Source organism: Candidatus Margulisiibacteriota bacterium, assembly GCA_018822365.1.
In the GTDB taxonomy this organism is placed as follows: Bacteria; Margulisbacteria; WOR-1; order O2-12-FULL-45-9; family XYB2-FULL-48-7; genus XYB2-FULL-45-9.
This window is the reverse complement of sequence record JAHJKL010000038.1, coordinates 1-56,341: the sequence shown is the minus strand read 5'-3', so window position 1 is coordinate 56,341 and position 56,341 is coordinate 1. Positions and strand designations below refer to the sequence as shown.

Here is a 56,341-nt window from a genome sequence, read left to right as displayed (position 1 = left end):
CCAGCCATGAAAGCCAGGATCATTGGGACCGGTTCCTGTGTTCCAAGTAAAATAGTCACCAACCACGATCTGGCCAAACTCGTTGAAACATCGGATGAATGGATCAGGGAACGGACCGGGATAATTGAACGGCGGGTATCCGACGAATTAACAGCAACCTCTGACCTGGCGATCGTCGCCGCGGAAAGGGCGCTCGTCAAAGCAAAGGTTTTCCCCGAAGAGATAGAGGTTATCATTGTTTGCACAACTTCGCCCGACACTCTTTTTCCTTCCGTCGCCTGCATCCTGCAGGACAAGCTCAAAGCTGTCAATGCGGCCGCCTTCGACCTGTCTGCCGCCTGCGCCGGCTTTAACCATGGCCTGGCGGTCGCGAGCTGCCTTATCGAGAGCGGGCGCCACAAAACGATCCTTTTGGTTGGGGCTGACACGCTAACCAAGTATCTGGACTGGACCGACCGGGGAACCTGCATCCTTTTTGGCGATGCGGCCGGGGCGGTCGTTTTACGGGCGGACCAAAACAAAGGGGTAATCAGCAACTTCTGGAAAGCGGAGGGACATCTTAGGCAATCCCTGGTAATGCCAGGAGGAGGAAGCCGCGATCCGGAATGTAAAAACAGCCGTTTTATCCGGATGGATGGAAAAGAAGTTTTCAAGTTCGCGGTCCGGGCGCTCGAGTCATCGGTCAACGAAGTCCTCAAGGACTCCGGACGGCAGTTAGCCGACGTTGACCTGCTCATTCCCCATCAGGCAAATATTAGAATTATCGACCATGTGACCAAGAAAATGGGGTTGTCAAAAGAAAAAGTTTATGTTAATCTCCACAAATACGGTAACACCTCAGCGGCTTCTGTTCCCCTCGCCCTTGACGAGGCGGCAGCTGAAGGGAAATTAAAAAGCGGCAACCTCGTTATCTTGTCCGGCTTTGGGGCTGGTTTGACTTATGGGGCCAACGCTATTATTTGGTAGGAGGAATTAAGTAAAAATGTTAGATTATTTATTGACCGACGAACAAAAGATGGTCCGCGACCTGGCCCGAAAGGTTTCCCTGGAGAAAGCGCTTCCCAAGCGAGCCGAATGGGATGAAACCGGCGAGTTCCCATGGGAGGCGCTCAAGGCTTATGCGGAAGCGGACCTTTGCGGTCTATACATTCCTGAAGAGTTGGGCGGAATGGGACAAAGCGTTTTTAACTTTTGTTTGGCCACCGAAGAGATCAGCCGGATCTGCGGCGGCGTGGGAGTAACCTTTGCCGCTTCCGCTTTGGGCTCGACTCCCATCCTGCTTTTTGGCTCTGAAGAACAAAAAAAGAAATATATGCCCCCGATCGCAGCAGGAAAAATACTGGCCGCTTTTGGCTTAACGGAAGCAAGCGCCGGCTCCGATGCCGCCGGTCTGGAGACAACCGCCGTTAAAAGCGGCGACCATTACATTCTCAATGGAACCAAGCAATGGATCACCAACGGCGGGGAAGCCGACACCTATACCGTTATCGCGATCACTGACAAAACCAAAGGCCCCCGCGGCGCCTCCGCTTTTATAGTGGAAAAAGGAACTCCCGGCTTCACCTTTGGCAAAAAAGAGAATAAAATGGGGATCCGCTGTTCCGCCACCCGCGAATTGGTCTTCCAGGATTGCAAGATCCATAAAAGCCAGCTGCTTGGAAAAGAAGGAATGGGCTTTATTGTCGCGATGAAAACCCTGGATATGACCCGCCCGGGCATTGGTGCGCAGGCGGTGGGGATCGCGCAAGGGGCACTCGACGAAGCAATAAAATACGCCAAACAACGCGTCCAGTTTGGTCAGCCGATCATCAGCCTGCAAGCGGTCCAACATATGCTGGCCGATATGGCGACCCAGATCGAAGCGGCCCGGGCATTAGTTTACGCCGTAGCAAAGATGATCGATGCCGGACATAAAAACTTTACCCTCCCCGCTTCTGAAGCCAAACTTTTTGCCTCTGATGTTGCCATGAAGGTAACGATCGACGCGATCCAGGTTTTTGGCGGCTACGGGTACATGAAAGAATATCCGGTCGAAAAAATGGCGCGCGACGCAAAGATCACCCAGATCTATGAAGGGACCAACCAGATCCAACGAAATCAGATCGGCTTGGCATTGATCAAGGAAAGCGCCAAGAAGTAGCATGGATATCGTTGTCTGCATCAAACAGGTCCCCGATACGACCGAGGTCAGGATCAACCCCGAGACCAATACTTTGGTTCGAGACGGTGTTCCATCGATCATTAACCCGATGGATGAGAACGCGCTGGAAGCCGCTTTGCAGCTTCGCGATCAGCACGGCGGAAAAGTCGTCGTTGTTACTATGGGTCCCCCGCAAGCGGCCGAAGCGCTCCGGACCGCGATCGCCATGGGGGCAGACGAAGGCTATCTGGCCTCTGACCGGGCCTTTGCCGGCTCCGACACCTGGGCGACCTCGTACACTTTAGCCCAAGCAATTAAAAAGATCGGCACGTTTGACCTGATCCTTTGCGGCAAACAAGCCGTCGACGGTGATACCGCCCAGGTCGGCCCAGGGATCGCCGAATGGCTCAATTTACCCCAGGTTACCTTTGCCGTTAAGATCGGCGCTGAACCCGGAAGCAAAGAACTAAAAGTCGAGCGGTTGCTCGAAGAAGTAAACGAAATTGTTTCTATCCCGCTCCCCTGTCTGATCACAGTGGTTAAACAGATAAACGAACCGCGTCTCCCTTCTTTGAAAGGTATGATGAAAGCCAAAAAAGCGGAAATCAAATCATTGAACGCCCAGGAAATATCGGCCGATCCAGCTAATACCGGCCTTAATGGCTCCCCCACTAAGGTCGTCAAGATTTTTTCTCCCCCACCAAAAGGGGGAGGCGAAATGCTCGCCGGCGAACCATCAGAAATGGCCAGCGCCCTGTTAGGCAAATTAAAAGAGCGTAAGCTCGTTTAACTTTTATATTTAAAAGGACATTATTATGAGCATTAAAATTTTGCTTGATAAATGCACTGGTTGCACTTTGTGTGTAAAAGGTTGCCCATTTGCGGCGATCAGCATGGTTGAGGCCCCGGCAAGCGGCGAAGCTAAGCCGAAAAAAAAGGCTTCGATCAACCTTGATGTCTGCACTTTATGCGGGGCCTGCGTCGAGACCTGCAAGTTTAAGGCCATTGAATTAAAAAAAGAGCTCTCTGCGGCCAAAGACCTTTCCGCCTACAAAAACGTCTGGGTCTTTGCCGAACAGCGCGAGGGAAAGATCCAGGCGGTAACCTACGAACTTCTTTCTGAAGGGCGCAAACTGGCGGCCGACCTGGGGTGCGAGCTTGCCGCCGTCCTTTGCGGCGACCAGAAGATCGCAGAAGAAGCTGAACATTTGTTCCGTTATGGGGCAAACAAGGTTTATCTTGTCACCCACCAAGAGCTGAAGCACTACCACACCGAACCTTACACCCGGGCGATCTCGGAAACGATCATCAAGCATAAGCCGGAAATTTTTCTGCTTGGAGCAACCACCCAGGGGCGGGACCTGGCCGCCCGTCTGGCGATCAGGATCGGCACCGGGCTGACCGCCGACTGCACCAGCCTCTCGATAGACCCGGAAAAAAAGATCCTGCAGCAAACCCGGCCCGCTTTCGGCGGCAACATCATGGCAACCATTGTTTCCCCAAACCATCGGCCGCAGATGTCAACGGTCCGTCCTAAAGTCTTCAAAAAGGTTCCCTTGGACAAACCGATCAAAGGGGAGATCATTAAATTCAGCCCGGTCCTGAACAAAGAAGACCTTGCCGTTAAATTGCTCGACATCGTGCAGGACGAAAGCGTCAAGATTAACTTGGCCGAGGCAGAAATTATTGTTTCCGGCGGCCGGGGGATTGGCGACGCTAAGAATTTTGTATTGCTGGAAGAGCTGGCCACCCTTTTCGGCGGCGCGGTCGGCGCTTCCCGGGCCACCGTTGACGCCGGCTGGATCTCAGCCCATCATCAGGTCGGCCAAACGGGCAAAACCGTTTCCCCCAAGCTCTACATCGCTTGCGGGATTTCCGGCAAGATCCAACATCTGGTCGGGATGCAAAGCGCCGACACCATTATCGCGATCAATAAAGACCCTGACGCGCCAATCTTCAAGGTAGCGACTTACGGCATTGTCGGCGATGCTCTGGAGATCATCCCGCTTCTGATCAGGAAGCTCAAAGAATTGCGCCAGTAATATCAGGCGCAAACAGGCGGTTTATTAATTATGAAGTTAGCCTTTGTTTTCCCTGGTCAGGGATCGCAAGCCATTGGCATGGGCCAGGGCTTTGCGGAAGCGTATCTTGACCGGGCCAACGAGATCCTCGGCTTTGACCTGAAAAAGATCTGCCTGGAAGGGCCCGAAGAGGAATTAAAACGGACCGAGATCCAGCAGCCGGCGATCTTTGCCGTTAGCGTTGCAGCGTTAGAGTTGCTCATTAGCAAAGGAATTAGGCCCACTGTTGTTGCCGGTCACAGCCTGGGAGAATATTCCGCCCTTTATGCCGCCGGAGTTCTCTCTTTCGAGGATGGGGTTAAAACTGTTAACCTGCGCGGCCGCTTCATGCAAGAAGCAGTTCCCGAAGGGACCGGGGCAATGGCCGCCATCCTGGGGGGAGAGAGAGAAACGGTCATTAAGATCTGCCGGGAAATCGGCAATGTTTGGCCGGCAAACTTTAATTCACCCGGACAGGTTGTGATCTCTGGAAAAAAAGAAAGCGTTGAACAAGCCGGGGAAAAATTAAAATCGGCCGGGGTAAAACGAGTCATTCCACTGGCGGTCTCGGCCCCTTTCCATTGCCCTTTAATGAAGCCGGCTGCCGATAAACTGGCCGGTCAGCTTGCCAAAACATCCTTTAATGACGCCCGGATCCCGGTTTACTCAAATATTACAGCCGAACCGGTCACGACCGGCCCTGAAATCAGAAACCTGCTGGTTGAGCAAGTAACAGGTTCCGTTCTCTGGGAAGATTCGGTCAAAAACATGATCGAAGGTGGGGTTACCAAGTTTATTGAAGTCGGCCCTGGCAAGGTGTTGGCGGGGTTGATCAAAAAGATCGATCCCAATGCAGAAGTTAAATCGTTTTTGGAAACCGTAGACTAAACGTCTCGGTTTCCAAAAATAACGAGGAAACCGCGAAGTTTATTCGCAGGTTTTCGAGGAGGAAAAATATGAAGAGATTAAATGAAAAGATCGCGTTCATTACCGGCGCCGCCCAGGGGATAGGCAAGTCGATCGCTGTTGCTTTTGCCAATGAGGGAGCAAACATCGTTGTTTCCGACATCAACCTCGACCTGGCTAAACAAACCGCTGACGAAATCGCCAGGCTTGGGGTTAAAACTTACCCCATCAAGACCAATGTTGCAGACCTCTCGGATGTCCAAGCCTCGATCACCGAGGCTCATAAGCATTTTGGCCGGATCGACATTCTGGTCAATAACGCCGGGATCACCAAAGACAACCTCCTGATCAGGATGAAAAAGGAAGAATGGGACGCAGTTCTTGCGGTTAACCTGACCGGTGTTTTTAACTGCTCGCAGGCAGTTTCCACCTTGATGATGAAACAACGATACGGTAGAATAATCTCGATCGCCAGTATAGTTGGCCAGATGGGAAATTTTGGGCAGGCCAATTACGCGGCCACTAAAGGCGGGGTGATCGCGTTCACCAAGACGATCGCGCGGGAGCTTGCATCACGCAATATCACCGCCAACGCGATCGCGCCGGGCTTTATTCAGACCGCGATGACCGACAAGCTGACCGATGAGGTCAAGCAAAAGATGATGTCCCAGATCCCCATGGGGAAGCTGGGTTCACCTGATGACATAGCAAATGCGGCCGTTTTCCTGGCCAGCCCAGAAGCCGATTACATCACCGGCCAGGTCCTGGCGGTCAACGGCGGCATGTACATGTAACTAACAACAAGCTGTGGTCGCTTGCCAACAGCTGGAAAATTAATATTGTTAGTCGCAATTTAATAAAACAGGCAAGTTTCGATCGGCGAAGTGAATGCGTTGTTATTTAAAAAGGGGGTGACGGAATGGACGAGCAAAAAGCTTTTGAAGCGGTTAAAAAGGTTGTTGCGGAACAACTGGGCGTTTCTGAATCGGAAATTACCCGAGAATCTTCCTTTGTCAATGATTTAGGGGCCGACTCGCTCGACACGGTTGAGCTGGTCATGGCCCTGGAGGAAGCCTTCGGCATGGAGATCCCGGACGAAGACGCGGAAAAGATCAAGACTATCGGAGATACAATGAATTACGTGATGGCTCACGGAAAGAAGTAAAACAATGAACTTACCAGAATTGACCATTGGCAGATTTACGGCAAAGCTCCCGATAATTCAGGGAGGGATGGCTGTACGCATCTCCACCGGCGCGCTGGCCGGCGCGGTCGCCTCGACCGGGGCGATCGGCGTGATCGGCGCTTCTGGTATGGCTCTTGATGAACTTCGCAGAGAGATCCAAATTGCTCGAGCACGGGCGGCAGGCGGGATCGTTGCCGTCAACATCATGTTTGCCGCCCGTGAGTTTTGGGAATTGGTCCAAACTGCCATCAAAGAGAAAGTCGACCTGGTCATTACCGGAGCCGGCTTCTCGCGAGACATTTTCAAGGTCGGGCTCGACAACAATACGCCTATAGTTTCCATTGTTTCCACCGGCCGCCTGGCCGCCACCGCCGAAAAGCTTGGCGCGACCGCCATTGTGGTTGAAGGGGTCGAGGCCGGCGGACACCTTGGGACTGACCGTTCGATCTGGGAAATTCTGCCGGAAGTCCGGCAAGCGGTCAAGCTTCCGGTGATCGCCGCCGGCGGCATCATCAATGGGGCGGAAATGCTTAAATCTTTTAAGGCCGGGGCCAATGGGGTCCAAATGGCTACCCGCTTTGTCCTGTCCGAAGAGTGCAACGCCGCCCCGGCATTCAAGGAAGTTTATCAAAAAGCAACCAAAGACGACATCGTCAAGATCTCTTCGCCTGTTGGCATGCCGGGCCGGGCGATCAAAACCGCGCTGGTCGCCAAGATCCTCAGCAAGACGGCCCCAAAGCCGGTTGGCTGTGATTTTTGCCTGAAACACTGCTCTTATGAATATTGCATCATCCAGGCGCTTAAAAACGCGCAGGTTGGCGACGTCGACAACGGGGTGGTCTTTTCCGGCGAATATATCTGGAAGATCCCCGACCGGACCATTAAACCGGCCGCTAAGATCGTGGCCGAGATCGTTAAAGAGTTTAAAGAGGCGCAGCCTTGACCTCTTCAAGGGTCGTAGTTACCGGACTGGGGGTTGTCTCCCCCATCGGTATCGGCAGGGAGTTGTTCTGGCAAAACCTGATCGCCGGCAAGAATGGGATCGATAAGATCACCCGCTTTGACACTACCGGTTTTGATATTAAGATCGCCGCTGAAGTTAAAGACTTTGACCCGTCCCAGTATTTAGACAAAAAAGACGCCCGCCGTTTGGTTCGTTTTATCCAATTCGCCGTGGCCGCATCCAAGCTTGCGGTTGCTGACGCCGGCCTTATTATTTCCCCGGAAAACGCCAACGACATTGGCGTGATCATTGGCTCCGGGATTGGCGGCTTGGACTTTCTTGAAGAAGCGGCCCGAACGCTTCATGAAAAAGGGCCAAGCCGGATCTCTCCTTTCACTGTCCCCTTTATGATCGCCGACATGGCAGCCGGCTACAGCTCTATTGTCTTGGGGGCAAAGGGACCAAACTCCTGCGTTGTTACCGCCTGCGCTTCCGGGACCAACAGCATAGGTGAAGCCTACAAATGCATCGAGCGGGGAGCGGCCAAGGCGATGCTCGCCGGCGGGAGCGAAGCCTCGATCACCCCACTTGGCCTGGCCAGTTTTACCGCCGCGGGAGCGCTTTGCCCGCGCAATGATGAACCGCAAAAAGCGAGCCGTCCTTTCGACAAAGAACGGAGCGGGTTTGTTATGGGAGAAGGGTCCGGCGTGGTTGTTTTGGAGTCTCTTGAAAACGCTCAAGCGCGCGGCGCCAAGATCTATGCCGAGGTCATCGGTTACGGCATGAGCGGCGACGCCAACCATATCACCGCCCCCGCACCGGGCGGGGAGGGGGCTGCCAGGGCGATCATGGCCGCGCTCAAGGACGCGAATATTCACCCTGATCAAATCGATTATATTAACGCCCACGGGACCTCCACTGAACTGAACGATAAATACGAAACCATGGCGATCAAGACCGCATTTGGCAAGCATGCCATGAAACTGGCGATCAGTTCGAACAAATCGATGATCGGCCATTTGCTTGGCGCTTCCGGCGCGGTCGAATTTGTTGCCACGGTCCTTTCAACGCAGAACGATTTGGCGCCACCCACTGTTAATTATGAAAACCCTGATCCCGATTGCGACCTTGATTATGTCCCTAATCAGGCAAGAAAAATGACCATTAATACCGCCCTTTCCGAATCCTTCGGGTTTGGCGGCCATAACGCGACCCTGATCGTTAAAAAGTTCGTTCCCTAAAAAAACACATTTGATGTTAAAAGCTAAAGCCACAACTAGGGCTCTGATCGTGCTGTCGGCGGCGCTGTGGTTTACTATGGCCCCGGCCTGGGCGCAGTCTGAAACCTACCCGCAGATAGATATTTCCGGATATAAAAAATACGAGACCAAGAACGTCTCTGTCTCTCCGGACAAGCAGTACTTTAACGCCCTCTCCCAGTTAGGAGGTTTCTATCCAACCTACAGCGGGGGTCCCTGGCAGGAACGCCTGCAGTTGCGGATCCTTGGCCAGCTCTCTCAAGACCTCTCCGTTAGCTACGACCTGGAGCAGCAGCCGGAATCTCCCGAACGTTTTGATGTTAAGGTTAAATACTACAATACCGAGCTTTCTTTTGGCGATATTAATGCCTCTTTCTCCGGCAACGAGTTTGTTTCAGCCTCAAAAACCTTGAACGGGGTCATGCTAACCTCAAAAGACACCTGGTACGATGTTACCGTCGTCCCTTCCGCAAAATTGAAAAGCCAAACCCAGGCCCTGACCTCGCAAAAAGGGAATAACACCCCCGGCCCGTACAATTTGGGGCATGGGGGGATCGTCGAGGGATCCGAAGTCGTCCTTTTAAACAACAATGTAATGGTCCGCAACGCCGATTACACTATCGATTATTTTGAAGGTAAAATTACTTTTACCCGCCAGCTGAGCCAGACCGATGAGTTCAAATACAGCTATGAGTACACCAATATAATTGATATGTTTTTCCCTTCCCTTTCCCGCCGTGATTTCTTTGGCTGGCAATCCCGCTTTACCGTTGATCCGGAAAAGATCGGCAAACCTGAGCCAAAGCCGGAACCTCTGGTCACCTCGGTCAGGGAAACCTTTCCAACGATCGGTTCGTTGGACGCCTATGTACAGGAAAACGAGGCCTCAGGCCAGTATCGTTTGAACAATTTTCCGCTTATAAAATTCAGCGAGACCCTGACCTTTATGGGGACCAAGCTGATCAAGAACGAAGATTATATCGTTCGCTACGATTCCGGTGAGATCAAGCTTTTAACCAGGTTTCTTCCCTCAACCGAGGAGGCGCTGACCGTTGAATACCGATATTATCAAACCTCCATCGAGAGCGAATCGATCCCCGGAATCGGCAGCCGCGGCCCTTATAATACCCGCTATCCCGAGATCGTCCCGGAAAGTGAACGGGTCGTAGTTGACGGCAAATTGTTTGTCCGCGACCTTGATTATACGATCAGCTATAAAACCGGCCAGATATTGTTCGGCATGGTCGTTGGCCCGACCTCAACTATTTTCATTTCCTACAAACACAATATTATTGCCGTTCTGCAAGAAGCCCCATCCCAGTTCCCTAAGGAAATGAAGGTCGGGGTTACTTATTTGAAAGAGAGCGCGAAAAAAGGGGGAGGGGCCCCAACCGCAACCGCGATCGACCAATTCAGCGGACAGGACATCATCAACAAAGGAGGGGTTGCCTATTTGACCAGCCGCCCGATCCCCCCTACATCTGAAGCAACGATCACGGTCCGGGTCCAGCGGGGGGGGGTCAGCCGCGCGATGAGCTGGGAAACCGAATATGTCGTACCAACAACCTCTGTTGATCCGGCAACCGGATACGCCGTAACCAGCCCCAGCGTCAAGCTTGCTTATATTAACGACCGGACCGACCTGACCGACGGCTACGGGACAGGAACGATCGCTTTTGTCAACAACAGCATTTTGGCTTCCGACGAGGTAACCGTCGCCTATACCTATAAAAAAGGGATCGTCGGCAAATATTCCGGGGTCGGCAACGGCTCCCAGGGGCCATATTATTTAAGGAACGTTAAAGATATTGTCCCCGGGTCGGAAACGATCCAGGTCTGGGAACAGGGCTCCTCAACCGTTACCACGTACGTCCGTAACTCCAGCTTTGAATCTAACGCCGGCGATGCCGGCTATTTCTTTAACTATAACAAGGACAACTCCTCGATCACCTTTAACAAATTCCTGTCGCCAACCACCAACTTCCAATTGATCTATCAATACGTCCCCCCCTCAACCGACACCAACGAGGACATTTCCATGTCGGCGCTGGGTGTTGATGGAAGCTTTAAAATTGGCGATGTTTTCCATATCGACTCCTCCTGGGCCAAGAGCGAGTCGGACCAGGTGATCATTGGCGACACCAGCATCGAAAGCTTCCGGGGGAACGGCACTAAAAACTACGTTGTCACCTCCCCTGGAAATATTATTGACGGCAGTGACAGGGTTTACGTCAACAATCTTTTACTGAACAAAGAGGCCGATTATTTTATCAGTAGCCCTGACAAACGGACCATTAATCTTTCTTTCTACTATATAACCCCATCTTCGGCCGATGCCATTGTCGTTGAATATATGTATCAGGACCCGGCCGGGTCATCCAGTGTCGCCGGCGTAAAATCGGACACTGCTTTCCGCCTGGGCGCGGGAACGTCTCTTTTTGATAATAAATTGGCCATTAGCGGTTCAACCAGAAAGGTCGGCTTTGATTTTTCTCCGCTTGGCTCAGCCGCCTCCGGCGCCGGCTCGGAATCTGAAGAATACAGTCTGAGCCTTACCCCGGGCTTCCATTCGCTGAGCACCTCCTACTCGTATAAATACAACCAAAGCCCGATCGGTGTTTCCCATGAAAAATTCTCAAGGAGCTGGGACCATTCTGTTTCGACCAGTATCAATCCGAATGGTTTGGCCGCTATTGGGTTCAGTTACAGAAAGTTCACTTCCCTTGACGACCCGGCAACCCCCACCTCTCTGCATAACAGCGACAATGACCAGGATTCTTATTCCGCCAGCATCACCCCTCTCCCCTTCACCAAGGGTGAGCTTTCCGTCGCGACCAAGGGAGACGTCAGCTTCAGCCAGTCAAAGACCGATGTCGTCGACTTGACCGATCTAACAACTTCGATCTCCAGATCGTTCCATTATAATGTCAGCGGCAGTTTGACCAAGAACGCCTCTTTCAGCCTTGACCATCAGGAAAGCGAACCTATTACCCGGAACTCTCTGGAAGCGGAAACAGCCAAAACTAATATTCAGGACAATTCATATTCTCTGTCGCTCAATTTGATCGGCCTAAGCCTTGGCGCCTTCCAATCCTGGACCGCCCAAGCCTCCAGACAGGAACATTTTGAAAGAAAATACCTGCCTACGCCGGAAGCGCGGTCCGACACCCTGAACGAAACTTATCACATGGACCTGCAGCCGATCAGCTGGCTTTCCGGTTCGCTGGACCACAACCGCCAGGAACGTGTTTCTTATGTCGTCAACCAGGAAAACCCGCGGACCGAAAGGTCATCGGTCAGCGGCAAATATCTCCCCTTTGGCTGGCTGACTTTTGGCGGGAGCTATTCAAGGAGCGAAGCGATCCCTGAAACCGGGACCGCGTTCAAAACAATCGGCCGGACCAAAGCGGGGGATGCCAATTGGTCGGTCTTTACCTTCCGGGCGATCTCTCTCTCCTCCCGCTTTGCCCTTTCAGACGCGATCCAACGGGCCCCCTCCGGCAACGTACAGGTTAGCACTTACACCAAGTCTCTCTCCCAGGGACACACCCTTTCCCTAACCCCTATCCCGGTCCTGCCAATCAGTATTGGCTACAGCCGCGAGGACTACAAGAACAACAATGATGCGCCAACCTCTCCCGTCACCACCGAGACCAGGAATGACACTCTGTCAGCCTCGCTGACCTTTAACGCCATCCCAAAACTTAGCCTTAGCGCTGACTACAACCTAAAAAAGACCTACGACCTTATCGCCGGAAATACTTTAGATAAAACGGTGATCAACAGCAAAGCCAATTATCAGCTTTTTAGTTGGGGTTCACTGGTTTACGAGCTCTCCGATGAGTCAAACGGCGGAGAGGTCCAAAGCGGGGTTCTGCAATCCTTAAACATCAAAAAACGGACCCAATCACTGGGCATTAACATTAACATTCCCGTTGATAATCCGGTCATGTCCAACATTTCGCTCCTCGCCTCGCTAAAGAATGTTGAATACCACAACCTCTCAAACTCAAACGATGACTTTGCCGCCAGCCTCTTTTCATTCGAAGGAACGTTGAACTTTTAAAGCGGGTTTAATTGAGGATAATTACTTTGCCCCGGCCAACGACCTTACGGTCGGAAATTATTTGGTATAAATAAACCCCGGTCGGAACGTTTGCGCCAAAAAGATTTTTCCCGTCCCAAGCCGGGTTATTCACTCCCGCCTTGGCTCCGTTCTCACCGGCAAGGTAGCTCTTCTGCCAGATCATATTTCCCCCAAGTTCAAAAAGATTGACCGACGTATTGGCGTTCGCCTGCAATTGGTAATAAAAGGTCGTGCTGCTCCCATTGTTGCGGTCAAACGGGTTGGGGAGTGCAAAAGTAACGACTCCGGGGGCAAGAGAAGAAGAGACCTTGCTTATGTTAACCGTCAGCTCCGTTCTGGAAATATTCCCCGCCAAATCGGTCACGGTCAGCCTCAAAATATATGGGCCGCTCAACCCGGTCGTCTCCCAGGTTGCCAGGACATTGCGTGCTGACGTGTAAAATGTTCCCAGGGCCTGGTAATAGGCCGGCGCCGCTCCCTGGCCATATTCAATGACGTAGTTGTCCAGGTTTTCATCGGTTGCTCTTCCGGTTATAGTAATTGCCCCTTCGATCGACCCTCCGCTGGTCGGGTAAATGATTGCCGCATCAGGGGGCGTATTATCAACAATTACATTAACGCTGGTTTCTGATGAACCGCCTGTCGTTGCAACTGCTTTTAATTTCAGGGTTAGCGCCCCATTGATCCCGGCGGTGTCCCAATTGGCCAAGGTTCCATTATCAACCTCTAAGGCGCTATGCGCCACGATCACTTCCAAAGAGGACGCGCGGTAAGCCTCAATAGTATACCCGCCAAAATTCCAGCCGCTCGCCGTCCCGCTGATCTGGACCAATCCTTTAATGTAACTGCCACTGACTGGGACGGTTATCTCTGTAAGCAGCCCGATGGTCGCCTGGCTCAAGTTAAGCCGGCCGCTCCCCAGCAAGCCTTTATAGGCCGGCTCTTGCAACGCATCAATAGGATCAGCTGTTTTCTTCAGCCTGTCCATGATCTGCGCATTGGTCAATGTAGGTTCGGCCGCCTTTAACAATGATACCGCTCCGGCAACAAAAGGAGCGGCCAAAGAGGTCCCGTTCCAACCGGCGCTGTATGTCCCATCCATATTCATGCTAAAGATGTTTGTTCCCGGCGCGGCAATATCTACCCAGGATCCGTAATTTGACGCCTGGGTCCTAAAGGTCTGCTCGTCGAGCCCTGACCAGACAGATCTTTTGTCGTCGGTCCCGGTTGCCGATACCGCCAATACCGTTGGATAATATGCCGGATAAGTATTCCAGTCAACGCTCCCATTCCCGGCGGCGGCAACAACAACGATCCCCTGGTTGTAAGCGTCCAGGCAGCGGTCTCTCATGTTTGCCGGGTTTTCCTCAACATACATATCCGGCCCTTCGTTATATTGGCCAAGGCTCAGGTTCACGGCAACAATGTTCACTCCGGATGATTTTAGGGCCGCCAGATAAGCCAGCCCCGCGCTGATCGTCGCCGGATCCCCAACTCCGTCCCGGTTAAGAACTTTGATCGGCAGGATCGTGACTTGCCAATCCACGCCCGCAACCCCTTTGCTGTTATTTGAGATCGCGCCGATCACTCCGGAAATAGCGGTGCCGTGGCCATTATCATCTCTTGGGTCATTATCCCCGTTGTACAAATCCTTGGCATGAGCCAGGTCAACTTTCCCGGCAATATCCTCATGGCTATAATTTAACCCGGTGTCCATAACCGCTACGATATTTGTGCTCGCCCCGGTCGTCCTGTCCCAGGCGTTTGGCGCCATTATCTTGGTCAGTCCCCACTCCTGCGCAAAGTAAGTATCGTTTGGGATTATCTGAAAGGCCCGGACCACCCCGTTTGCCTGGGCAGCAACAACATTCTGGTCCTTTTCAAATTCATTTATTATTGCTGATTGGCTTTCCGAGGTGGGAAAGAAAAGGATATAATCATTCTCAAGATGGGCCCAGTCAGGGCGGATCTTTAGCGCTTCGCTATAAATTTGCTTGTAGCGATAAATCCCATGTTTTTCGTTCAGAGCCCTGATCGAAGCGGCGCCGATCATTGCCGAAGAAATAACCCCAACCGGACTCTTCGAAGAAAAAGCGCCTGGTTTAAATTTTACAACAACCTGCCCCGGGGTGATCTCGGCCATTACGCTCGCGGCCAAAAAGAGCAGTAAAAATATCGCTATGGCTGTCCTGCGCATCGCCTTGAGTATAACATATAATTACAGTATAATAAAATACTATGAATAAGCTTGAAAAACGAGGAAAAAGCGTTCTTCCTCCCGTCCTGGCAAAGTATTTTGCTGACTTTGCGGTCTCAAAAGGAAAAGGGAGCTACGTTTATGATGAACGGGGAAAAAAGACCCTTGATTTTGCGACCGGGATCGCCTGCAATATTATTGGGCATTGCCCTCCCAGTGTCGTTTCCGCCGCAAAAAAGCAGCTCGACCAGCTGATCCACGCCTGCATTGGCGTCGCTCTTTATGAGCCATATATTCAGCTTGGAGAAGAATTGCAAAAGATCGTCCCGATAAAAAAAGCTCAATCTTTCTTTTGCCAAAGCGGGGCCGAAGCGGTTGAAGCCGCGATAAAGCTGGCCAAGTATGCCGCCAAAAAGCCCGGGATCATTGCCTTCCAGGGAGGTTTCCATGGCCGGACGCTTGGGGCACTGTCCGTCACCAGCTCGAAAATGAAATACCGGGAGGGCTACGAACCTCTCCTTCCCGAGGTCTATATCTCTCCTTTCGACCTATTATTGGTCGAGGGGCTGCTCAAGGAAAATGATTGGAAGATCGGCAGCGTTATTATTGAGCCGATCCTTGGCGAAGGGGGCTACCTCCCTCTCCCTTCCGGGTTTCTCCGGGGAGTGCGCGCGCTTTGTGATAAATACAACACATTATTAATTGTCGACGAGGTCCAGACCGGCATGGGCCATACCGGCAAATGGTTTGCCTGCGAGCACGAGGGGGTTGTCCCTGATATTATGGTCCTGGCCAAGGGACTGGCGTCCGGACTCCCGCTTGGCGCCTGCATCGCCAGCCGGGAACTAATGGCCAAGTGGCCGGCCGGCGCGCATGGGAGCACCTTTGGCGGCAATCCGGTCTGCTGCGCCGCCGCCATTGCTACTATTGGAACGATAAAAAAAGAAAAGCTGCTTTCTAATACGGTCAAGCTTGGTCAATACCTGATGAAAAGCCTGACCAGTCTGCAAGCTTCATTCCCGGCCATCAAAGAGGTCCGCGGCCAGGGGCTGCTAATTGGTGTCGACCTTGGGAACAATACCCAGGCAAGAAAGGTCCTGGACTACTGTCTGGACCATGGTTTACTACTGATCTCGACCGGTCGGGACGGGACGGTCATTCGCTTTATCCCGCCGTTGAACGTTTCAAAGAAAGAGATCGATCTGGCGCTCAAGATCTTTTCGGCGGCCCTGCGCAATGTTTAATTACCATTCGTTAGACGACGTTATCCAACTGGCTGAGCAACGCGGCGAACCCCCTTTTCTCCTGGTCCTTGACGGGATCGAGGATCCCCACAACTTTGGCGCTATCCTGCGCACCGCCGAAGCGGCTGGAGTTCACGCCGTCATTATCCGTAAGGCGCGGCAGGTCCCGGTCACTCATACCGTCGTTAAAACCTCTACCGGAGCGGCCGAAGTCGTTCCCGTCGTTCGCGTCCCCAACATTGCCGAAGCTGTCCGCCAGCTTCAGGACGAGCTGATTCCGGTTTTTGCTGTTGAAATAGACGGAAAGGCATTATATAATACCCGTGACTACAGCGGGCCGGTTGCTTTTGTCATCGGCAGCGAAGGGAACGGGGTTTCCCGGTTGGTCAAAGAGCGCTGCTCAGAAGTTGTCCGGCTCCCTATGCGAGGAAGAATTAATTCCCTCAACGCGTCGGTCGCCACAGGCATTGTCCTGTACGAAGTTCTTCGGCAACGAGGAGGTGAATAGAAAATGGCAGAAAAAGTAATGAAATGCGGCATTAAGAAAGAGAAGGGATACCTCTATTTTATCGACAAGAATGGTGATATCTCTCGCGCCAAAATGGCTCGCGGCAGAAAGAAAAGCAAAAAACGAAGATAGGCTTTTCTTGTTCTTTTTTGAACACATTAAAGAGAGCCAGCCCGCCAGGCAAATCGCTTCAGCGGGCTGCTCTCTTAAAATTTGTGTCCCCACAAATAAATCCGCTGCGGCGGACGGTTTCTTGAAAAAATATATTTGACATTTTTCATTGGTCATTTGATAATTACGTACGACAGCAAGTGGAGAGGTAGCGAAGTGGTCAAACGCATCTGACTGTAAATCAGACGGCTAACGCCTTCGAAGGTTCAAATCCTTCCCTCTCCATTTTTTTATGCAATAAAAAAATGGTCTTTTGGACGACGCAGGAGGACAAAAGGCGTCCGCCCCAAGCGGACGCAGGGAAGGTTTGAAAGGCATTTTTCGCCGAGCTGGCGAGGAAGAGTGAGCGACACCCCCGGCCCTAGCCGGGGTGAGCGAACGAAGAAAAATGCCATGTCCCGGAGCCCCCGGTCCCAACCGGGGCGGAGGACAAGTCCCTATCAACAGATGCAGAAGTGAGGATGCCAGAGGATAGTCCGCCGCAGGCGGGCTTCCCTCTCCAACACTTAATTTTTAAGGCATTGACGATAAATAGTCAGTGCCTTTTCTTTTCTTTGGTGTTTTTCCCGAGGCCCCTCAAATTGATTTGCTAAAAGCAACCAGGCAAATCATGAATGGCCAGCAGAGCAAGCGTTGACTATAATAATACAAGGCGGTAAACTTCGACCATTGTATGAGCCTTAAAAAGAAGGTCCTGACAACTTTCGCACTTATTGCTTTAGTTCTTGTTTCTGGCTGTAGCAACCCGATATCCATTAACAAGTTTGTCCCTATTGATGATGGGGCTTATTCCATTGGAATCGATAAAACCGAGGATGTTCAAGCCGCTTTTATTAAAAATGATTCTTTTCTGCTGGAAGTTGCCTTAGTAGAAATTGAAGATGTCGTGGTATTGAAGCTATCTTACACGAATTATTCAAAACAACCTGTTTCTATCTATTTGAATGATTTTTTTATAAAGGACGACAAGCTGTTTGTCCAAGACAGGATTTCAGTGGATTATTTGCTTTCAAGATATGGGAGCAAATACAAAAACATAGCGAGCCGAGACATCCCATCACCCAACAGGCAAGTTGTTATTTAAGGGGGGACGACTGTTTCGGTAAACAAGCATAATAGCGCCACTAAATCAAATTATTCGGCCACAGAGCAAAACGAACCAATCTCCGCTTTGGCCTCAGGCATTTCAAAAGGGATTCAAACAAGCCAACTGAACTACATCGAAAAACTAGCCGATAAATACCTGAAATATTCTTTGCCTGACGAAATAGCCATAGACCCAGAGACCGCAATTTTAGGCTATGTTTATTTTCAAAAGAAGACTGACAATTATCCATATCATTTAAGGCTATCCGTAGGGGGACAAACATACCTTTTTAAATTTAAAATAGATAAAGCCAGTGGCACGACAACACAAGATAAAGAACTTAAAAAGTATTTCGAAAATCAATGATCCGCATCTCCACTATGAACGATCGGCCACCATTTGATTTACTGGAGCCTACGACTGAATACTACGGCTTCAATCCTCTTTCAGTCTTGCTCGGAAACCGCGAAGTTTATTCGCAGGTTTCCGAGTGGCATCGTCACGAAACCGTCTCTCCTATTGAACGCAGAGTAACAAATCCTATGCGCAGGCGAACAGCCAGTGCCCCTCTAAGGCCGAGACTGATAATGGTCGTATGACAAATTATATTAAATATGCAGTTATTTATAAAACAAGTTTAGTTCGAAATCCCCCAATTAAAATCATATCTGATCAAGTGGTTTTTGAGGTGTTTCGGGGTAAAAGATCTTTTGATACGCCCAGGCAAGTTTCATCTATTCTACCAGAAAAAGAAGATTCCCTCATTGCTAAAAACAGCCCATTAACCCTTGAAGAAGGCCAAACCTACATCCAAATCACAGCAAGAACCAAAGAGGTCGACCCGTTTTTGGCAAAATCTGTATGTGAGAATGAGGTTGACATGGTCCTTGCTATGGTTTCCATCGTTATTAATTCGGACATTTTTGCCGAACTTGTTTATCGGGGATGGATACTCAACGAAAACAGAGCAATTCTTGAGTCTTGGGTAAGAGTTTCTAAGGCTATATCCATTGAGAACTCTTTTTTATCAGAACAATTGGCCACCGCAAGAAAAAAACATCGTCAAAATAATGATCTTTTTGAAAGATTTAAATTAATGTCTAGATTTTATGCAAAAGCCTGCCCCTTAAAACCAAGCGAAGAAAAATTTCTTTTGCTATGGACTATAGTTGAAATATTTCCAATGAAAGACACATCAAATATAGAGGCTTTAATTATTTTTCTCGCAAAACTTACAGGAAAATCAGTCATGGAAACAAAAGAAAAATTAGCCATTGGGAAGCTTTACGGCACAAGATGTGACCTGGTCCATAACGGCAAATTAAATATTGAATTAAAAACAATGTGGGAAACCTTTGAAAGGCTTGAACAAATAATTATCACAGTACTAAGAGAAATGAATGGAATAAATTATAATGGCTCATTAGATAAGTATTTAAATTAGAAAGAGGGGCTGGCCCTTCCCCCTTCTGCTATAATCACATTTATGACAAAAATCATTCTTGCCTCCGCTTCGCCGCGCCGCAAGGAGCTGCTAAAAAAGATCGTCCCGGATTTTGAGGTGACCATTAGCTTGGTGGACGAAGCCTCCGTTGTTGGAAATTCCCCCGAAGAGTTCGCCGAAAAGGCGGCTATCGCAAAGGCCAGGACGGTCGCGAAAAAAGAAAAAGGGGCGCTCATCCTCGGCGCAGATACGATCGTCGTGCTTGGCGACCGGGTCCTCGGCAAACCAAAAGATCAGGCCGAAGCGACCTTGATGCTGCAAAGCCTTTCCGGCCGGAGCCACCGAGTTATAACCGGTTTCGCGGTTATTGACTCGGACTCAATGGCTTGCAGCTCTGGGTACGAAACAACCATCGTTAGAATGAAGCCGGTCGCCGACATACTGATCGCCGACTATGTCGCCACCGGCCGGCCGCTCGATAAAGCCGGCGCCTATGGGATCCAGGAATTAGAAGAAGGGTTCATCGAAAAAGTTGACGGAGACTATGACAATGTTGTTGGTCTGCCTATCGCCAGGCTGGCGGTCATATTTAAAGAAATGGGGGCACTACTATGAAACAAAGCAAAGCGATCTGGAAACCAGGGACAATGCTTTATCCCGCACCGGCCGTTTTAGTCTCCTGCGGGGACAAAAAGGAAAATTATAATATCATTACTATCGCCTGGACCGGGACCGTTTGCAGCGATCCGGCTATGGCCTTTATTTCAATCCGGCCGTCACGCCACTCATACCAGATCATAAAAAGGACGGGCGAGTTTGTTATAAACCTGGCGACAAAAAAACTGGCGTTTGCCACCGATTTCTGCGGAGTAAAGTCCGGAAGAGAAACCAATAAACTCTTTCACCTTAAGCTAACCGCGGAAAAGGCCGAACAGGTCAAGGCCCCTTTGATCGCCGAAAGCCCGGTCAACCTCGAATGCCGGGTCACCGACATCCGTCATCTTGGCTCTCACGACATGTTCCTGGCCAAGGTTTTAGCGGTCCACGCTGACAATAAATTGATAGACAAAAAAGGCGCGCTCAACCTGCAGTCAGCCGACCTGATCTGCTACTCTCACGGACATTATTATGTGTTGGGAAAACAGCTGGGGAAGTTTGGCTTTTCCGTTAAAAAGCGTCCGCGCGCCTGAGCTCGTCTTTCGCGACAAAAACATTCTGCTTTATCTGCTCTATCTTAGGCGCTTTTTCGGCTTCTTTTTGTATATCAACCGTAGAAGTCTTGCCGGTCGCGTACCTGTCGTATCTTAGGGCACTCCATGTCGCCAGGGCAGCCGCCTGGAATTTTCTCTTCACTTCAGCCAGATATTCCGGTGAATTGATCTTTGCCAGCCAGGCCGCTTCTTCTTTTTTAACGTCTTCTACCGAAACCGCGGTGATCGTATCCAAAGCATAGCGGAGGTTTCTGACGTAATGATCGTATGGCGGGACCCCCTTATATACATAAACCAGGTCCCAGATGTCTTTTGTCTGCCGGTATTTCCTGTAATAATGCCTGGTCCCGATCAGCTTGCTGGTTTGGTAAATATTGTCGAAGATTGATTCAAAGGCGGTATCGCCATTGCGGTGGCCGGTTAAATTTTTTCTGGTGGCTGGAAATCGCTTGCCGTAGGTGCTTTCCGCTCCAGCGATCGCGACATACAATCGATAATCGATCCCAAACTTGTCCGCGCAATAGACGATCTCCTGTTCATGCCCGCGCAATGGGCTAAACTCATAACGGTCAAGAAAGCGCTTAAGCTTGACCGCTCGCAGGTCCCTGGCTTCGGCCGCGCCACTTAAAAGAATAAGGATCATCAATAAAGCGGCTATTTTAAATAGTTTCATTAAATCAATATCGAACAATATATGGGGCAATTTCACTAAACCGCTTATGATTCAAGCCATTCCAAGGAGGGGCCCCAGACCGCTTCTGGCGAGTTAAGCCCTATAACCAGGTCGTTGTGTCCGGCCTCCTTAACTTCGACCAGATTGCGCCGGTTAGCTGGCGAGACCACTTCGTGCGCCAGCATGACGCTGTTAGGAACAGCTAACTGGTCGAGCTGGCCATAAAAGAAAAGAGTCCTAACTCCCAACCCTTTTATCCGCCGCATTTCTTCCAGGTAATTAACTTCTCCGCCAAGAGAGGAAAACCCGTTTCGGACAAACTGGCTGAAAGACTTTTCCTGGCCGGCCGGGATCGGTTCAACTATCTTGCTGAAAAAGGATTCCAGGGCACCGTCGGAAACGTTCCCCGGGTTGTACAGAAAGCCGACCAACGGGTCGAGCCTTAACAGCTTCTTTGGCGCGTACTTAAGCATGCCGCTTAATAAAACAAACCTCTCTGATATTCTCGCGCCAACGGTTCGGTCCTTTATACCTAGCGTGCTGGAAATGCGGTTGGCATGGGAGATCAGCTTTGGCAGCCTGGTGGAAAAAGAGACCGGACTGCCGATCGTAATTAATTTGTCTATCCTTTTGTCCGCCTGGCAGGCAAGATAGGCATAAGCAAGCATTCCTCCCATGCTGAAGCCGATCCAGGCCACCTCTTCCCGGCCGGAGTTTTGGCAAACCAGGTCGAGGACCATCGGCATTTCATCGCTCATTAGCTGGTCGAAACCCAAAGAGGACGGGACCCGGCATCCCTTTACATCATAGCGCTGGCTCTCCTGGCAAAAGCGGGAAACATAGCGCTCCATGATCCTTTGCGACGAACTGTAGTGCCAAAGATAAACCTGGTATCCGGCACTGGCCAGCAGATTGGCAAAAGATGTCGCGTGGTCAAAGGTCAGGCATTCTCCATCGCTTGTCACCCTGAAGAGATTGCCATTGCAGGCAATCCCCGGCGCAAGGATAACCGCCCCTTTTTCTGGTATCCAGCCGGCCGCGGATGAGACCTTTTTCACGAACACTTCACGCCCGTTCCGTCTTAAAAAAAGGTCCTCGCCATGCAGGTAATATGGGGAAGAAAGCCTTCGGTTATCCTTGGGGCGCGCCTTTCCGACTGTCATGCTCATATAATATTTTCGCGCAAATTATTCTTGAATTTCATAATTATTCCCGGCACAATTACTCCCTTTACATGGCTTGTTTTTCGGCCTATACTTTCTCAGGTTATTACAGGAGGAAGTCATGGATATAAAAACGAACCAGTCAACGTTTGAGCGTTTCATCAGGATCTTTGTGGGCGGCTTGCTGCTGCTTCTTGCTACCTATCTGCCTCTCCATGTTTTTTTCGTCTGGTTGCTGTTGATTGTTGGGGTTGTTTTGATGTTGACCGGGCTCTCCGGATACTGCCCGATTATAGCCTTGATCCAAAAATTGGCCAAGTAATCAGAGGGGCAGGCTTATGAAGAAAGCCATTAAATGGTTTGCTATTTTTCTGGGCGGCCTGTTAATTTTACTGATCATTGGAACCGTTGCTCTCCCGTTCGTCTTCCCGCTCGAAAAGATCAAAGATTTTGCCGCTCAAAAAATATCGGAATCCATTCACCGGGAAGTAAAGATCAGCTCGGTAGCCTTTGACCTTTTCTCCGGTATTCGTCTCAAAGGGCTGACGATCAGCGATCGCCCCGGTTTTTCAGGCCGATCATTTGTCGCCGCCGAGTCGATCGACCTCCGTTACGCGTTTTGGCCTCTCTTCTCCCGGCATTTTGTCGTCAAGGAATTACGACTGGTTAAGCCGGTAGTTTTTATTGTAAAGTCAGCTGGGGGCCAGTTCAACTTTTCCGATCTCACCCAGGGGAGCGGCGGGCAAAAACGCCCCTCTTCAGCAAAGATGCCGGCCAAGCCTCCTTTTGATCTTTTTATGACCAGTTTTTCCATCACCGGAGGACAAGTCGTTTATCTCGACCAGGCAACAAAGAGCCGAAACGAGCTTAAGTCTTTTAACCTGAAAATATCCGGTTTTGAACTGGCCCTGGTCCGCCCGATCGAGCTTCAGGCTTCGGCAACCGTAGTTTACAACGGAAAGGAGATCCCGTTGGAGCTTGGCGCCAAAGTGGGGATCAACTTGCCAAAAGAGACGATCGTTGTTTCTAGCCTGGCCATATCGGTCGCCAATGAGTCATTGACCGGATCTGCCGCCGTTTCTTCCTGGAAGCTGGCTCCACACCTTGAGGTGGCCCTCCTTTCCAATGGTATCGAGATCGACCCGCTTTTAGCCCTTGTTGCCGGACCGGCAACCGCTCCAAAGAAAAAAGCCTCGCCCGGCATGTTAACAGCCTCGGTCAATCAAGCGGCAAGATCGATCCCGGCCAATGTCAGCCTTAAAGGGACCATTGCCGCCAGCAACATCAGATTTCAAGGATTTAAGATCGACAAGATCAACGCTGCGCTCGGCTTGAAGCAAAAAGTTGCCTCTCTCGACCTGAAAGAGCTCGCGGTTTATAATGGGTCATTGTCAGGAAGGGGGACCGTAAACCTTAATGTCCCCGGGCTTTCTTACTCGGTCTCCAGCCTCAAACTTTCCGGTTTCGACTCAACCCGGTTTATTAACGATCTGGCTGTCGGCATGCTCGCCTCTCTCCCCGATAGCCGGGATTTAGTTGACAAGGTTTACGGAAAGCTTGATCTCGATCTTTCTCTTTCCGGTGCCGGGGTTGAGGCGCCCGCGTTGTTAAACAATTTGACCGCGAACGGCTCCTTCTCTTTAAATAATGGAGCCCTTAAGCGGCTAAAAACGATCGACGCGATCGCCGAAAAGATCGGGGCCTCGTCCCTCAAGCAGGATCTTTCTCTTCAAAGTTTGTCAGCTGACTTTTCCCTCAACAAAATGGTCGTTAGGCTGAAGGACCTTAACCTGCGAGACAACGATCTGAACATTAAGTTCAATGGAGGCGCTGATCTGGCGCGTCAGGTTTTTGTCGAGGGGAATCGCCTGGTCCTGCGGGCCTCGCCAAGCGCGACCAGGGAACTTTCCCGGGAATATAATCTTCTGCGCGACAAGGATAACTGGCTCGAGCTAACCCTTGAACTAAAAGGGAGCCTGAAAAAACCCATCCCTTTCCCGATTCTTGACAAACCAATTGAAGCAGTGGTCGGCAAAGTTAAATTGAAGGTCGAGGCAAAAAAAGTTGAACTGGAAAATAAAGCCAAAGAAGAAGCGACTCGGCTCGGGGCAGAGGCCAAGGCAAAAGCTGAAGAAGAAAAAAAGCGCCTGGCCGAAGAAGCCAAAAACCAGCTGAAAAACCTCTTTAATCAATAGCGCTCTCTCCTAATTTTACGCAAGTTTCCCTTCTAATATAACGATATATATGTAGAGAGGTAGCCACATGAAATATGCCGTTATTATAGCGATTTTAGCCGTTCTATTAATGCCCGCCCTGGCGGCTGAAAAGAACATGGAAATTCCCGTTAAAGAGCTCTATACCGCCCCTTCAGAAGACTCAAATTTGGTCTACTCGATCCCGATCGAAGTTAAAATGCTCGATATGTCAGCTGACGGCAATTGGTATAAGGTTAAGATCTCGTATAGCCTTGGCCCTTTTAGCTATACCTATGTCGGCTGGACCAGGATCCCGGTCGGCGAAGTCATGGCTGAACGAGAACAAAAAGCGGCCGAAAGGATCGCGTTAACCAATAAAGACAAAGCCCCGGCAGAAAAATAACCATTTTTAGGTTGATTGCTTAATAAGCAACCAGTTAAACTGCCCGGGGTTTTTTCTTGCCTTCACTCTCCCCTGCTGTTATAATTTCCCCATCTTCATGAAGAAGGAGGATTGTCTTATGGTATCTAAGCTCATTAAAGCTTTAATAGGAATCATTTTAGTTTTGCTTGGCGCCTGGTTGGTTTATCTTTGGCAGGTTGACCTCCTCGCCCTGATCCGTGGCAGCCTTGGCCTTATCCTTGTCCTTTTCGGCCTGATCGCCTTTGCCCTAATAGCCGATTAACCATCTTTCCGAGCTTTTAAACAGGGTCGCCTTAGCCAGCGGCCCTGTTTGTGTTATAATCGTATAACATGTCAAACAAAGACGCTTTATTGTCCCTATTCAAAAAGATCTCCGCGGTAAAAACCGGGGACTTCACTCTTTCTTCCGGGAAAAAAAGCAACTTATATATTGATTGCCGGCGGGTCACGCTCCATCCTGAAGGGGCCCGCTTAATCGGCAAGATCATTCTCGAAAAGATCGGTAATTCAAAAATAGACGCGATCGGCGGCCTGACTCTGGGCGCGGACCCGATCACCTCGTCCGTGGTCATGCTCAGCGGGATCCCGGGATTTATTGTCCGAAAAAAAGAAAAGGAACACGGGACAAAACAAAAGATCGAAGGACACCTGCGGCCCGGCTGGAAGGTTGCGGTTGTTGAAGATGTTTCAACCAGCGGGGCCTCTGCGTTGCAGGCGATTGCCGCGGTTGAAGCGGCTGGCGCGACCGTTGTTAAGGTTATTTCGGTTGTCGACAGAGAAGAAGGGGCAACAGACTCCCTAAAAAATTATCCTTTTGATCCCATCCTTAAAAAGTCCGACTTTTTTTGATATAATTAACCTTTATGCCCGTGTAGCTCAGTTGGTAGAGCACGTCCTTGGTAAGGACGAGGTCACCGGTTCAATCCCGGTCGCGGGCTTTTTCGTTTGACATTGTCGGCCGATTTGGGTATAATTTCACGTAATATTGAGTCGATAAATAAATTCACGGAGGTAAGGTAACATGGCAAGAGAAAAGTTTGAGAGGAAAAAGCCCCATCTTAACGTAGGAACGATCGGTCACGTCGACCATGGAAAGACGACGCTAACGTCAGCCATCACCAGCGTCCTGGCTAATGCCGGCATGGCCAAGGCTAAAAAGTTTGACGAGATCGACTCCGCACCGGAGGAAAAAGCCCGCGGGATCACCATCGCGATCGCTCACGTCGAATATGAGACCGAAAAGCGCCATTACGCGCACATTGACTGCCCGGGACACGCCGATTACGTCAAAAACATGATCGTCGGCGCCGCTCAGATGGATGGCGCGATCCTGGTCGTTTCCGCGGCCGACGGCCCCATGCCCCAAACCCGAGAACACATTCTTCTGGCCCGTCAGGTTAACGTTCCAAAGATCATTGTTTTTCTGAACAAAGTTGACATGGTAGACGACCCCGAACTGATCGACCTAGTTGAGGTCGAAACCCGGGAATTGCTTACCAAATACAACTATCCTGGCAACGACATTCCCTTTATCCGCGGCTCTGCCTTGAAAGCCATGGAGAACTGCACCAAACCGAAAGACGCGCCAGAAGTTAAGCCTATCTGGGACCTGATGAACGCGCTTGACACTTACCTGCCGGATCCGGAGCGCCCGCTTGACCAGCCTTTCCTGATGTCAGTTGAAGACGTCTTTACCATTACGGGCCGCGGGACCGTCGGCACCGGCAGAATTGATCGCGGGCGGGTCAAGGTCGGGGAAGAAGTCGAGATCGTTGGTCTTGGCTCCCATAAAAAGACCGTCGTTACCGGAATTGAAATGTTCCGTAAACTGCTCGACGAAGGGATCGCCGGCGACAACGTGGGCCTTCTTTTGCGCGGCATTGAAAAGGAAGAGCTTCAGCGCGGAATGGTCCTGGCCAAGGCCGGGTCCATCAAGCCGCATAAAAAGTTCGAAGCCCAGGTTTACGTTTTGACCAAAGAAGAAGGAGGGCGGCATACCCCTTTCTTTAATGGTTATAAACCGCAGTTCTTTGTCCGCACCACCGACGTTACCGGAGAGATCAAACTGCCGGATAAAGTTGAAATGGTTATGCCTGGCGACAATATCACCATGACGGTTGAGCTGATCACCGACGTGGCGGTTGAAGACGGGATGCGCTTCGCGATCCGCGAAGGGGGCAGGACCGTCGGAGCAGGCGCGGTTACAAAAATTATTGCCTAATTGAAAAAGCTACTAGTTACCCTGGCGCTGCTAGCGGCTATTTCGGTAATCATTACCATTGTCCTTGTCTTTTATGATTACCTGCGCAGCACCGAGCTTTTTCCGTATCGGACTTTTATCGGCAGAGTAGATGTTTCCGGTCTTGATCAGATCCAGGCCTATGAAAAGCTTGAATCTTTAAGGGCCGATGATGTTTACTCTGCCGTTGTCACATTTGAGGCCGGTAAAATTCGCTACACCTTCCAACCTGGAGACCTGGGGATCTACATCAACCTAAAGAGCTCAGTTCAATCCGCGTTTACCCAGCTTCGCAAAAAAGGCTACGTTACCAGCCTTAAAGAACGCCTGGCTAAAGAATCGATGTACTTCCCTGTAATTGTCGGGGTGAACGATAAACAGCTGTTAGAGGTCATTACCGACCTGTACGCGAAAACCCTGTCGACAGCCAAAGACGCATCGATCATTCTTGATGAAAATACTGGCGGCTACCATATTGAAAGCGACGACCCCGGCCGGACCCTGCGCATCGTTGAGACGGTCAAGGAATTCCATTCGACCCTTGCTAAAGGAAGCTCCGTCTTCCCCTTGATCTTTAACTATGAAACACCAAAAATAACCGAAACAATGCTCCGGGCGCACCCCCCCGCCTTTCGTTTAGCCGCATATACTACGTATTATGGACGGCATGACTCCCCCAACCGGATCCATAATATCAAGCTTATCGCCTCCTGGCTTGATGGGACCATGCTCCTCCCTGGGGAGATTTTTACCCTTGGCGACAAGATTGGCGACTTTACCCCGGAGAGGGGATTTAAGGAAGCCTTTGTCATTTACAATGGGGAACTTGTTCCTATGCTCGGCGGAGGGACCTGCCAGATCGCCACAACCCTTTTCAACACTGCAACGCTGGCAGATCTTGAGGTCATACAAAGATCCAGCCATTCATTTTATTTTAATATCTATCCGCTGGGCCGGGACGCGGCAGTTTATCCTCCTGCCGTCGATCTAAAATTTAAAAACGACACCCCCTACCCTATCTTGATCAAAGCGCTGGCAACCAACAAACGCCTCTCCTTCAGAATTTACGGGACCCCAACCGGTAAAAAAGTCGATTTCTCTCCCGTTAAAGTCTTTTTGTTAAACCCTGGAGTTGGCTATCGGCCCGCTTCAGTTGCCGAGGTCCTGGCCGCGGACCGCCCTTTTCGGACAGAAATTGTCCGCCGGGTATATAATTCAAGCGGAATGATCATTAAAGAAGAAACGCTAAAAAGCTATTACAAGCTCTACGGAGAAAAAACCAATGTTCCTATCGCCAGGCCAGAGCCAAGATAAACAAACCACAATTGCCCGGCCATTTTCCCTTGAAGGGATCGGTATCCATTCGGGCCGCCCCTCCAGGATAACCGTTCGTCCGGCGGCTGCCTCTGCCGGGATCTTCTTTTCAAATAACGGTCAAACCGTTCAGGCGTTGATCGGCAACGTTTCCAAAACGGACAGAGGAACCACGCTCGGCAAGGTCGCCGTTGTTGAGCATTTCCTGGCCGCCGCCTATGTGCTTGGAGTTGACAATCTTGCCGTTGACATCGAAGGGGAAGAGCTCCCGATTCTTGATGGAAGCGCCCTCCCCTTCGTTATAGCGCTGGAAAATGCCGGGTTTGTGGCTTTAAATGAAGCCAAACAACCTCTCATTCTCTCAAAGCGCTTGGTCGTCTCAGCCGGAGAGGCCTCGATCGAAGCGCTTCCGTTCAATGGCTTTAAGATCGATTTCATGATAAAATTTAAATCCCTGGAAGAGCAGTCTTACAGTATTATTATTGACGGCAATTCTTTTAAAGAGGAGATCGCTCCCGCCAGAACCTTTGGTTTTGCCGAAGAATTCGATCAGTTGCTCGCGCGAGGGCTTGGTCAAGGCGCCTCGGCCGAAAATGCGTTGATCTTATCGAAAAATGGGACGCAAAACGTCCTTCGTTTTGATAATGAGCCGGTCCGACACAAAATCCTGGACCTGATCGGCGATCTGGCGCTATTAGGAAGGCCTATCAAGGGTTATTTCAAGGCAAACCGGGCAGGACATGCCCTTAACGCTCAACTGGTCCAGGCTATCCTGTCGGTTTAATACATAAGGAGGGACTCAATGGTTATTGATATCAAAGAAATAATGAACACTATTCCCCACCGTTTTCCTTTTCTCCTGATCGACAAGGTTCTTGAGCTTGAAGAAGGCAAGCGGGCAGTCGCCCTTAAAAATGTCACAATGAACGAGGCTCATTTTCAGGGCCACTTTCCCGGACACCCGGTTATGCCAGGAGTTTTGATCATCGAAGCGATCGCCCAGGTCGGGGTCGTCATGGCGCTCCGCTCGGCCGCCTCTGCCGGCAAGATCGTCTATTTCGCCGGGATCGACAATGTACGTTTTCGCAAACCGGTTGTCCCCGGCGACCAGCTGATCTTTGAAGTTGAAACTGTTTGGATCCGGGGCCCTCTGGGAAAAATGAAGGGGAGGGCGAAGGTTAACAATGAGATTGTGACCGAAGGGGAATTTATGTTCTCCCTGGTTGATACCGGCGAAGCAAAGGTCCACCCCACAGCTACCGTCCACCCAACCGCCCAGATCGCCAAGGGGGTCGACATCGGGCCATATTCGGTCATTGGGCCCAATGTCAAGATCGGGGAAAAGACCAAGGTTGGGGCTTATTGCTCAATTGCCGGCCAAACGACCATCGGCAGGGAAAATGTCCTTTATCAGGGAGTGACCATCGGCGTGCCGCCTCAAGACTTTAAATATAAGGGCGAAAACAATGAGGTAATTATCGGAGACAAAAATACGATCCGTGAATTCGTTACCATCCATCTTCCGTCCGGCGAAGGGGGGAAGACCATCATTGGCAACGATAACTTTATCATGGTCCATGCCCATATCCCCCACAATTGCCGGATCGGCAACCAGGTTGTTATTGGAGGCTATGTCGGACTGGCCGGCCACACCGAGATCGGCGATCAGGCAACGATCGGCGGCATGGCTGGGATCCACCAATTTGTCAGGGTCGGCCGGCTGGCAATGATCGGAGCCCAATCCAAGGTTACCCAGGACATCCCGCCGTTTATGCTGGTTGATGGTAGCCCGGCTCAGGTTCGCGGGATCAACTCTATCGGCCTGCAGCGCCGCGGCGTTCCTATCGACGCTACCTCAGAGATCAAGAAGGCTTTTAAATTGATCTACGAGTCTGGGAAGAACACGGCCGAAGCAGCCACAGAGATCAAAAAACGGCTCCGCCAGTTGCCGGAGATCAAACAGATCCTTGATTTTCTGGAAACCGAAAGCAAGCGCGGGATCAGCAAAAAAACAGCCATTGAGGAAGAGTCCGAAGATTTGCTCCTTCCTGATATTCCAGAACTCGGCATATGAATCACCACACCAAAAAGAATTTTTTGACTATGCTTCTGGTGTGGTGATGAAAATAATGGTGTCTGCCGGAGAGCTCTCCGGCGACCTGCATGGCTCGTTCCTTGTTAAAGAACTTCTTCGTCTTGACCCCAGCCTGTCTTTTTTTGGTATCGGATCTGAACGTCTGGCCGCATCGGGTGTAGATATCCGCTTCGACCTTAGCCGGCGCAGCAGCGTCGGAATTATTGAAGCTCTGCCCAATCTTTTTTCTCTCTTTCTCTCTTTTAAAAAAGCTAAAGCACTGATTCGTAAAGAGCGCCCCGATTTGGTTATCCTGATCGATTCCCAGGGTTTTAACCTCCCCCTGGCCGGATTCTGTAAAAAGATCGGGGTGAAAACCGTTTATTACATTGCTCCACAAGAATGGCTCTGGGGGAACGAGAAAGGGGTTAAGCATGTTTTATCCTCAGTCGATCTGGTGATCGCGATTTTTGAAACAGAATATGACAGGTTTCGGTCTTTTGGCAACAACGTTGTTTACTTTGGCCACCCATTGGTCGATATTGCTCATTCAACGGGGCCAAAGGCCGATCTTTTAAGTAAGCTCGGGCTGGCTGATCGTTCTGGGCCAATCGTTGCGATCTGTCCGGGGAGCCGGACACATGAACTTCGCGCTCTTCTTCCTGTTTTTTCTAGAACGGCCGGCTTATTAATGCGGTCTATCCCTGGCGTCAGCTTTATTCTCCCCCTCCCCTCTGCCAAGTTCCTATTCGAGATTGAGAAAGCTTTTGCCGGGCTGCCATGTAAATATTTAATTAATGACACCTATGATGCGCTCGCTGCATCTGACCTTGCCATTTGCGCATCCGGCACCATCAATCTTGAGGCGGCTCTTTTGTCGACGCCAAATATCATGGCGTACAAGCTCTCTCCTTTGACATTTTTTATTGGCAAATATTTGCTTAAGATCGATCAGAAGATAAAATACTTTAGTATGGTCAATATTTTGCTTGATAAGCCGGTCATCCCTGAGTTGATCATGTCGGGGCTTACCCCGGCTGATCTATCTCTTTCCTCTCTAGCCCTGCTCGATCATCCGCAAGCCAGGAAAGAAATGCTTGCTTCATTTTCTTTATTAAAAGAATCGCTGGGGTCTCCTGGTGTTATTTCCAGAATTGCCCGCTCGATCCTGGATCATTTCTCAAAATAGTATTTTTTCTTTTTCATATATTTTTTAATCATCACCCTTCAGTTTGTAGGCTTCAATCATCCCTTATTTTTGCCCGCCTTATGCCTATTACTATTTTCGGTCAATCCTTTCGCCAATAACATTATTGGTGGCGATAATGCATTTATCATATTCCCCTTTCTAGCTTGCTCCCTTTTGCATTTTACTTTTTATGCTATAATTCCAATATGTCGGTCAACTTCTTTGATATTACCAGACAAAACGAATCTCATCGCTCAGAGATCGACTCTGCAATTGCCGACGTTATTAACTCCGGTCGTTTTATTCTTGGCGAAAATGTTGCAAAGCTTGAACAGGAAGTAGCCGCTTATTCAAAAGCTTCTTTTGCCATTGGCCTGGCCTCCGGCACCGATGCTCTTCACCTCGCGCTTAGGGCTTGCGGAGTAAAAAAAGGGGACGAAATCATCACCTCCCCCTTTACCTTTGTCGCAACCGCCGAGGCGATCAGCTATATTGGGGCTGTTCCTGTATTTGTTGATATAGAGCCGAATACCTTTAATCTGTCGCCTAAGCTGATCGAGCAAAAGATCACTAAAAAGACCAAGGCTATCCTCCCCATCCACCTTTATGGCCAACCAGCCGATATGGTGACGATTATGGAAATGGCCAGACAATATAAATTGAAGGTGATCGAAGACAGCTGCCAATCAATTGGAGCAGAGTATGCCGGGAAGCCTGTTAACTCAACCAGCGATGCCGGCTGCCTCTCTTTTTTTCCAACCAAGAATCTCGGTTGCTTTGGCGACGGCGGGATGGTGCTTACCGGCAACCCTCAAGTTGCCGACGAGATCAGGGTTCTGCGGGGGCATGGGAGCCGTAAAACTTATTATTACGATCAAGTCGGCTATAACAGCCGGCTTGATGAATTACATGCGGCGGTGCTGCGCGTTAAATTTAAATATCTTGACCAGCTCACATCTTCTCGTCAAAAGAACGCGGATTACTATTTCAAACGATTAAAAAGCCTCTCAGGAATAACCCTTCCCTACGTTGATCCAAAGTCTAAGCATGTTTTCAATCAATTTACGGTTAAAATGCCAAAGAGAGACGCTTTATTGTCATATCTTAAAGAAAAAGGGGTTGGCGCAATGGTATATTATCCCCTCTCTCTTCACCTTCAGCCCGCCTTCTCCTCACTTGGCTATAAGCCCGGGTCTCTTCCCGAAAGTGAAAAGGCGCAAACAGAGGTCCTTTCTCTCCCAATTTTCCCTGAAATAAAGGAAAAAGAGCTTGATGAGGTTTGTTCCGCTATCGAGTCTTTCTTTAAACAATGATTAAGGGACGTGGTTTAACTTTTGGAGTTATCGGCGCAGGCTCGATGGGGCAAAACCATTTACGGATTGCCGCCGAGCTTAGCGGATTAAAGCTGATCGGTCTTTTTGACAAAGATCCTTCATTGGCGAACGATGTCGCCTCAAAATATGGTGTTTCGTCGTTTTCCGATTGCCATGAACTGCTGGCCAAAGTTGACGCGGTCAGCATTGTCACCCCAACTAAGACGCACCTAACTATTGCCAGTGACGTTCTTTCCAACAATAAACATGTCCTTCTTGAAAAGCCTTTTACCGGCCGTTCATCTGACGCCGAAGTCCTCTCCAGGCTTGCCAATGAAAAAGGGGTTGTGCTTAACGTCGGTTTCATCGAACGATTTAACCCTGCCTTCATTAAATTGCAAAAGCTGGTTAAAGGGGAAAAGATCATTGGCGTCGATATAAAAAGATTCAGCCCCTTTCCTTCAAGGATCAGCGATACCGACGTTATTTTTGACATGATGATCCATGACCTGGACCTGCTTAATGTATTAATTCCTTTTGAGATCGAAGAAGTTCGTGCGGAGGGGAATAAGGTCAAAAGCCGCTTTCTTGACCGTGTTTCGTCGACCATTGTTTACAAGTCAGGGGTCATTGCGCGGGTCAGTGGAGATAGGACAGCCGAAGATCGCACGCGAAAGATCTCGGTTACCACCGAAAAGCAGGTCGTTGAAGCCGATCTATTAAACAAGGTTATTTATCTGCGGGATTTTTCATCCCCCATTCCTTCTACTACCCCGGTTCCCCCTGTGGATCAACTCACCTCTGAGCTGACCGCATTTTTGGGCTCTATTAAAGGAATAAAGCGACCAGGCAATGACGCCCTGGCTGCAATTCGAGCTATTAAATTAGCGGAAGAGGTAAAAAACGCATGTTGATAAGCATTCTTTCGTTTCTTGTCGTCTTTACTATTATTGCCGTTGCGCATGAGCTTGGTCACTTCATTTGGGCAAAACGGGTCGGGATCAGGGTTCTGGAGTTTGGCATTGGCTTTGGCCCAAGGCTGTTTTCCGTCACCCGAAACGGCACCCTCTATTCATTGAATTCAATTCCAATTCTCGCTTTTGTCCGTTTAGCCGGGGAAAACAACACCGAGGAGGACAATGCGGTTCCAGCCAATGAAAAGATCCAAGCTAAGCCTCCAATCCAAAAGTTGAAGGCGGTCGTTGCTGGTCCAGGAATGAATATCGTTGTCGCTTTCTTCATTTTGACCCTTTATATAGCTTTCTTTGGCAACCCTATCGGGGCCTCTAATGAGATCGGAATGATCAACCGTAACTCTCCGGCTGAGCAAGCCGGGCTAAAAATTGGCGATAAGCTTCTTTCTATTAACGGGAAGCAATTCAAAAACATGGAAGAGGCGATTGACTATATCCATCGTAGCCCCGAAAAGCCCCTTAAGCTTTCCTTGCAAAGGGGGGATAAAAAGATTCTATTGACGGCAACTCCGAAGAAAAACCTCCGCCTGAAGGTTTCCCTTTTAGGCTTTTCACCTAAGCCATTATATGAAAAAGTTAATCCTTTTGTGGCAATTTTCCTTGCATTTCAACAAACCTATTTAATGGTCTTTTCTGTTCTTCTGGTGGTCTGGCAGCTTATTACCGGAGGGGTTTCGCTCTTTGACCTGGCTGGTCCGGTTGGCATCGCGCAAGTAACCGGAAAGTACGCCCAATCCGGCTTTGCTTCGCTTGTTTACTTTACTGCTTTTATTAGCGTTAATGTTGGGGTTTTAAATCTGCTCCCGCTTCCAGCTTTGGACGGTGGCAGGATCCTTTTCTATTTATGGGAATTAGCAACCAAACGACCTGTTGATGAAAAGCTTGAATATCGGGTCAATTCTATCGGGTTTATTCTTCTGTTGCTATTAATGGCCCTGGTCACTTTTAGCGATCTACTTCGACTATTTCGCGGTCAGTAACTCTGCCGCTTTCAGGGTGTTCTTTAAAAGCATAGCAATGGTCATGGGCCCTACTCCTCCGGGGACTGGAGTGATAAATCCGGCCCGCTCTTTTGCCATTTCATAATCAACATCCCCGATTAACTTGCCATTTTCCCTATTAATGCCAACATCAATGACTATCCCCCCTTCTTTCACCATCTCCCCCTTGATCACCCCTGGTTGCCCAATTGCCGCAACCAGTATATCTCCTCTTCTGGCAACCTCCGCCAGCCCCTTTGTCTTAGAATGACAGAGGGTAACGGTGGCATTTTGCTGAAGAAGAAGAAGGGCGATCGGTTTCCCAACAATATTGCTCCTTCCGACAACAACCGCTTCTTTTCCCGCTATCTCCTGACCTGTGGATAATATCAGCTCGATTATCCCTTGAGGGGTACAAGGGACAAACCCGTCAGCTTCTCCTTTAATTAGTTTTCCCATATTAACCGGATGTAGTCCATCTACATCTTTTTCCGGCAAGATTTCGTTAAGTATTTTAACCTCGTTCAATCCCTTAGGCAGGGGTAACTGAACAAGTATGCCGTGGACATCTTTTCTCTCATTTAATTCCTTAACCTTCTCGATCAGCTCGTTTTCCGTCGTGGAAGACGGCAGCAACAATGTCTCTGAAAGAATTCCAACCTCCGCACACCCTAACTCCTTGTTCCTGACATATGTTTTTGACGCTTGGTTTTCACCAACTAAAACTACTACTAACTTAGGGGTCACCTTCTTTTTCGCTACAAACTCCTTTGTTTTTTCCGCAACCTCTTTTTTTACCTGTGCAGCGATCTGTTTCCCATGTATTATTTCTGCCATTACTTATCCACACTCCTTATCCACAAGCATTTTTTCCTATATTTTCGCCTATCAAATTGTTTCACGTGAAACAATAACTACGAGCACCCTATCTTACTTCCCTATACAAAACCTGTCAAATATCTCGTTAATTACTTCTTCCGTTGCTTCGTACCCGGATATTTCTCCTATTGCAATTATTCCTTCTTTGAGGTCAATTGAGACAATGTCCGCCGGCTCCCTGCTGTTTATGGCGGTTATGCATCTTTCCAGGGCCTTTTCGGCAATAATCAGTCGCTCCTTCTGCCTTTTGTTGACCCCCCCATACTCACTTGACGCCGCCTTTTTCTCAATTAGACAGACGATCCTATCCTCCAGCACCGTTAATTCCTTATCATTAATAACAGAAATCGCAACCTCTCCCTCTCTTTGTCTGTGCTTTTTTAAATCAGTTTTGTTAACAACTTTTATCGTTTTGCTTTTTTCTAGTGAATTTAATATCAGCATATCCTCCGCGTTAAATGGGTCTGTCGCTTCGCAAACAAAAAGTATAATGTCCGCCTCATTTGCGGCGCTTCTTGATCTTTCAATCCCCTTTCTTTCAACCATGCTGACTTCATGATCATGAATGCCTGCTGTGTCAATAATGTTAATCAGGTAGCCCCTAATGTTTAATTGTTCTTCAATTGTGTCTCTGGTCGTTCCTGGAAGATCGGCAACGATCGCCCTATCTTCTTTTAATAGCTTATTCAATAAGCTTGATTTTCCAACGTTTGGTCTGCCGATTATAGCAAGCCTTGCCCCCTCTCTGGCTATCCGGCCAAATTCTGCGGTTGCTTTAATTTCCTTTATTTTCTTATAGCATCTTTCAATTTCCCGCTTTTCTTCTGTTTCTTCGATGTCGTCGGGAAAATCAATCGCGGCCTCCATCCTGGCTGCCACCTGTTTCGCTTCCTCTCTGATCTCTTCAATCGCCTTTCTCAATTTTCCGGCTATTTGCTTCCTGGCAGAATCGGCACTATTTTCTGTTTTAGCCTTTATCAGATCTATGATCGCTTCTGCCTGGGTAAGGTCAATCTTCCCGTTTAAAAATGCTCTTTTCGTAAATTCCCCTCGTTCCGCCATTCTCCCCCCCTGCCCAATGATCACTTCAATTATCTCGTTAACAATTTGCGGGCTTCCATGACAACTTATCTCAACCATCTCTTCTCCGGTAAACGACCTTGGCTCGGCCAGATACCAGGCCAAAACATCATCGATCGTTTTATGGTTGCAGGGATTAATGATCAAACCGTGGAAAACCCTGTGCGAAGATATTCTTTTTTTCGTTTTAAAAATATTTCTGAAGATCTCGAGGCTTTTCTTGCCGCTTATACGTATAATAGCAATTGGGGCTACCGCCGCACCTGTCGCGGCAGCAACGATCGTTTCGTCCTGTAGAAACATTTACCCCTCTTTTGGAGCAACTATCAACTTTCGGTCCTTCCCTTCCCCTTCGCTATATGTTTTCACACGGCCATCTTCCTGTAAAAATATGTGAATAATTCTTCTATCGCTCGGCTCCAGCCTTGGCATCGCCTTGCTCTCGCCCGTTCTAATTACTTCGTCCGCAACATCCGTTGCCAACCTTTGCAGCGCCTGTTCTCTTTTATCTTTATAGCCACCGGCATCTATTGATATATAAAATCTCTTCCCCATGTACTTCCAAATCATCGCATTTATCAATGTTTCCAATGATTTTAACATTGACCCTGATTTTCCAATTATCCTTCCCATGTCTTCGCCTTTTATAGAAATTACTATGTTGTCCTCTTTCTGTGACGATATTTCGGTCATTGCCAAAAACCCCATTTTATCCAAAATGTTTTGAAGGATCTGCTTTGCCTCCTCTGCCCCACTTTCCTTAACTATCCCTTCAACCTCCGCCTCTTCGCCCCCTATTAACCCCATCATCCCAGCTTTTCCTTCATTAATTACTCTAATCTCGACTAAATCACGATCTACGCCAAGCACAGCAACCGCCGCTTTTGTAGCATCTTCAACATTTTTTCCCTTCATTTTAACAGATTTCATAATGCACCCTCCATTGTTCGTCAATTATACACTTTTTCAGCTTCGTCCTCTGCTAATTATAGCTATCCTCGGCCTTCTTTTCAGGTTATTAACCCTTCCTATTAGCCCTGTTAATAATATATGTTTGCTGCCCCCACCCGACAAGATTCGAAACAACCCAGTATATTTGCAGGCCAGCTGAAAATGAAATGCTGATAAAGGCAATAAATATTGGCATCATCCAGGTCATTATTTGCATTTGACCGCCACTCCCCGCATTTGGCATCGATTTCTGCATTAAATATGTTGATATTGCAATCAAAACAACCATAATAAATGTTGGGTCAGGCTTCGCTATGTTATTTATCCATAAGAAACTATTACTATTCCCTATCAATGCCAGAAACTCCTTACTTTGTAAAGCAAAGAATAACGCCAGAAAAACAGGTATCTTCAATAACATTGGCAAACAACCCCCCAGCGGGTTAACTTTTTCAATCTTGTAGAGATCCATCATCTCCTTCTGCAATTGTTGCGGATTTTCCTTGTGTTTTTCCTGAATATTCTTCATCATTGGCTGGATTCTTTGCATAGCAGCCATTTGCTGGATTGAAGAGACCGTTAGCGGGTATAATGCAATATTAACCGCAACTGTAAGCCAAATAATTGCCAGGCCGTAATTGTGTCCTCCTATGGCGTAAAAAAACTTAACCACTTCAAGCATAATGTTAACTAAATAATCCATTACTTCTCCTTTTGCCTCTCAGGGCAATTTAACTGTGAAAATGTTTCACGTGAAACATTTCATTTCCTATGGAACCGGGTCGTACCCTCCGGCAAACAACTGATTACATCTTGAAATACGTTTAATTCCTAGCCATATACCAGTAAATAGGCCATATTTAACAATTGCTTCTTCAGCATAAAGAGAACAACTTGGGTAATATCGGCAACAATTCCTTGGATATATGACCTTTGATCTTTGATAAACCCTTATTAAAAATAGCAATAGTTGCTTCATTTGCTCAGTTTTTCGAAAATCCGTACAATCTGTTCTCTGTATTTTTTAATCTCAGCTTCATTTGGCCTCGCAATAAACACCATGTCGTATTTTTCCCCTATATTAAAGGTATTTTGATAGGACATGGCGATTTTTCGTCGTATTCTGTTCCTTTTAACCGCATTCCCAACCTTTTTTGAGCAAACAACTGCGACCCTATTAAGGCCCAAGAAGTTTTTTCTTGCGACAAGTGTGAATAGTGGGGTATTAATGCGCAATTCTTGTTTTTCGAGGACCCTTTTAACTTCTTTTGAAAGCCGCGCCTTTTTAGGGAGCAAGCCGCTTTCTTCCTTTTTTACGACGATTCGCGATCACTCGTCTGCCCCCCTTGGTTTTCATTTTTGAACGAAAACCATGGGTCGTTTTTTTGCTTTTTACGTGTGGCTGATACTCTCTCTTTGTCATATTTATCCCTCTTTCGTTATTATACTCGATTTTTGATTTTACTGTCAACCTGTTTTTTCGTCGATAAGTCTTGAATATTTCTTTTCTTCTTGTTATACTCGTTAACTACACTTTATGGCTGATTTTGATATCAATCTTATCTGGAATCAAATCCTGGCTTCATTGGAGAAGAGCCTCAATAAGCCGATTTATGAGACGCTGATAACTTCTTCCAAGCCGGTCTCCGTTAATAACGGCAATCTTGAGATCGCCGTCCCCGGAGACGTTATTAAAAATTGGCTTTCCAAACATTGCGTCACATTGCTTGAACAAGAAGCGCGGTCCGTAAATACGATCATCAAAAGCGTTAGTTTTGTCGTCGGCAGTGAAGATCTATTTACCACGCCGTTGGTTGAAACCCAGCTGCTGGTAGATGTCGCGCCTAAAAAGATCGCTCGTCCGGCCAATCCATATTTAAACTCGCGATACACTTTTGAAACCTTTGTTATCGGCCAAGGCAATCGCTTTGCCCATGCGGCTGCGCTGGCGGTCGCCGAAAGTCCGGCGACCGCATATAATCCGTTTTTTCTTTATGGCGGGGTAGGGTTAGGCAAAACTCATTTGATGCAAGCGATCGGCCATCGCGTTGAATCTCGCAATCATAAGGCAAAGGTTTTGTATATCACCTCTGAAATGTTCACCAATGAACTTATCAATTCCATCCGTGATGATAAAACGGTCCAGTTCCGCAATAAATACCGCTCGATCGATGTTCTCCTGGTTGACGACGTCCAGTTCATTGCCGGGAAAGAAAGGACCCAGGAAGAATTCTTTCATACTTTTAACGCTCTTTATGAGGCCAATAAGCAAATCGTTGTCAGTTCCGATCGGCCCCCAAAAGAGATCCCCACCCTGGAAGAGAGGCTCCGCTCCCGTTTTGAATGGGGATTGACCGCAGATGTTCAGGCCCCGGATTTTGAAACAAGGGTCGCGATCCTCAAAAAGAAGGCCGAGTTAAGCGGGATTAACATTTCTGATGACATCCTTTCGTTGATCGCTAGCAAGATCATTTCCAATATCCGAAAACTGGAAGGGGCTTTGATCAGGATAGTTGCCTTTGCCTCGCTGAACAGCGTGGAAATAACCATTCCGCTGGTCGACCAGGTCTTGCGCGATATCCTCAACTCACAAAAAGAGGACCAAAACATCTCGATCGATCTGATCAAAAAGATCACTGCCGAATATTTCGGGATAAAGACCGAAGATATAGACGCTAAAGACCGGACAAAGAAGGTGGCAACCGCCCGACAGATCGCCATGTTTGTGACCCGTGAAATGACCAACGCCTCGCTCCCCAAGATAGGAGAGGGGTTTGGCGGCCGCGATCATACCACCGTTCTCCACGCGGTTTCAAAAATCAAAGCCGATCTTAAAGGAAATGTTGAGTTCAGCGATGCGGTAAAACAGATCAGAAATACCATTAAGAAATTCACACCTAAGTCTGTGTAAAAGTCTGTGCAAAACTATTTGTAAAAATAGTTGTACACATATTTTTGTTAGGGTTGTTGAAATCGTTTGATAATTTTTAGCACTTTTTAAGCTATTAACTTGTTTATCAACATTTCTACAAACTCTTTTACTACTATTCTTAAATATACTATAATACTAAGGCCATTGGACAAGTTGATAAAGAGGAGGAATGTTATGGAATTTACCTGCGAAAAGAAAGAGCTGCAAAGCGGGGTATCAACGGTCGAAAAGATTGTTGCCACCAGAAGTACTTTGCCAATTATTGGAAATATTCTTTTTGAATTGAACAAAACCGGGATAAAGCTGTCAGCAAATAATCTGGAAATGGGGATCGAACTGTTTATCAAGGCAAATGTTTTGAAAGAAGGGTCCTTTCTATTGCCGGCAAAAACATTAAGCGGGATAGTTTCTAAGTTGCCGGATACAAATATAAAATTTAAGGTCGGAGAGAATAAAACCGTTAAAATTAGCTATGAAGACTCACATTTTACCCTTCATTCATTACCATCTGACGAATTTCCGTCACTTCCAACCGTTAAAGATGGAAAATCGATCACTGTTGATGCAAAAGTTTTTGCCTCAATGATCAAACATACAATATTTTCAGTTTCCAACAGTGAAGATAAATATGTGTTAACCGGAATATTGATCGAATTCGGCAAGAGCGGTATAAGCGGTGATAATTCAAATATGAGGCTGGTTGCCACGGATGGCTATAGATTAGCGAAAAGAGGGGAAAAGGTTAATGGCGGGGGGGATGGGGTCAGTATAATCGTTCCTGCGAGAGCGATGAGTGAATTAATAAAGATACTTGATCTTAAAAATTGTGAAACGGTCAAAATAAACGTCTCAAATGATCAGGTTAGCTTCAATTGCGGGGATGTTTACCTGGTTTCAAGGGTGATCCAGGGTAAATTTCCAGATTATAAACAGGTTGTGCCGAAAAAAAGCTCAACTAGGGTTAAGATAAACAGGAAAGAACTTCTTAGCGCGGCGGAGAGAGGAGCAGTTATTGCATCGGGATCAGCAAATGTTACAATGTTTGAGATCAAAGAAGGGAAGCTGCATTTATCTGCTCATACTCCGGATGTTGGCAGTTTTGATGAAGGATTGGCGGCTGAGATAGAAGGAAGCGATAAGGTCAGGGTATCGTTTAATGTCAGGCTGATCTCCGATGTTCTGGAATCACTGGCTTCCGAAAGCGTAATAGTGGAATTTTCCGAAGGATTGAGCCCTGGAGTGATCAAGCCGGGGGACCAAACAGATTATTTATACATTGTGATGCCGATCAGGACCCAAGAGGCGGCTTAATGGCCGAACAACTCGGGAAGATCTTTCAAAATGGCGATTTTGCCTGGGTTATTAAAAGCTGCAGTCTTTTAGGTATTTGGGAAAAAATTATTGATGAGCGGGCGCGCAAACACACAGAACCTGTTTGCATTAGGAATCGCGTCCTGCATGTTTCTACAACAACGTCGACCTGGGCCTATGAGCTCTCATTTTTAAAATCGCAGATCATCGCTAAATTCAACGAATCTGCCGGCGAAGAGGCGATACTGGACATAAGATTTAAATCGTCAGGAGGTTTGACTGTAAATGACAAAGGATAAAGCCAAATATGACGCGTCAAATATAAAAATCCTGGGCGGGATCGAAGCGGTCAGAATGCGTCCCGGGATGTATATCGGCTCAACCGGGAAAGCGGGCTTGCACCACCTGGTTTACGAAGTGGTTGACAACAGCATCGACGAAGCGATGGGGGGCTACTGCGACAAAGTATCGGTGACGATCCATGAAGACAATTCGGTCACCATCTCGGATAATGGCCGGGGAATTCCTTTTGATATCCACCCGGAAACGAAGCGCCCGGCCGCCGAAGTTGCCCTGACCACGCTTCATGCCGGCGGTAAATTTGGCGACGCAGCTTATAAGGTTTCGGGCGGTTTGCATGGCGTCGGTGTGTCGGTTGTGAACGCCCTGTCAGAGTGGATGGAAGTCGAGATCCATAAAGACGAAAAAGTATACACGCAAACATTTAAGATCGGCGTCCCGGGAAAAGAAAAGATCGTTGCGGAAAAAGGGCAGGAAAAGACAGGGACTACCGTTTCTTTTAAACCGGACAAGGATATATTTGAAGAAGTAGTTTATGACTATGACACCATCAAGCATCGCATGCAGGAGATCGCCTTTTTAACCAAGGGAGTCGAGATCAAGCTGATAGACGAAAGAGATAAGCACGAAGAAACATTTAAGTATGATGGAGGAATCGTTGAGTTTGTTTCGTTCTTGAATAATAAAAAAGAGGTTGTTTACGCGCCGCCACTGTTCTTTACCGCAGACAAGGACAAGATATTTGTTGAAATATCAATGCAGCATTGCAAGGAATATTATGACGAGAACATTTGTTCGTTTGTCAATTGTATCAGGACCAGGGAGGGGGGGACCCACGTTGTCGGATTTAAATCCGCCTTGACCAAGGCCATTAATAACTATGCCAAAAAGAACAATATATTAAAGGAGAATGAAATACTTTCGGGAGAAGACGTCAGGGAAGGCTTGACCGCGGTGATCAGCCTGAGAATTCACGCTCCGCAATTTGAGGGACAGACAAAAACGAAACTGGGGAACAGCGAGGTCAAAGGAATCGTCGATTCGATCGTCAATGACGGGCTAAGTTTATATCTTGATAAAAATCCGGCGATCGCCAAGGCGATGATCGAAAAGTCATTGGTTGCCATGAGGGTCAGGGCCGCTGCCCGGAAGGCGCAGGAGCTGGAAAGAAAGAAGTCGGCGCTGGACACCGCGACCCTCCCGGGAAAACTGGCCGATTGTTCAGACTCGGACCCGGCAAAATGCGAGATCTTTATTGTTGAGGGGGACAGCGCTGGAGGCAGTGCCAAGCAGGGCCGGGACCGGCGCTTTCAGGCGATCCTGCCGCTCAAGGGAAAGATCCTGAACGTTGAGAAAGCCAGGCTCGATAAAATATTGGCCAACAACGAGATCAGGACATTGATCACCGCGATCGGGCCGGGGGCGGTAACCGCGCTAAAGGGAGACGGGAATTCCGACAGCGAGAGCGAAATAACCGCCGAAGAGCTGATGAAACGGCTAAGATACCATAAGATCATCCTTCTTTGCGACGCCGATGTCGACGGAGCCCACATTAGAACCTTGATCATGACCTTCTTTTTTAGGTACGCCAAGGAGATAATTGAATACGGCGCACTATATATTGCCCAGCCTCCGCTATACCTGTTGAAAAAAGGGAAGAGCCAGCATTGGCTCTTTTCGGAAAAGGAACTGGAGACAAAGCTCAAAGATATCGGCAAAGATGGGGTGACCATCCAGCGTTACAAAGGCTTGGGAGAAATGAACCCGGAACAGCTCTGGGACACAACCCTTAATCCTGAAACCAGGACCATGCTTCAGGTAACCATGGAAGAGGCGGAAGTGGCCGATGAAATATTTAAAGTCCTCATGGGGAGCGAAGTCGAACCGCGCCGTGAGTTTATCGAGAAAAACGCTAAATTAGTGAAGAGGTTAGACGTATGATGGCAAAAAAAGACGACCAGGAAAAACTATTTACCCCGAAGATCATAACTACCACGATCGAACATGAGATGAAAAGTTCTTATATCGACTATGCGATGTCGGTCATTGTTGGCCGGGCGCTGCCGGATGTTCGCGACGGGCTAAAGCCGGTCCACCGGAGGATCCTTTTTGCCATGGACGAGCTCGGGCTCCAGCCAGGCAAGGCTTATAAGAAATCCGCCAGGGTGGTCGGTGAGGTTTTGGGTAAATACCATCCGCACGGCGATACCGCGGTTTACGATTCAATGGTCAGAATGGCCCAGGAGTTTTCGCTCCGCTACCCCCTGGTTGACGGCCAGGGAAACTTTGGCAGCGTTGACGGAGACTCTCCAGCGGCGATGCGCTATACAGAAGCCAGGCTTAGCCATATCGCGGTTGAAATGCTGGCCGATATAGACAAAGAAACCGTCGAGCACGGTCCAAACTTTGACGAATCGCTTCAGGAGCCATTGGTTTTGCCATCCCGCATTCCCAACTTGCTGGTTAATGGCTCGTCCGGGATCGCGGTCGGCATGGCCACCAACATTCCGCCGCACAATTTATCGGAAGTTATCGATGGAATGTCGGTATTGATCGAGGAGCCGGAGACCCCCATCGAAGAGCTGATGAAAATTGTTAAAGGACCGGACTTCCCGACCGGGGGACAAATATGCGGTAAACAGGGGATCAAGGACGGCTTCATGACCGGCCGGGGGCATCTGACGCTTCGGGCGAAGTTTGATATCGAAAGAGTAAAGGCCGGCAAGGAAGCGATCATTGTGACCGAGATCCCGTATCAGGTCAACAAGGCAGAGATGATCGAACAGATCGCTGAGCAGGTCAAGGAAAAACGGATCAACGGGATCTCGGATTTGCGTGACGAATCCGACCGAGACGGTATGCGCATTTATATAGAATTAAAACGGGACGCGTCTCGAGATGTCGTACTGAACCAGCTCTTCAAGCACACTAATATGCAGACCACCTTTGGGATCAACCTGGTTGCCCTGGTCGGCGGAGCGCCGAAGACCTTGAACCTGAAGGAGATGATGCAGCATTACCTGACCCATCGGGAAGAGGTTGTCACAAAACGGACAAAATACGAACTGAAGAGAGCGGAGGAACAGGCCCATATTTTAGAAGGATTGATGGTAGCAGTATCAAACATTGATGCGGTTGTCGCCCTGATCAAAAAAGCCAAGAGCCCGGAAGACGCGCGCAACGCCTTAATGGAGAAGTTCAAGCTTTCCAAGATCCAGGCTCAGGCGATACTTGACTTAAGATTACAGCGCTTAACCCAACTGGAAAGATTAAAGATCGAAGAAGAGCTAAAGGCGCTGAAAAAACTGATCGGAGAATTAAAAGAGATCCTAGCCAGCCGCAAAAAACTTCTCGGCATAGTAAAAAAGGAATTGCTGCAGGTCAAAGAAAAGTTCGGTGATAAGCGCCGGACAGAAATAACCAGCGCTGTTGAAGATGTTGACATTGAACAACTGATCCCGGAAATGGAGGTTGTTGTTCTGATGACTCGTGACGGGTATGTTAAGAGAGTGCCGGTTACCGCCTTCAAAGCGCAGCTGCGCGGCGGGCGGGGTGTATCAGGAATGACCACGAGGGAAGAGGACGAGATCGAGAATGTCTTTACCGCTTCGACCCATGCCTTTGTTCTCTTCTTTACCAACAAAGGCCGAGTCTATAAATTAAAAGTCTATGATCTGCCGGAAGCCAGCCGGGCCGGAAAAGGGCAGGCGATCGCCAATGTCCTGCAGGTTGGCCCAGGCGAGCAGGTTACGGCCACCGTTCAGGTCGAATCATTTGAGGAAGAAGCCTCGTTCCTGATCATGTCGACCAAAAAAGGGATGATCAAGAAGGTTGGCCTGGAAGACTTTGCCAATGTCAGGCGGAGCGGGATCATTGCCATTAAGCTCCGGCCCGACGACGAGCTCGGCTGGGTGAAGAAAGGGGACGTTAAGCAGGAAATTATTCTTGGGACCGCAACCGGGATAATGATCAGGTTCAGCCAAAAAGATCTCCGACCTATGGGGCGTGCCGCTTCCGGCGTGAGAGGGATCAGGCTCAGCGGCAAGGACTATGTCGTTTCCATGGATATCATTAACGATGGAGGCGACCTCCTGGCGATCTCTAAGGCGGGCTTTGGAAAACGGATGAAGCTTGATGAGTTCTCCCCACAAAATCGCGGCGGGAAAGGTCACATCGCCATCAAGCTTCGTGACGGCGACGAAGTCTCCCAAATGAAGATCATTCATTCGAAGGACGAATTATTATTTGTAACCGCCAAAGGGACCATGAGCCGGCAAAAGGCCTCAGGCATCTCGGCTCAGGGGCGCTATGCCAAGGGAGTGCGGATCCAGAGGGTTGACGAAGGGGATTATGTCGTTGACATTGCCAGGGTGATCAGCGAAGAAGAGGCGGGAGAAGTGATCGAAAAGGCGGTAGAAGATGAAGAAAAACGAAAAGAAGAGATACGCCAAAAGATCAAAGAAGAACGAGACAAACTCCCGATCAAACGGAAGCGGAAGTAACTATTTAAGCGCCGCTTGAGAGGCCAGGGATTTGATCTTTGATTTCTCAAGATAACCTTCGTGTTTTAGGAAAAGACTGCCATTTGGCCTAAGGATAATAATTGTCGGGTGCTCTGTTACCCCGTAATAGACGGCCGCCTGAGGGTCTTCGGTCACGTTGATCGAACGAAATGTCGCAAGCTGTTTCCCTTCCTTGGCCAGTTCGCTGGAGACAAAAGCCGCCAGGTCGGATTCGCCTTCCCCTTTTTGGTATAAAGTTAAAACCTTGGGGAGTTTTCCGGTGGTTTCAGCTTCTTTAGAAATGGTTTTATCGGCGACAGCTGGTTGCCGGGCCAGCTGGATCGCCGGCTCCTTTTCAGTTTTTCCGGTATAAAGCAGGACAACAATGATCGCGGCAAAAACCAGAAAGGCGATTAAAATTAGTAATAGTTGATTTTTTTTCATATATTCCCCCCGTTACTTTCGCAAATTATAGCACCCCTGATTTATTTATGGAAGTTTGCCAACCAGAAGGTCCAGCTCTTTGCGCGAAGCAAGCCCCGAAAATGTTAGCAATCTGGCCGAACCGAGCTCCGGATAATAGGGGGCCAGAGCGAGCCCCACAGGCTGATCGGTTTTAACAACAAGCTCGTTGAAGGTTTGGGTGCCAGAAAAAAGAAGTCGCGAAGCAGGGATTGAGCGCCTGAAGTAGCCGGTGTTTTGCAGGGAAAGGGTGGCGGCTTTTTTCAGGCCATTTTTCCCGAGCAGAGAGAGGTAGATAGCCGAGGCGAGGGCGCAGAGGGCCTCGTTGCTGCAAATATTTGAGGTCGCCCTTTCTCTGCGAATATGCTGTTCTCTGGTAGAAAGGGTCAGGACAAAGCCGCGTTTTCCCTCCAGGTCGGTAGTTGCGCCAACAACCCGGCCGGGCATTTGACGGACAAAAGCTTTCCTGGTTGCGAAAATTCCCAACCCGGGTCCGCCAAAGTTCCTGGGGTTTCCTGCCTCTTGTCCCTCGGCAACAACGATGTCCGCCCCATATTCTCCGGGCCCTTTGAGCAAGCCAAGGGAGTGGGGACTGGCAGAAACAACAAAAAGCGCCCCAGCCGCATGGATCTTTTCAGCCAGGGAAGAAACCGGTTCCAGGCAGCCAAAGAAATTCGGCTGCTGCAAAATAAAACAAGCGCTCTGTTGCAACCGCTCGACCGGAAGGGTGACGCCGGCCTTTAGATCGTAAGGGATCTCGCGGAGGAAAAGGTCAGCGGCCCGGCAATAAGTTCTAAGAATTTCGCGATAAAAGGGGTTAGCCGCGGCCGAGACCGCGACCTCTTTGCGTCCGGTCAGCCGGACCGCCATAAAGGCCGCTTCCGCCAACGCGGTGGCGCCGTCATATAGAGAGGCATTCGCGACCTCCATGCCGGTTAGGGCGCAGACCAGGGACTGGTATTCGTATATCGCCTGCAACGTCCCCTGGCTCGCTTCCGCCTGATAGGGGGTGTAAGCGGTATAAAACTCCGCTCGGCCGATCAGGTGCTTGACCGCGCTGGGAATAAAATATTCATAAACCCCGCCTCCGGTGAATAAGGATCTATTGTTCCTCTCGGCCAGGCGGCGCAGTTCGTCGAGCAAGGCCGGCTCGCTTAGTGGCGGCGGCAGAGGGAGCGCATCTTTTAAACGAACGGACGCAGGGATATCTGAAAAGAGGTCGTTCACGACAAGGTTTTTTGGTAATCGGCCGCGGAAAGCAGGCTGTCCAAGGAGGCCGGATCGTTCGGTTTAACTTTTATGATCCATCCATCCGCATAAGGAGACTTATTGACCAGGGCTGGGTTCCCTTCCAATGCCGGGTTCGCCTCAACAACCGTTCCGGTGATCGGGGCAAAAAGGCTGGAAACTGACTTGACCGACTCAACAACGCCAAACTCCTTGCCGGCCACAAGTTCTTTACCAACCTGCGGGAGCTCGACATAGACAACGTCGCCGAGAGAGTCTTGCGCAAAATCGGTGATGCCAATTATAATATGGCCGCCATCCGCCTTGGCCCATTCGTGTTCTTTGGTATATTTTAAATTGTCAGGAAAATTCATTATCCCTGCTCCAGATCATTGGCCCGTTTTTTTGCGTATAAGAAAACCAACCCGCTGATAATTATCCTGATCAGGCTGTCGGAGTAGCGGTCGAGCAGCATTTTTTTCTGGTAATAAAGATCAAGGCCCTGGTCGTTTATCGTGTCGGGCATCATAGTCTGGTCGGTGGCTGGCGCTGGGGCCCGGTAGAACGAGCCAACAAAGGTGTTGGCCAGGTCAACTGTTCCCCAGAAAAGAATGAAAAGCGCGACAAACGAAAGCAAATAATAATACAATTTCTTTAGGTCCATTCAGTTATTTTACTCTCTTATAAAACGTTTTGTCAACAATCGTTGCCGGGTGCTTCACCCCGCGAATATCGACGAAAGCCTTATCGCCGGAGGAAAAGGAAGAGGGGGCAACGTAAGCCAGGGCGATCGGCCGAGAAAAAGTTGGGGAAAAGGTCCCACTGGTAACCTGGCCAACAGGCGCGTTAGACGATGAGGGATAAACGAGGGCCCCTTGTCGGGGGATGGCGCGGCCAGACAATTCTAATCCGACCAGCGTTTTTTTCGGGCCTTCTTCTTTCTCTTTCAGAAGCGCGTCCCGGCCGATAAAGGGCCCTTTATTAATTTTTACCGCCCAGGCATAGCCAGCTTCAACCGGTGTCGTTGCCTCATCGTATTCATGCCCGTAAAGCGGGAGACCGGATTCCAGCCTAAGGGTGTCTCGCGCTCCAAGCCCGCATGGAAAAAAACCAAGGGAAAGGAGCTTTTCCCAATAATCCGGGCAAAGTTCTTTTGGCAAAATAAGCTCAACCCCCTCTTCCCCGGTATAACCGGTCCTGGAAACGACCAAGGGGCCGGCCAGGAGGGTGTGATTCCTTTTTAGCGAAGATAAGCTTGTCCCAATCCCCTTTTCGGCAAGAGGAAGCGCCAATGGCCCCTGAAGAGAAAGGGCGGACAAATCCTTAAGGCGGGCCAATGCCACATTTTTGGGCTGATGCCCGGCCAGCCAGGAGACGACTTTGTCGGTGTTGCTGGCGTTGCAAATGATCAAATAATGTTCAGAGAAGCGATAAAGCAGGATGTCATCGACTGCCCCGCCATGTTCATTGCATAGGACAGAATACTGACATTGCCCGACAGCTAAAAGGGAGGGATCATTGGTCGTTAGCGACTGAAGGAAGGGGAGTGTCCCGGCCCCACTGAGCTTCAATAGCCCCATATGGCCGATATCAAACAGCCCGGCTTTTTCTCTGACCGTTTTATGTTCGTTGATTATCCCTGAATATGAAACCGGCATCTCCCAGCCGCCAAAAGGGACCATTTTCGCTCCTAACGAGAGATGATTATCGAATAAAACAGTTCTTTTCAGCATCTTTTTATTATATACCCTTTTTGAAATTATGTTAAGAAAATGACGATATATACAGAGATGAACATAGCCGGGACAAAAATATTAAAAGAGAAGGTCCAAAGGGGGATTTACCGCCACCACCTGCGCCTGCTTTTTCCCAGGATCAACAATGCCCAGTTAGATCGGGCGGAAACATTTCGAGAGGGGATCATTGGCAGAACCTCTGGTTATAGCCCCTGCCTGTTCAGTCACGAAAAGAAGGTGTTGTTGACCAGCATAAAGTGGGAGAATCGTTTATCAAAAGAAGCGTGGTTCTCGTTTGCTCCCAAAATGGCGATCCAAAGCCATAGCCGGAGAGCCATGTGGATAATTGCGTTAGACGGAAAGGTTATAGAATTTAAAGGAAAAACACCGCTCCAGTTTGATCTTGGCAAGCTCAACCCAAACTCAGGGGACCCGGAGGGGCTGTTATCGTTATCTGCCGCTCGGAATGAAGCGGTTGGCCTGCGATTGATCGGTGAAGTGGAATGCGGGGTAACGAATTTATTTGAGTATTCCAGCATGTATGATGGATATGCGCAGCTATTCCGGACCGTGACCAACGGCTCCCGTTATTTTCCCTGGTTAAGGATAGACTCACCTGTTCCCGTAACCGCGTTTTTGGCAGAGCTTGAAGCGGTTTCGACTGAACGCTTCTTGTACGAAAGCGGCGAACGATTGGGGCGGCAACTAAAGAAACTGCACGAAGCCGGATACACCCTTCATAACCCAATGAGGGTCGGGGTTGTTGCCGGGCAAACCTTTCGCAAGCCGATCTGGTACTCATCGCTGCATTCGGCCAATGTAGAGATCCATGGCCATTTGATAGACACAGAAGGGATGCGGACATTTGAAGAAGCAGAAGCCCTCTTTTGGCGCCGGGTGCATGAAGACCCAAAGGCGATAGAAAACATCAGGGAAAGGGCCATGTTTGAGTCGGGGGTGGTCCCTGTCCCATACTATTCAAGGCTCTGCGATTTTCAGCGTTTTCTTGGCGGGGCGGACCGGCTAGAAAAATCAATTGCCGGAGTCTTGGGGAAGGACCTCTTCATTGGTTTGTTTTCAGGCTTAATCAACGGGTATTATAGCGGGCGGGTATCAGGTGAGAAGCTCAAGCAAGCCGTTGCCGGGCTCTTAAAGAAGGAAAAAATTGGAAGAGTAGACCTGGGGACGACACATGGGATATTGTACCAGCTAGAGAAGGCGGCCTAAATAAGCCCTTCAAAAACCTTTATAAATTGTTTGTTCTGCTCTTTTGTTCCAACGGAGACCCTGATCGCGTCGGGAAGACCGAATGAGGTTAAAGGCCTTAAGCTAACCCCGCGCTCAAGGGCCGCCTGGCAAAAATTGTCAGCAGAGCGGCCAATGCGTACAAAGATAAAATTTGCTTCGCTCTTCAGGTATGACAATCGATATTTATCAAAGAGTGCGTAGAGATCCTTCTTCCCCTCAAGGTTGTTCTTATACGTCTTTTCCAGGAACGCCCTATCAGACAGGGCGGCTAATGCGGCTGATTGGGCCAGGCGATTGACATTAAAAGGGAGCTTGGCCTTAAACATAGGAGAGGCTAACAACGGATCGGCCAGGGCATAGCCGATTCGCAGCCCGGCTAGCCCGTAATACTTTGAAAAAGTCCTTAAAAAAACCACATTGGGGAAAGAGCCCAATAAATGCGTCGCGCCCGGGAAATCAACAGATTCGGCAAATTCCGCGTATGCTTCATCAACGACAACCAGTGTTTCTTTAGGGACACGGGCGAGAAAACGTTCTAATTCAGAACGTGAAATAAAGGTGCCGGTCGGATTGTGCGGGTTGGTCAAGAAAATAAATTTTGTCCCGGAGGTAATGACCCTCGCAATGGCCTCCAGGTCCTGATGGTAATGATCAAGAGGGACAAGAACCGGGTTCCCTTCAAAAAGGCGGACCACAAACTCATAAAGGCTAAAACTATTCTCACAGATAATAGCCTCTTCTCCCGGCCGCAGAAAAGTCGCGGCGAGAAGAAGCATGATCTCGTCAGACCCATTGCCGGCAATCACCGACTCCGGTGATATTTTAAACTTTTTAGCGATGGCTTCTCGCAGCAGGCCCGATCGCTGATCCGGATAAGCTTGAATGTGCCCTGTTTCTTTGGCTATCGCTTTTACAGCCAGCGGAGAGGGGCCAAAGGGGTTTTCATTGGAGGAAAGCTTGATCCCCTTGGGGCCGACGGGAGGTTTCCCGGGAACATAGTCCCTTAGCTTGCTGAGAGCTTCGCGGAGCTGCGCCATTAGATCGGATTAGCCCAGCTAAATCCGATCAAGACCGCTCGCTGGTCCTTGGCAGTAACTGAATCGAGCACATTAAGCCCGCTGACGTTCAGGCAGAAGATAGGAGAGAAATATATCCTGACCCCGGCATTGAGCTGGGAAAGGTTTTCCCCCAACATAAAGTCGCTTACTAAAATGAAAGTGTCCGCGGTTGGGAACTCAGCTCCCAGCACCCCAAAAGGGCGGAACTTGTAGTCCGGGAAATCGGCCATAAACCCAAAGGTCAGCTTTGGCCCTTGTTTGAAGTATTTGGTGGCGACCATATAAACATCAGTTTGCGTATAGGAAAAAAGGTTCTCCACCCCGAGCGCGACCTTGAGCGGGTAGGAGTCCTCATCGGCGGAAAGGGAGAGCTTCATGTTGACAAAGACCCCTTCGCGCAATTTGTTGTTGGCCTTGTCGTTCCCTCCGACTACTCCAAGCTCCAGGCCATGGAATGAGCCCATGTTCATGTAATAATATAAGACAGAATCAGCGGCATTCGAGGCCAGGGAGGTGGTCGTTGAGCCGTAGCTCATCCCAAGGTTGTAGTTTTTATAAGGGACAACGTCGGCCGCAGGGATCCTGACCAGGCCGGATGGGCCGTTGAAGGTCGAGGTTGGAAAGACATTGGGGAAGGCAAGCGCGACACCGCCGAAAAACGACAAAAGAAACAACAGGGAGACCAAGCGCATTAATTTATGCTTCATTGCTATCCTCCTCAAGAATTGCTGGAGTGGTCGATTAGGGAATTATAAAGAGTCTCAATGCTTTTTGCAACCGCCGGAGCGGCAAAACGATCTAACGCGTCCTCCAGGCCTGCGACCGACATTTTCCGACGTAAAACAGGGTCGGCAATAAGCCGGCGAACATGCTCCGCAAAGCGGGGGAGCGAACGCGGGACCAAATAGCCGTCGACCCCGGAACGGACCGAGCCGGTCAGGGCCCCGGCAAAAAGGGCGACGACCGGCAAACCGGAAGCCTTAGCCTCCGCAATGACCATCCCCTGGGTTTCCGTTGTTGAAGAAAAGAGAAAAATATCGCCGATGGAGTAATAAGCAAGGATCCCTGGGTAGGAGACATTGGTGATAAATATTACGCGCTTATTTCTTCGGTGCTGCCGGTGGAGCTCGGCATCAAGCGGGCCGTTGCCAACTATTGCCAAATAAACATTTTCATCTTTAATGTGTTCAAACGCTTTAAAAAGAAAAGGGATATTCTTTTCCTTGGAAACACGCCCGGCGTAGACCAGGACAATCGCATCATGGGGGATATGATGCTGAGACCGCAATGTTGCGCGAGCCTCTGGCAAGGACGCTGGAAGCTTGTCGATCTCAACCCCGGAGGGAATAATTTCGATCTGTTTTTTAACGCCTAAGCTTTTCAGGTAGCGCCGGGCCATTTCCGACGGCGCGATCACGGTATCGACGCCATTCGCATATTGCCTGATATAAGCGGTAATCCCAAGCTTGGCTGCGGCTTTAGGGACAAACCGGGCGTAATGTGTATAGCGGGTAAAAAAGGTATGGAAAGAGTAGACCAGAGGGATGTTATTTTTTCTGGCGATCAACCGAGCAAGAAGCCCAGCCTGAAAAGGGGAGTGGCTGTGAATGATGTCGACCTCCGGCATATTTCTGACGAAAGGGATTGCCAGGCGAAAGTTAGGGTAGCCTCCGGCAATCGAAGGGAAGCGGGTAATATCAGGATCGGTGTCAATGTGTCCGGGATAAGAAGGTGCAAAGATATATACCCGATGACCCAAGCGACGGAGGTTGGTTGCCAGGATCTCAGCCGAGTTGGTCACCCCGGAAATATAGGGCTTATAAGAGTCCATGAAAAAAGCGATGTTCATGGCGCAAAGGCAAATGAGAGCCGCCCAAAAAGCCCATAATAAAGCCAAAAACATGAAAGGCTAGCGTTCATTTGCAGGCCTTGTTGTAAATGGACTTGACAGAGCGAGGCCTGCAAGCCATAATGGTTGTGAGCGGTAAGACCGTTGCGGGTTGTCTGATGTGTTCCCATCCATCTGGTTGGCAAAAGCATCAGCATAAAAAACTCGCAGGGCGCGCTCATTTTTTTATAGATATTGTTCATTGAACCGCACCTTCTTCTTAAATAGATCATACCAGGAGAAATCCTTGCGCTCGTAAGAACGAAAAATTCCCCAGCTAAAGAGATCTGCCGCCTGGATTCCCTTATAAGCTGTTGAATCAGCGTGTCTAATGTTTAAAGGAACTTTGGGGTTAAGGCGCCCCCTTAATTGGGCTTCAATGTAGCGATTAAATTCTTTTATTTCGCGCTTTCCTTTGCACTTGTCCGCGATTAAGTTGACTTGAACAGCGGCTTTTTCAAAATGGATTTGATCTAAAACTTTTCGGGCGACATAATTATAAACGCGTTCTTTTTCGCGAGTAAGGCTCTCGTATACTCTTTTTTTATTTAGAGATAAAGAAAAAATGGCAAAAGGGATATTTTCTATAAGTTTATAAAAGTACTTTTTAATCTCAATAACAGAAGAAGATCCTTTTAATTCTAGAACCACGCGTTTCCCGTTCAATTTTCTGTCCAGCGTTTTTTTAACGGCATTGATTAGCTGACGGTTGTTGTCAACGCCTTGAATGGCTAATATCGCTATAGTAAAGTATTTCGAGGGCTTTTTGTTGACGAAATCAAAACCCAAATCGCCGCTTTCATCTAAATATAAATACCACATAGAATCCCCTTTCCCATCTTATATAAACGGATCGATAAATCAAGCAAGTGTTGCCATAAAAGTAGCCTTTGGCTTAAAGAAAAAACAAAAGGTTGAATCTAAGACTAGGTTGTATTTATTTGTTTTGGCAAGGGCTTGGCGATTGTTGTTAATTCCAGCAAGGGCATTGATTTTTATGGAAAGAGTCATTTCTTCGTGGGGAGGAAGATATGAAATATGGTTAGGATGGTAGCGGAAAACCTCCGTTGTTTCATAGGAAAAATAAGGGGGACAAGAAAGGAGAAGGCTTTTAAAGGAAATCCCCCTGCTGGCAAGGTTTGTTATGTTGAATCTTAGTTCCAGGCTAGTAATAGTTTTATTACAAGAACTAAAAGGGAACGAAGGGTTGCTAACGACAATATTCGGAAATTGGCCGCGAAAAGAATAAAATGCCCAGGCCCCGGCCATTATTGAACAAAGAAAAGCGACAAGCCTAAAAAAGAAAAACGTTGTCATTTCTCCCCCTCCACCACCTTGATCTCCTCCTCCGTCAGCCCGTATAGCTTATAGACCTCGGCGTCGATCTGTTTGTCTGTTTTGGCAATTTCTTCTTTAAGCTGGAGCCAATTATTGCTATTTTCAGGCGTGGCTTTAAGTTGTTTGTTGAGATTAATCATCTGTTTCGACAATAGAACCAGTTTATTGTGGGATTCCTTTTGGCCGACAATAGAAGGATTTATGGGTTTGATTGGCAATTGTGCAACTTGTCTTGTTTGTATTTCTGAAAACACTTTTTTTGTAGATTTTAAGAAAGTTGAATAATAATAATTTATTAGTTTTGAGTTGAAAAGAGCCAAATAATATTTTAAATCATTATTTGCCCCTTTTTTTAAGTTCATAACAATTAATGTGTTTAAAGCATAAAACTGATTATCATCAAAGGCGGCAATCAATCGATCGCCTACGCGCCGAAAGAACAATTTTT

The 56,341-nt window shown here is 48.9% G+C and carries 58 protein-coding genes and 2 tRNA genes (1 of these 60 cut by a window edge); 39 read left to right on the top strand and 21 right to left on the bottom strand.

The genetic code is table 11. From position 1 onward, the window contains the following. The 11 genes from plsX to KKF06_02935 form a co-directional block, all read left to right on the top strand. Nucleotides 1-10, top strand: partial view of a phosphate acyltransferase PlsX gene (plsX, locus tag KKF06_02985; protein MBU1616734.1) — the 3' end only. Its footprint begins 977 nt before the window's first position; 10 of the gene's 987 nt are visible here — the last part of the coding sequence; its start codon lies off the left edge, out of view; its stop codon occupies nt 8-10. Next, complete coding sequence (locus KKF06_02980; GenBank protein MBU1616733.1) at nt 7-966, top strand: ketoacyl-ACP synthase III; 960 nt, start codon at nt 7-9, stop codon at nt 964-966. The genes plsX and KKF06_02980 overlap by 4 nt, the downstream gene beginning before the upstream one ends. A gap of 16 nt (nt 967-982) precedes the next feature. Then, the gene (locus tag KKF06_02975; GenBank protein ID MBU1616732.1) at nt 983-2,140 is read left to right on the top strand and encodes an acyl-CoA dehydrogenase family protein; all 1,158 of its coding nucleotides are present in this window, start codon (nt 983-985) and stop codon (nt 2,138-2,140) included. Between the two features lies 1 nt (nt 2,141). Beyond that, a complete protein-coding gene (locus KKF06_02970) occupies nt 2,142-2,930 on the top strand; it encodes an electron transfer flavoprotein subunit beta/FixA family protein (GenBank protein MBU1616731.1) in 789 nt (262 codons plus the stop codon). Between the two features lie 25 nt (nt 2,931-2,955). Further along, a complete protein-coding gene (locus KKF06_02965) occupies nt 2,956-4,182 on the top strand; it encodes an electron transfer flavoprotein subunit alpha (GenBank protein ID MBU1616730.1) in 1,227 nt (408 codons plus the stop codon). Between the two features lie 27 nt (nt 4,183-4,209). Then, nucleotides 4,210-5,088 (top strand): ACP S-malonyltransferase, encoded by an 879-nt coding sequence (gene fabD / locus KKF06_02960; GenBank protein ID MBU1616729.1) that lies wholly within the window; start codon nt 4,210-4,212, stop codon nt 5,086-5,088. Nucleotides 5,089-5,156: 68 nt separating this feature from the next. Next, on the top strand, nt 5,157-5,900 hold the full coding sequence (fabG, locus tag KKF06_02955) for a 3-oxoacyl-[acyl-carrier-protein] reductase (protein MBU1616728.1): 744 nt from the start codon (nt 5,157-5,159) through the stop codon (nt 5,898-5,900). A 125-nt stretch (nt 5,901-6,025) separates the two neighbouring features. Beyond that, nucleotides 6,026-6,271, top strand: coding sequence for an acyl carrier protein (acpP, locus tag KKF06_02950; protein ID MBU1616727.1), 246 nt, complete (start codon nt 6,026-6,028; stop codon nt 6,269-6,271). Nucleotides 6,272-6,275: 4 nt separating this feature from the next. Beyond that, nucleotides 6,276-7,235, top strand: a complete 960-nt coding sequence (locus KKF06_02945; GenBank protein MBU1616726.1) for a nitronate monooxygenase — start codon at nt 6,276-6,278, stop codon at nt 7,233-7,235. Further along, nucleotides 7,232-8,476, top strand: a complete 1,245-nt coding sequence (gene fabF, locus KKF06_02940) for a beta-ketoacyl-ACP synthase II (protein MBU1616725.1) — start codon at nt 7,232-7,234, stop codon at nt 8,474-8,476. The genes KKF06_02945 and fabF overlap by 4 nt, the downstream gene beginning before the upstream one ends. A 13-nt stretch (nt 8,477-8,489) precedes the next feature. After that, a complete protein-coding gene (locus KKF06_02935; GenBank protein MBU1616724.1) occupies nt 8,490-12,560 on the top strand; it encodes a hypothetical protein in 4,071 nt (1,356 codons plus the stop codon). 7 nt (nt 12,561-12,567) lie between these two features. On the opposite strand, the gene KKF06_02930 is transcribed toward KKF06_02935, so the two are convergent. Continuing rightward, complete coding sequence (locus KKF06_02930) at nt 12,568-14,778, bottom strand: S8 family serine peptidase (GenBank protein MBU1616723.1); 2,211 nt, start codon at nt 14,776-14,778, stop codon at nt 12,568-12,570. A gap of 41 nt (nt 14,779-14,819) precedes the next feature. Here KKF06_02930 and KKF06_02925 point away from each other — a divergent pair, with 41 nt between their 5' ends. The 8 genes from KKF06_02925 (at nt 14,820) to KKF06_02890 (ending at nt 20,422) form a co-directional block, all read left to right on the top strand. Continuing rightward, nucleotides 14,820-16,022 carry an aminotransferase class III-fold pyridoxal phosphate-dependent enzyme gene (locus KKF06_02925; protein MBU1616722.1) on the top strand — a complete coding sequence of 401 codons (1,203 nt, stop codon included), beginning with the start codon at nt 14,820-14,822 and terminating at the stop codon, nt 16,020-16,022. Further along, the gene (gene rlmB / locus KKF06_02920; protein MBU1616721.1) at nt 16,015-16,530 is read left to right on the top strand and encodes a 23S rRNA (guanosine(2251)-2'-O)-methyltransferase RlmB; all 516 of its coding nucleotides are present in this window, start codon (nt 16,015-16,017) and stop codon (nt 16,528-16,530) included. The genes KKF06_02925 and rlmB overlap by 8 nt, the downstream gene beginning before the upstream one ends. A gap of 313 nt (nt 16,531-16,843) precedes the next feature. Then, nucleotides 16,844-16,926, top strand: a tRNA-Tyr gene (locus KKF06_02915). Nucleotides 16,927-17,374: 448 nt separating this feature from the next. Beyond that, complete coding sequence (locus KKF06_02910; GenBank protein MBU1616720.1) at nt 17,375-17,785, top strand: hypothetical protein; 411 nt, start codon at nt 17,375-17,377, stop codon at nt 17,783-17,785. Between the two features lie 87 nt (nt 17,786-17,872). Beyond that, nucleotides 17,873-18,154, top strand: a complete 282-nt coding sequence (locus KKF06_02905; protein MBU1616719.1) for a hypothetical protein — start codon at nt 17,873-17,875, stop codon at nt 18,152-18,154. A 229-nt stretch (nt 18,155-18,383) separates the two neighbouring features. Next, nucleotides 18,384-19,232, top strand: a complete 849-nt coding sequence (locus KKF06_02900; GenBank protein ID MBU1616718.1) for a hypothetical protein — start codon at nt 18,384-18,386, stop codon at nt 19,230-19,232. Between the two features lie 42 nt (nt 19,233-19,274). Continuing rightward, nucleotides 19,275-19,847 (top strand): septum formation protein Maf, encoded by a 573-nt coding sequence (maf, locus tag KKF06_02895; protein MBU1616717.1) that lies wholly within the window; start codon nt 19,275-19,277, stop codon nt 19,845-19,847. Then, the gene (locus KKF06_02890; protein MBU1616716.1) at nt 19,844-20,422 is read left to right on the top strand and encodes a flavin reductase family protein; all 579 of its coding nucleotides are present in this window, start codon (nt 19,844-19,846) and stop codon (nt 20,420-20,422) included. The genes maf and KKF06_02890 overlap by 4 nt, the downstream gene beginning before the upstream one ends. Here the strand turns inward: KKF06_02890 and KKF06_02885 are convergent. Together KKF06_02885 and KKF06_02880 are read right to left on the bottom strand one after the other, a co-directional pair. Beyond that, nucleotides 20,400-21,116: a hypothetical protein gene (locus tag KKF06_02885; protein ID MBU1616715.1), complete on the bottom strand. Its 717-nt coding sequence runs from the start codon at nt 21,114-21,116 to the stop codon at nt 20,400-20,402. The genes KKF06_02890 and KKF06_02885 overlap by 23 nt on opposite strands. A 44-nt stretch (nt 21,117-21,160) precedes the next feature. Further along, entirely contained in the window at nt 21,161-22,279 is a 1,119-nt protein-coding gene (locus KKF06_02880) for an alpha/beta hydrolase (protein ID MBU1616714.1), read from the bottom strand. A 121-nt stretch (nt 22,280-22,400) separates the two neighbouring features. On the opposite strand from KKF06_02880, the gene KKF06_02875 reads away from it, so the two are divergent. The 14 genes from KKF06_02875 to rseP all read left to right on the top strand — a co-directional run bounded on the left by KKF06_02875 (nt 22,401) and on the right by rseP (nt 34,981). Further along, nucleotides 22,401-22,601, top strand: coding sequence for a DUF2892 domain-containing protein (locus KKF06_02875; GenBank protein ID MBU1616713.1), 201 nt, complete (start codon nt 22,401-22,403; stop codon nt 22,599-22,601). Between the two features lie 16 nt (nt 22,602-22,617). Next, nucleotides 22,618-24,474: an AsmA family protein gene (locus tag KKF06_02870; GenBank protein ID MBU1616712.1), complete on the top strand. Its 1,857-nt coding sequence runs from the start codon at nt 22,618-22,620 to the stop codon at nt 24,472-24,474. Between the two features lie 67 nt (nt 24,475-24,541). Then, the gene (locus KKF06_02865) at nt 24,542-24,877 is read left to right on the top strand and encodes a hypothetical protein (protein ID MBU1616711.1); all 336 of its coding nucleotides are present in this window, start codon (nt 24,542-24,544) and stop codon (nt 24,875-24,877) included. 118 nt (nt 24,878-24,995) lie between these two features. Further along, on the top strand, nt 24,996-25,160 hold the full coding sequence (locus KKF06_02860; protein ID MBU1616710.1) for a hypothetical protein: 165 nt from the start codon (nt 24,996-24,998) through the stop codon (nt 25,158-25,160). Between the two features lie 68 nt (nt 25,161-25,228). Further along, nucleotides 25,229-25,747, top strand: coding sequence for an orotate phosphoribosyltransferase (gene pyrE, locus KKF06_02855; GenBank protein ID MBU1616709.1), 519 nt, complete (start codon nt 25,229-25,231; stop codon nt 25,745-25,747). A 16-nt stretch (nt 25,748-25,763) separates the two neighbouring features. Further along, nucleotides 25,764-25,836: transfer RNA gene (locus KKF06_02850), tRNA-Thr, on the top strand. An 83-nt stretch (nt 25,837-25,919) separates the two neighbouring features. Next, on the top strand, nt 25,920-27,119 hold the full coding sequence (gene tuf, locus KKF06_02845) for an elongation factor Tu (protein ID MBU1616708.1): 1,200 nt from the start codon (nt 25,920-25,922) through the stop codon (nt 27,117-27,119). After that, nucleotides 27,120-28,451, top strand: coding sequence for a VanW family protein (locus KKF06_02840; protein ID MBU1616707.1), 1,332 nt, complete (start codon nt 27,120-27,122; stop codon nt 28,449-28,451). Further along, a complete protein-coding gene (gene lpxC, locus KKF06_02835) occupies nt 28,420-29,235 on the top strand; it encodes a UDP-3-O-acyl-N-acetylglucosamine deacetylase (protein MBU1616706.1) in 816 nt (271 codons plus the stop codon). Before KKF06_02840 ends, lpxC begins: the two co-directional genes overlap by 32 nt. Nucleotides 29,236-29,253: 18 nt before the next feature. Beyond that, on the top strand, nt 29,254-30,525 hold the full coding sequence (gene lpxA, locus KKF06_02830) for an acyl-ACP--UDP-N-acetylglucosamine O-acyltransferase (GenBank protein ID MBU1616705.1): 1,272 nt from the start codon (nt 29,254-29,256) through the stop codon (nt 30,523-30,525). 46 nt (nt 30,526-30,571) lie between these two features. Further along, nucleotides 30,572-31,714, top strand: a complete 1,143-nt coding sequence (lpxB, locus tag KKF06_02825) for a lipid-A-disaccharide synthase (GenBank protein MBU1616704.1) — start codon at nt 30,572-30,574, stop codon at nt 31,712-31,714. Nucleotides 31,715-31,920: 206 nt separating this feature from the next. Continuing rightward, the gene (locus KKF06_02820) at nt 31,921-33,027 is read left to right on the top strand and encodes a DegT/DnrJ/EryC1/StrS family aminotransferase (GenBank protein ID MBU1616703.1); all 1,107 of its coding nucleotides are present in this window, start codon (nt 31,921-31,923) and stop codon (nt 33,025-33,027) included. After that, a complete protein-coding gene (locus KKF06_02815; protein ID MBU1616702.1) occupies nt 33,024-33,941 on the top strand; it encodes a Gfo/Idh/MocA family oxidoreductase in 918 nt (305 codons plus the stop codon). Before KKF06_02820 ends, KKF06_02815 begins: the two co-directional genes overlap by 4 nt. Beyond that, on the top strand, nt 33,935-34,981 hold the full coding sequence (gene rseP, locus KKF06_02810; protein MBU1616701.1) for an RIP metalloprotease RseP: 1,047 nt from the start codon (nt 33,935-33,937) through the stop codon (nt 34,979-34,981). Before KKF06_02815 ends, rseP begins: the two co-directional genes overlap by 7 nt. On the opposite strand, the gene folD is transcribed toward rseP, so the two are convergent. The 7 genes from folD to rpmH form a co-directional block, all read right to left on the bottom strand. Continuing rightward, entirely contained in the window at nt 34,964-35,818 is an 855-nt protein-coding gene (gene folD, locus KKF06_02805) for a bifunctional methylenetetrahydrofolate dehydrogenase/methenyltetrahydrofolate cyclohydrolase FolD (GenBank protein ID MBU1616700.1), read from the bottom strand. The two genes, rseP and folD, sit on opposite strands and share 18 nt — an antisense overlap. Before the next feature lie 93 nt (nt 35,819-35,911). Continuing rightward, entirely contained in the window at nt 35,912-37,243 is a 1,332-nt protein-coding gene (mnmE, locus tag KKF06_02800) for a tRNA uridine-5-carboxymethylaminomethyl(34) synthesis GTPase MnmE (protein ID MBU1616699.1), read from the bottom strand. Continuing rightward, a complete protein-coding gene (locus KKF06_02795) occupies nt 37,244-37,870 on the bottom strand; it encodes a KH domain-containing protein (protein MBU1616698.1) in 627 nt (208 codons plus the stop codon). It abuts the gene before it with no gap. An 88-nt stretch (nt 37,871-37,958) separates the two neighbouring features. Next, nucleotides 37,959-38,594: a YidC/Oxa1 family membrane protein insertase gene (locus KKF06_02790; protein MBU1616697.1), complete on the bottom strand. Its 636-nt coding sequence runs from the start codon at nt 38,592-38,594 to the stop codon at nt 37,959-37,961. Between the two features lie 66 nt (nt 38,595-38,660). Then, the gene (gene yidD / locus KKF06_02785; protein ID MBU1616696.1) at nt 38,661-38,870 is read right to left on the bottom strand and encodes a membrane protein insertion efficiency factor YidD; all 210 of its coding nucleotides are present in this window, start codon (nt 38,868-38,870) and stop codon (nt 38,661-38,663) included. Next, nucleotides 38,867-39,187: a ribonuclease P protein component gene (rnpA, locus tag KKF06_02780; protein MBU1616695.1), complete on the bottom strand. Its 321-nt coding sequence runs from the start codon at nt 39,185-39,187 to the stop codon at nt 38,867-38,869. Before rnpA ends, yidD begins: the two co-directional genes overlap by 4 nt. After that, a complete protein-coding gene (rpmH, locus tag KKF06_02775; GenBank protein ID MBU1616694.1) occupies nt 39,177-39,314 on the bottom strand; it encodes a 50S ribosomal protein L34 in 138 nt (45 codons plus the stop codon). The genes rnpA and rpmH overlap by 11 nt, the downstream gene beginning before the upstream one ends. Before the next feature lie 114 nt (nt 39,315-39,428). Between rpmH and dnaA the strand changes: the two genes are divergently transcribed. The 5 genes from dnaA (at nt 39,429) to gyrA (ending at nt 46,936) form a co-directional block, all read left to right on the top strand. Next, nucleotides 39,429-40,802, top strand: coding sequence for a chromosomal replication initiator protein DnaA (gene dnaA, locus KKF06_02770; GenBank protein MBU1616693.1), 1,374 nt, complete (start codon nt 39,429-39,431; stop codon nt 40,800-40,802). A 195-nt stretch (nt 40,803-40,997) separates the two neighbouring features. Continuing rightward, a complete protein-coding gene (gene dnaN / locus KKF06_02765; protein ID MBU1616692.1) occupies nt 40,998-42,134 on the top strand; it encodes a DNA polymerase III subunit beta in 1,137 nt (378 codons plus the stop codon). Continuing rightward, nucleotides 42,134-42,433 carry a DUF721 domain-containing protein gene (locus KKF06_02760; GenBank protein ID MBU1616691.1) on the top strand — a complete coding sequence of 100 codons (300 nt, stop codon included), beginning with the start codon at nt 42,134-42,136 and terminating at the stop codon, nt 42,431-42,433. The genes dnaN and KKF06_02760 overlap by 1 nt, the downstream gene beginning before the upstream one ends. Next, complete coding sequence (gyrB, locus tag KKF06_02755) at nt 42,420-44,375, top strand: DNA topoisomerase (ATP-hydrolyzing) subunit B (protein ID MBU1616690.1); 1,956 nt, start codon at nt 42,420-42,422, stop codon at nt 44,373-44,375. The genes KKF06_02760 and gyrB overlap by 14 nt, the downstream gene beginning before the upstream one ends. Continuing rightward, nucleotides 44,375-46,936 carry a DNA gyrase subunit A gene (gene gyrA / locus KKF06_02750; protein MBU1616689.1) on the top strand — a complete coding sequence of 854 codons (2,562 nt, stop codon included), beginning with the start codon at nt 44,375-44,377 and terminating at the stop codon, nt 46,934-46,936. Before gyrB ends, gyrA begins: the two co-directional genes overlap by 1 nt. Here the strand turns inward: gyrA and KKF06_02745 are convergent, their stop codons facing one another. The 5 genes from KKF06_02745 to gcvT are packed head-to-tail and all read right to left on the bottom strand — an operon-like array spanning nt 46,937 to nt 50,358. Then, nucleotides 46,937-47,380 (bottom strand): thioredoxin family protein, encoded by a 444-nt coding sequence (locus tag KKF06_02745; GenBank protein MBU1616688.1) that lies wholly within the window; start codon nt 47,378-47,380, stop codon nt 46,937-46,939. Between the two features lie 45 nt (nt 47,381-47,425). Continuing rightward, nucleotides 47,426-48,625, bottom strand: a complete 1,200-nt coding sequence (gene gcvPA, locus KKF06_02740; protein MBU1616687.1) for an aminomethyl-transferring glycine dehydrogenase subunit GcvPA — start codon at nt 48,623-48,625, stop codon at nt 47,426-47,428. After that, nucleotides 48,622-48,999: a glycine cleavage system protein GcvH gene (gene gcvH, locus KKF06_02735; protein ID MBU1616686.1), complete on the bottom strand. Its 378-nt coding sequence runs from the start codon at nt 48,997-48,999 to the stop codon at nt 48,622-48,624. Before gcvH ends, gcvPA begins: the two co-directional genes overlap by 4 nt. Continuing rightward, on the bottom strand, nt 48,999-49,289 hold the full coding sequence (locus tag KKF06_02730; GenBank protein ID MBU1616685.1) for a hypothetical protein: 291 nt from the start codon (nt 49,287-49,289) through the stop codon (nt 48,999-49,001). Before KKF06_02730 ends, gcvH begins: the two co-directional genes overlap by 1 nt. A gap of 4 nt (nt 49,290-49,293) precedes the next feature. Then, nucleotides 49,294-50,358, bottom strand: coding sequence for a glycine cleavage system aminomethyltransferase GcvT (gcvT, locus tag KKF06_02725; protein MBU1616684.1), 1,065 nt, complete (start codon nt 50,356-50,358; stop codon nt 49,294-49,296). A 39-nt stretch (nt 50,359-50,397) separates the two neighbouring features. On the opposite strand from gcvT, the gene KKF06_02720 reads away from it, so the two are divergent. After that, nucleotides 50,398-51,588 carry a hypothetical protein gene (locus KKF06_02720; protein MBU1616683.1) on the top strand — a complete coding sequence of 397 codons (1,191 nt, stop codon included), beginning with the start codon at nt 50,398-50,400 and terminating at the stop codon, nt 51,586-51,588. On the opposite strand, the gene KKF06_02715 is transcribed toward KKF06_02720, so the two are convergent. The 6 genes from KKF06_02715 to KKF06_02690 all read right to left on the bottom strand — a co-directional run. Beyond that, a complete protein-coding gene (locus KKF06_02715; protein ID MBU1616682.1) occupies nt 51,585-52,646 on the bottom strand; it encodes a histidinol-phosphate transaminase in 1,062 nt (353 codons plus the stop codon). The genes KKF06_02720 and KKF06_02715 overlap by 4 nt on opposite strands. Continuing rightward, nucleotides 52,646-53,374: a hypothetical protein gene (locus KKF06_02710; GenBank protein ID MBU1616681.1), complete on the bottom strand. Its 729-nt coding sequence runs from the start codon at nt 53,372-53,374 to the stop codon at nt 52,646-52,648. The genes KKF06_02715 and KKF06_02710 overlap by 1 nt, the downstream gene beginning before the upstream one ends. A gap of 11 nt (nt 53,375-53,385) precedes the next feature. Then, nucleotides 53,386-54,570 (bottom strand): glycosyltransferase, encoded by a 1,185-nt coding sequence (locus tag KKF06_02705; protein ID MBU1616680.1) that lies wholly within the window; start codon nt 54,568-54,570, stop codon nt 53,386-53,388. A 171-nt stretch (nt 54,571-54,741) separates the two neighbouring features. Then, nucleotides 54,742-55,377 (bottom strand): DUF3800 domain-containing protein, encoded by a 636-nt coding sequence (locus tag KKF06_02700; GenBank protein ID MBU1616679.1) that lies wholly within the window; start codon nt 55,375-55,377, stop codon nt 54,742-54,744. Nucleotides 55,378-55,416: 39 nt separating this feature from the next. Further along, nucleotides 55,417-55,872, bottom strand: a complete 456-nt coding sequence (locus KKF06_02695; GenBank protein ID MBU1616678.1) for a hypothetical protein — start codon at nt 55,870-55,872, stop codon at nt 55,417-55,419. After that, on the bottom strand, nt 55,869-56,341 hold a 473-nt coding region (locus tag KKF06_02690; protein MBU1616677.1), incomplete at its 5' end, for a methyltransferase. The genes KKF06_02695 and KKF06_02690, both read right to left, overlap by 4 nt.

What these genes read in the sequence shown, in the direction of transcription:
- KKF06_02705 (MBU1616680.1), bottom strand. Translation starts at nt 54,570, where the DNA reads ATGTTTTTGGCTTTATTATGGGCTTTTTGGGCGGCTCTCATTTGCCTT.
- KKF06_02695 (MBU1616678.1), bottom strand. Translation starts at nt 55,872, where the DNA reads ATGACAACGTTTTTCTTTTTTAGGCTTGTCGCTTTTCTTTGTTCAATA.
- pyrE (MBU1616709.1), top strand. Translation starts at nt 25,229, where the DNA reads ATGTCAAACAAAGACGCTTTATTGTCCCTATTCAAAAAGATCTCCGCG.
- KKF06_02885 (MBU1616715.1), bottom strand. Translation starts at nt 21,116, where the DNA reads ATGAAACTATTTAAAATAGCCGCTTTATTGATGATCCTTATTCTTTTA.
- dnaN (MBU1616692.1), top strand. Translation starts at nt 40,998, where the DNA reads ATGGAATTTACCTGCGAAAAGAAAGAGCTGCAAAGCGGGGTATCAACG.
- rseP (MBU1616701.1), top strand. Translation starts at nt 33,935, where the DNA reads ATGTTGATAAGCATTCTTTCGTTTCTTGTCGTCTTTACTATTATTGCC.
- acpP (MBU1616727.1), top strand. Translation starts at nt 6,026, where the DNA reads ATGGACGAGCAAAAAGCTTTTGAAGCGGTTAAAAAGGTTGTTGCGGAA.
- gcvT (MBU1616684.1), bottom strand. Translation starts at nt 50,358, where the DNA reads ATGCTGAAAAGAACTGTTTTATTCGATAATCATCTCTCGTTAGGAGCG.
- KKF06_02975 (MBU1616732.1), top strand. Translation starts at nt 983, where the DNA reads ATGTTAGATTATTTATTGACCGACGAACAAAAGATGGTCCGCGACCTG.
- KKF06_02980 (MBU1616733.1), top strand. Translation starts at nt 7, where the DNA reads ATGAAAGCCAGGATCATTGGGACCGGTTCCTGTGTTCCAAGTAAAATA.
- KKF06_02875 (MBU1616713.1), top strand. Translation starts at nt 22,401, where the DNA reads ATGGATATAAAAACGAACCAGTCAACGTTTGAGCGTTTCATCAGGATC.
- KKF06_02890 (MBU1616716.1), top strand. Translation starts at nt 19,844, where the DNA reads ATGAAACAAAGCAAAGCGATCTGGAAACCAGGGACAATGCTTTATCCC.
- lpxC (MBU1616706.1), top strand. Translation starts at nt 28,420, where the DNA reads ATGTTCCTATCGCCAGGCCAGAGCCAAGATAAACAAACCACAATTGCC.
- KKF06_02935 (MBU1616724.1), top strand. Translation starts at nt 8,490, where the DNA reads ATGTTAAAAGCTAAAGCCACAACTAGGGCTCTGATCGTGCTGTCGGCG.
- rpmH (MBU1616694.1), bottom strand. Translation starts at nt 39,314, where the DNA reads ATGACAAAGAGAGAGTATCAGCCACACGTAAAAAGCAAAAAAACGACC.
- lpxA (MBU1616705.1), top strand. Translation starts at nt 29,254, where the DNA reads ATGGTTATTGATATCAAAGAAATAATGAACACTATTCCCCACCGTTTT.
- gcvH (MBU1616686.1), bottom strand. Translation starts at nt 48,999, where the DNA reads ATGAATTTTCCTGACAATTTAAAATATACCAAAGAACACGAATGGGCC.
- mnmE (MBU1616699.1), bottom strand. Translation starts at nt 37,243, where the DNA reads ATGTTTCTACAGGACGAAACGATCGTTGCTGCCGCGACAGGTGCGGCG.
- dnaA (MBU1616693.1), top strand. Translation starts at nt 39,429, where the DNA reads ATGGCTGATTTTGATATCAATCTTATCTGGAATCAAATCCTGGCTTCA.
- lpxB (MBU1616704.1), top strand. Translation starts at nt 30,572, where the DNA reads ATGAAAATAATGGTGTCTGCCGGAGAGCTCTCCGGCGACCTGCATGGC.
- folD (MBU1616700.1), bottom strand. Translation starts at nt 35,818, where the DNA reads ATGGCAGAAATAATACATGGGAAACAGATCGCTGCACAGGTAAAAAAA.
- KKF06_02715 (MBU1616682.1), bottom strand. Translation starts at nt 52,646, where the DNA reads ATGGCGCAGCTCCGCGAAGCTCTCAGCAAGCTAAGGGACTATGTTCCC.
- KKF06_02930 (MBU1616723.1), bottom strand. Translation starts at nt 14,778, where the DNA reads ATGCGCAGGACAGCCATAGCGATATTTTTACTGCTCTTTTTGGCCGCG.
- KKF06_02865 (MBU1616711.1), top strand. Translation starts at nt 24,542, where the DNA reads ATGAAATATGCCGTTATTATAGCGATTTTAGCCGTTCTATTAATGCCC.
- tuf (MBU1616708.1), top strand. Translation starts at nt 25,920, where the DNA reads ATGGCAAGAGAAAAGTTTGAGAGGAAAAAGCCCCATCTTAACGTAGGA.
- KKF06_02965 (MBU1616730.1), top strand. Translation starts at nt 2,956, where the DNA reads ATGAGCATTAAAATTTTGCTTGATAAATGCACTGGTTGCACTTTGTGT.
- KKF06_02820 (MBU1616703.1), top strand. Translation starts at nt 31,921, where the DNA reads ATGTCGGTCAACTTCTTTGATATTACCAGACAAAACGAATCTCATCGC.
- KKF06_02710 (MBU1616681.1), bottom strand. Translation starts at nt 53,374, where the DNA reads ATGAAGCATAAATTAATGCGCTTGGTCTCCCTGTTGTTTCTTTTGTCG.
- KKF06_02745 (MBU1616688.1), bottom strand. Translation starts at nt 47,380, where the DNA reads ATGAAAAAAAATCAACTATTACTAATTTTAATCGCCTTTCTGGTTTTT.
- gyrB (MBU1616690.1), top strand. Translation starts at nt 42,420, where the DNA reads ATGACAAAGGATAAAGCCAAATATGACGCGTCAAATATAAAAATCCTG.
- gyrA (MBU1616689.1), top strand. Translation starts at nt 44,375, where the DNA reads ATGGCAAAAAAAGACGACCAGGAAAAACTATTTACCCCGAAGATCATA.
- KKF06_02970 (MBU1616731.1), top strand. Translation starts at nt 2,142, where the DNA reads ATGGATATCGTTGTCTGCATCAAACAGGTCCCCGATACGACCGAGGTC.
- KKF06_02945 (MBU1616726.1), top strand. Translation starts at nt 6,276, where the DNA reads ATGAACTTACCAGAATTGACCATTGGCAGATTTACGGCAAAGCTCCCG.
- KKF06_02795 (MBU1616698.1), bottom strand. Translation starts at nt 37,870, where the DNA reads ATGAAATCTGTTAAAATGAAGGGAAAAAATGTTGAAGATGCTACAAAA.
- KKF06_02860 (MBU1616710.1), top strand. Translation starts at nt 24,996, where the DNA reads ATGGTATCTAAGCTCATTAAAGCTTTAATAGGAATCATTTTAGTTTTG.
- KKF06_02925 (MBU1616722.1), top strand. Translation starts at nt 14,820, where the DNA reads ATGAATAAGCTTGAAAAACGAGGAAAAAGCGTTCTTCCTCCCGTCCTG.
- yidD (MBU1616696.1), bottom strand. Translation starts at nt 38,870, where the DNA reads ATGAAGCAACTATTGCTATTTTTAATAAGGGTTTATCAAAGATCAAAG.
- KKF06_02790 (MBU1616697.1), bottom strand. Translation starts at nt 38,594, where the DNA reads ATGGATTATTTAGTTAACATTATGCTTGAAGTGGTTAAGTTTTTTTAC.
- KKF06_02880 (MBU1616714.1), bottom strand. Translation starts at nt 22,279, where the DNA reads ATGACAGTCGGAAAGGCGCGCCCCAAGGATAACCGAAGGCTTTCTTCC.
- KKF06_02760 (MBU1616691.1), top strand. Translation starts at nt 42,134, where the DNA reads ATGGCCGAACAACTCGGGAAGATCTTTCAAAATGGCGATTTTGCCTGG.
- KKF06_02720 (MBU1616683.1), top strand. Translation starts at nt 50,398, where the DNA reads ATGACGATATATACAGAGATGAACATAGCCGGGACAAAAATATTAAAA.
- rlmB (MBU1616721.1), top strand. Translation starts at nt 16,015, where the DNA reads ATGTTTAATTACCATTCGTTAGACGACGTTATCCAACTGGCTGAGCAA.
- fabG (MBU1616728.1), top strand. Translation starts at nt 5,157, where the DNA reads ATGAAGAGATTAAATGAAAAGATCGCGTTCATTACCGGCGCCGCCCAG.
- maf (MBU1616717.1), top strand. Translation starts at nt 19,275, where the DNA reads ATGACAAAAATCATTCTTGCCTCCGCTTCGCCGCGCCGCAAGGAGCTG.
- KKF06_02900 (MBU1616718.1), top strand. Translation starts at nt 18,384, where the DNA reads ATGACAAATTATATTAAATATGCAGTTATTTATAAAACAAGTTTAGTT.
- KKF06_02815 (MBU1616702.1), top strand. Translation starts at nt 33,024, where the DNA reads ATGATTAAGGGACGTGGTTTAACTTTTGGAGTTATCGGCGCAGGCTCG.
- KKF06_02870 (MBU1616712.1), top strand. Translation starts at nt 22,618, where the DNA reads ATGAAGAAAGCCATTAAATGGTTTGCTATTTTTCTGGGCGGCCTGTTA.
- KKF06_02700 (MBU1616679.1), bottom strand. Translation starts at nt 55,377, where the DNA reads ATGTGGTATTTATATTTAGATGAAAGCGGCGATTTGGGTTTTGATTTC.
- KKF06_02910 (MBU1616720.1), top strand. Translation starts at nt 17,375, where the DNA reads ATGAGCCTTAAAAAGAAGGTCCTGACAACTTTCGCACTTATTGCTTTA.
- KKF06_02730 (MBU1616685.1), bottom strand. Translation starts at nt 49,289, where the DNA reads ATGGACCTAAAGAAATTGTATTATTATTTGCTTTCGTTTGTCGCGCTT.